Source organism: Rhizobium sp. BK008 (assembly GCF_014197345.1).
In the GTDB taxonomy this organism is placed as follows: Bacteria; Pseudomonadota; Alphaproteobacteria; order Rhizobiales; family Rhizobiaceae; genus Rhizobium; species Rhizobium anhuiense.
The window spans coordinates 1-56,032 of record NZ_JACIFK010000003.1 but is presented as its reverse complement, the minus strand read 5'-3'; the positions used below and the strand labels follow the sequence as shown (position 1 = coordinate 56,032).

Sequence of the window (56,032 nt, the reverse complement as noted above, 5' to 3'; positions counted from 1 at the left end):
ACGGTACTCGCTGCCTCCGGCATCAAGACATCGACGGCGCCTCTGGTCCGGACGCTGCTCGATGCCGGCGCCTGCTTCGTCGGCAAAACCAATACGGATGAGCTCGCCTATTCCCTGATCGGCGGCAACATCCATTTCGGCATGCCGATCAATCCGCGCGATCCCAATCTCATCCCCGGCGGGTCGTCGTCGGGCTCGGCCGTCGCGGTTGCCGCGGGCCTTGCGGATATCGGGCTTGGAACAGACACGTCCGGCTCCATCCGGCTGCCGGCCGCCGTCAACGGCCTCATCGGCTGGCGCCCGACACATGGAAGCCTCGACAACCAGGCACTGCGTCCGCTGGCGCCAAGCTTTGACGTGCCGGGTTTCATGACGAGAAGCCTGGAACCAATGGCTGCGGTGATGAGCGCCGTCGGCATGCCCGCGGCAGATGACCGACCATCATCTATCCTCATTTCCGCGGATATCTTCGCAACCATCGACGACGCGGTTGCCGACGAGATGATCGCCGGCCTTCGATCGGCGGCCATACCTGTCCGCAGGATAGATGCGATCTCCTCGTTCAGCCTCGCCGACCTTGCTTCGGCGTTCATCACCATCCTGCAAAGGGAAGCCTGGGACAGCAACAAAACACTCTTCGAGCGGAGCCCGGAAGCCATTGCTCCCGATATTGCTGCGCGCCTTCTGTCAGGATCTCGTCTGGATGACGAGGAGGTGCGTGAGGCACGTGCGATCGCCAAGCTCTTTTCCGCGGAGATCGACCGATTGCTGTGCGAAGATGTGATTGTCGCTCTTCCGACCTTGGCCATGAGCCCGCCAGCGCGCGATGCCGGCGCAGAAAGCTTCGCTAGATTCCGTTCCGCCTGCATCGAGCTTCTGTGTCTTTCGGGCCTTAGTGGCTGTCCGCAACTGGCTTTTCCAATTGCCGGTTACCTGGGGAAAGTTTCGCTTTCCTTGTTAGGCGCAAGGAGCGCCGACAGGATGCTTATGAATGTGGCCGGGCGATTAAGGGCTGAGTGAAAGAGCAAATGCGGCCGGGAGGCCTTCCCGCCGTCCATCCGTCCCCGTGACTTGCGACCGGCCGATGAAATTGCCGCAGCAATGGCACCGGAATCGCGGCATGGCGCTTGGCTATTGCGTGCTGCCGCCTTCGCGCCGCCCGACCATCTGGCCACCGATGATCAGCAGAGCCGAATTGACCGCACCTATGCGGGCAATCGCCCAACTGCCCGCCGCCACAAACTGCGGAAACACTGCGTCCCGCAGTTGACGCGAAACGCTTTTTGACGATACGGCAAGGCGAAAACGCAAATGGCGGATGGTCGTCGGTGGGGCGGAAGAGCTGCGGAGCATGGGTTTGAAACGGGCGGTGGATTTTTTCCTGGCTTTGCTTGCATCGGTGGTCCTGCTCGTTCCGATCCTGATCGTCGCTCTTTGTGTTCGCTTAACCTCGCCAGGACCGGTTCTCTACTGGTCAAAACGGATCGGTCGTTTCAACCAGATCTTCCTGATGCCGAAATTCCGGAGCATGCGTGTCGACACGCCGACGGTTGCCACGCATCTGCTCGACAATCCGGATCGGTTTCTGACACCCATCGGCTCGTTTCTGCGCAAATCCAGCCTCGACGAACTGCCGCAGCTTTGGTGCATTCTCGAGGGGAAGATGAGCTTCGTCGGTCCGCGGCCGGCGCTCTACAACCAATATGATCTGATGGAGTTGCGCACGGCGCACGGTGTCGACAAGCTCCTGCCTGGATTGACGGGATGGGCGCAGATCAACGGGCGCGACGAATTGCCGATCCCGGAGAAGGTGAAATTCGATGTCGAATATCTCGAGCGGCGCTCATTCGGCTTCGATATGCGCATCCTGTTCTTGACCGCCGAGAAGGTCATTCGCCGCAAGGGTATCAGGCATTAAGTTACCTACTTCTGATAGACTAGCGGTGCAGAAGGCCTTGATTTCCGATTATTTCAGTTGCGCTCGTTGGAGAAAGTGACAAGAAGGTGGTTGTCTGATTGATCTGCGAGACGCTGGTAAGCAATGCCTGAAAATACCCCCGCTGGGACGCCGCGCTCAGGATGGTTGTTACTGCCGATGCAAGCGCTCGTCGCTCCTCTCCTGGCGATGCCGCGTGTTGCCAAACGCGCACTGGCTTTGCTGGTGGATTCCTGCTTTTGCATTCTGACGATCTGGCTCGCCTATTGCTTCCGCCTGAACGAATGGACGGTGCTGACCGGCGTGCAGTGGTTGCCGGTCTTTGTTTCGTTGTGCATGGCACTTCCGATCTTCATCGTCATGGGCATGTATCGGGCGATCTTCCGTTATGCCGGCCTGGCGGCTTTCATCGCAGTTCTGAAGGCCATTGCCATCTACGGCGTCGCCTTCATGACGATATTTACGGCGCTCAGCGTCCCGGGCGTTCCGAGAACCGTCGGCATTCTCCAGCCCTTCCTGCTGCTGATCGGGATCGGCCTGTCGAGGTTGGGTATCCGTTACTGGCTCGGGGATGCCTACCAGCGCATCCTTAACAAGAATACGGTCGCCAAGGTGCTGATCTACGGGGCAGGGAGTGCCGGGCGGCAGCTGGCGGGTGCCCTGACGAACAGTGCCGAACTCAATGTTGTCGGCTATCTCGACGATGATCCGCGCCTCAAGGGCGGTATCATGGGCGGCCTGCCGATCTACGATCCCTCGGATCTTCCGGTGATCGCCGAAACGCTTGGCGTGCACAATGTGCTTCTTGCTCTTCCATCGGCATCGCGGCAGCGCCGCAACGAAATCCTGGAGCATATTCGCACAGCCAGGGTGAACGTTCGCACATTGCCGGATCTTACGGCCCTGGCTCAGGGGCGTATCGCCGTCTCCGACATCCGTGAACTGGAGATCGAAGATCTGCTCGGAAGAGAAGCGGTTGCGCCGCGGCAGGCCTTGCTCGACAAGGCGATGCGCAACAAGGTTGTGATGGTCACGGGTGCTGGCGGCTCGATCGGCGGCGAATTATGCCGTCAGATTTTGCGTAATAGCCCTTCCAGCCTGATCCTCGTCGATCAGAATGAGTTTGCGCTTTATAATATCCATGCCGAGCTGCAGAAGCTGGCCGAACTGTACAAGCATGAAAATCTGCAGATTGTCCCGATTCTCTGTTCCGTCCGTGATCAGGATCGCATCGAGCATATCATGCAGAGCTGGCGACCTCAGACGCTTTATCATGCCGCCGCCTACAAGCATGTGCCTCTTGTCGAACATAATGCCGTGGAAGGCATCAAGAACAACGTCATGGGGACGCTGGTCACGGCACGCGCGGCGAACAAGAACGGCGTCTCGAATTTCGTGCTGATCAGCACCGACAAGGCCGTGCGTCCGACAAATGTGATGGGCGCCAGCAAGCGGCTGGCGGAGATGGTTCTGCAGGCGCTCGCAGCAGAGTCGACGACTGACAGACTGCAAACGAATTTCTCCATGGTGCGTTTCGGAAACGTCCTTGGCTCCTCCGGTTCGGTCGTGCCGCTTTTCAGGCAGCAGATCAAGGAAGGCGGTCCCGTGACGCTGACACACCCTGATATAACCCGCTATTTCATGACCATTTCGGAAGCCTCGCAACTCGTTATCCAGGCTGGCGCGATGGCCGAGGGCGGAGATGTTTTCCTGCTCGACATGGGTGAGCCCGTTCGCATCGCAGATCTCGCCCGCAAGATGGTGGAGCTTTCCGGGCTGACGGTTCGCGACGAGGACAATGCCGAAGGGGACATCGAGCTTTCCGTCACCGGCCTCAGGCCCGGCGAGAAACTCTATGAAGAACTGTTGATCGGGGATAATCCAGAAACGACCGAACATCCCCGGATCATGAAGGCGCGCGAGGATTTCCTCTTCTGGCCGGAGCTTTCGAAAAAGCTCACCTCACTCAATGTCGTCTTGGATCGGAACGATATGACCGCAGCGCGGTCGATGTTGGCGGAGCTCGTCTCTGGCTATTCATCAACGGGCGAGGTCTCGGATCTCGCGTTCACCGGTGCCGAAACCACTACGGCCGCCTGAGACATCCGGCAGCTCGTCCGGCTGCCAGACGCTCAGCCGCGAACGCCGGTGTTGTTCCCACGGTCGGAAAGCCGTTGTGGACAGCCGAGTGGGCTAGCTGAAGAGCCAATGCATGTGCTTCATCGACCTGTCCGTTATTATCGCCAGTATGCGCGAGTCGAACTTTCCGCCGATGATCGACCGAGGAGGTAACCGAGGCCGAATGCCAGCATGCCGGTGGCGAGCAACAATGCGCTTGCTGCTTGCGGGTGATCCCTCGCGCCGGAGGCGACGGCATAGACCTCGCGCTTCACCTCGTTGGCGGCCGACTTCGCGACCTTGGTCAATCCCTCCGGCTGCTCGGTGGGCGTGCCGGTGAATCCGGCGTTCAAGTTCTGTTTGTCGGCCATGTCGAGGACCTTTCCTGAGAGTGGCGCGAAGCAGAAAATTCAATCCTGCTCGCGTGTGCCGGGGGAGGCTTCGCGTTGATCCGCGTCTTCGAGATCCGTCTTGACGAGGAATGCATCCGTATGTTCGCGTGAGGCCTCTCGCAATGCTGCAAGGCTTGGAGGATTGTCAGCCTCGCCCTGCTGTGCATCGAGTTCATGTTCAGCCAGGCTCCAGTGATGCTGATGTTTGCCGTCCGGCCTTCCTTCCTTCTCCCACAGAGAATGGGCCCTTTTTCGGATCTCCTCCTCGCGGGTGGCTGCCGGCGACGCGACGCTCTGCTTGTTGATATCGGTTGCGGCTCGCCGAGCCATCTTCCGTCCGCTTGTTTTCGTCGCGGACGGAACTTCCGGCCGGTCACCGTCGGTCGCGCTTTCGCGTATCTTGCGTCGTGCTGGGTTTTTCATGAGCGCCTCCTTGGATTTCTCAACCAACTCGACCGACCTAAGTTCCAAACAAAGTTTGCTTCTGATTTCGTCAGGTTCATGCCGTCACTCGACCGCAGTGAGTCTTGGCATGGGGATAAAACTAATATACTAGTATGCCAGATAGGTTCAGCGTCCCGGTATCGTTATGCGGCAGGCATCAGAAACCGAAGTTTTGGTCGTCCCGGCCCCGCAAGAGGTTGCCGGCAGATTGCGCCGTATCACCGCGGCCGGCGCAATCTACGAGCGCCTGCATGCCGACATCGTGTCATTGCGAATGCCGCCCGGCATGCTGCTGCAGGAAAAGCGGATCGCCGATGATTTCGGCGTCAGCCGCACGCCGGTCCGTGAGGCGCTGCTCCGGCTTTCCGAAGGCGGACTGGTCGATATCTATCCGCAGTCGAGCACCGTCGTGTCGCGGGTGCCGGTTTCGGCGATCCCCGAGGCGGTCGTCGTACGCAAGGCGCTCGAAGGCGCGACTGTCGAGACCGCGGCCCTTACCGCCACCGCCGCAGACATTGCCCGTCTCGACGCCATCATCGCGCGGCAGCAGACCCATGCTGCGGCCGGCAATGCCTCGAATTTCCATGAGGACGATGAGGCCTTTCACGAGGCAATCGCACAGATCTCCGGTTATCCCGGCATCTGGGCGACCCTGAAAACGGTCAAGGTGCAGCTCGACCGAGCACGACGGCTGACGCTGCCGGTTCTCGGGCGCATGGACAATGTGGTGCACGAACATATGATCATCCGCGATGCGCTCGCCGCCCATGATGCGGTGGCGGCACGCAGCGCGATGACCCATCACCTGAGCGCCGTCATTCCCGATGTCGACGAACTGCGCGCACGTTACCCCGATTATTTCTGCTGACGGCAGGCCAACATGAAACGAAAAGGCGAGGGAAGGAAGAAGGATGCGACAGGGTTGGAGATGGTTCGGACCGGAAGCGCCGGTGACGCTGGATGACGTCCGACAGACGGGTGCGACGAATATTGTCTCTTCGCTGCATCAGGTGCCGATCGGCAGGGCCTGGACGGAAACGGAAGTGCGCGAGCGCCAGTCTCTGATCGAGACGACGCCTGGCGACCGTTCGCCGCTCGTCTGGTCGGTCGTCGAAAGCATCCCGATCCCCGACGCGGTCAAACGCAAGGGCGGGGAGGCCAAAGCCGAAATCGAGGCGTGGATCGCCAGCCTCGAAGCGGTGGCCGCCTGCGGCATTCCGATTGTCTGCTATAATTTCATGCCGGTGGTGGACTGGACCCGCACCGAACTCGATTTCGTGACGCCGACGGGTGCCACCGCCATGCGCTTCGACCACGAGCGCTTCGCGGCCTTCGATCTCTTCATTCTGGAACGGCCGGATGCGGCGCAGCACTATTCCGCGGAGGACCGCGAACGGGCGCGTATCGTCTTCGAGGCGATGTCGGACGACGAGATCGCCGACATCACCCGTATCATCACCTCGGCTCTGCCTGGCTCGACCACCGAACCTCTGACCATTCCGGCCTTCCGCGAAAAGCTGGTCGCCTATAGCGGTATCGATGCCGCCAGGCTGCGCCGGCATCTGATCGAATTCCTGGAGGCGGTGACGCCGGCTGCCGAAGCGCGCGGTGTCAAGCTGACGCTGCATCCCGATGATCCGCCGCGTTCGCTGTTCGGCCTGCCGCGCATCGCCTCGACGGCCGATGACTATGCCGCTCTTTTCGATGCGGTGCCATCATCGGCGAACGGCATGTGTTATTGCACCGGCAGTCTCGGCGTGCGCGCCGAAAACGATCTGCCGGCGATCGCCCGGCGTTTTGCTTCGCGCATTCATTTTGCCCATCTGCGCGCCACGACGCGCGAAGGCGACGGCCGGACGTTCCATGAAAGCGCGCATTTGGAAGGCGACGTCGATATGGTCGCGGTCCTCCGGGAACTGGTGGCGGAAGACCGCCGCCGCGGCGCGCAGGACACCATTGTCTTCCGCTCGGACCATGGCCACCGCATGCTCGACGATCTCGACAAGGTCGTCACACCAGGCTACCCCGCCATCGGCCGCATGCGCGGCCTTGCCGAGCTGCGCGGCATCCTGCATGCGCTGGGCGCCCCGCCGAACTGAGGGCGTCCCCTGTTCGCGCAGCGCCCTTCGGCGGAAATTATCGCGCTCTGAAGCCCGAAGGACGCTTCAGAGCGCGCAACCCTTCAAGAAAAGATCGGCGCACATCTTTGCCCGCGCCTGGATCGCCTCGATCTTGGGCGGCGGTTCCTGGCGCAGGATCGCCGCACGCTGCGGCTCCATGGCCATCATGCCGCGCAGCATGCCGCAGGCCAAATGCGGATCGTCGAGCGCAATGAGGCCGCGCTCGACCTGGCGGCGCAGCCAGTCCTCCATCAGCTCATTGGTGCGCAGGATCGCCTGTTCGTAGAAGGACGTGGCGATCTCCGGAAAGCGGTCCGATTCGCCGATCACGAGGCGCATGATGGTGACCGTCTCGTCCGAGAGCGACAGCATGCCATAGGCCATCAGCATGCGCTCCAGCCCGTCCCTCAGGTCTGCAGTGGCGAGCGTTGCGGGATCGAGCGCAAGCAGGAAACCGACGATACGCTCGGAGATCATGCTGGCGAAGAGATCGGCCTTGGTCGGAAACAGCCGGTAGAGGGTCTTTGTGGAAACACCGGCCTCCTGGGCGATCGTGGCGATGCTTGCCGCCGCGTAGCCATTCTCGTGAAACTGGGTGTTTGCTGCCTTGATGATCAGACCCTTGGTGTCGTCGTCACAGCGTATCTGCGGCCTGCCGCGCGGCCTCTTCTCGATTTGTTGATTTTGGACCATCGCAATTTTCCAAATTCTTGTTGACATCGATTTTATAGAGCATATTTTGGAAAATATCAAGTTTCCTAATTAGGATTCCACCTGACTTCAGAGGCCGCAGCCCAAGAGACGGCGACCGTCATCCGGAGAAAGACAATGACCATCAAGACGCTGCATGCCCTCAACAACAACGCTGCTCCCGAAACCGTCGCCGAAGCCGCCCCGGCCAGCCTGGACGCGGGCCAGCGGCCGCGCATCGCCGAAGCCGCCGCTCCGATTGCCGAGGAAAAGCCCGCCCGCAAGCGCGGCGGCCGCTCGCTGCTACTTGGCGCCACCGCACTGGTGTTGATCGCCGCCGGCGCCTATTACGGCCATGATTACTGGACGGTCGGCCGCTTCCATATCTCGACCGACGATGCCTATGTGAAGGCCGACAACAGCACGATTGCCCCGAAGGTTTCCGGCTATCTCGCCGAGGTCCTCGTCATGGACAACGAGACCGTCAAGGCAGGCCAGCCGCTTGCCCGCATCGACGATCGCGACTTCAAGGCGGCCCTCGATCAGGCCAAGGCCGATGTCGCTGCCGCGGAAGCTACCGTCAGCGCCAAGCAGGCGTCGCTCGAGATTCAGCAGTCGACGATCGCTGCGGCCCGCGCGACCGTCGACGTCGATCGCGCCAACGAGACCTTCGCCGAGCAGAACAACAAGCGTTATTCGAACCTTGCCACCAGCGGTTATGCCCCGGTCCAGACCGCCCAGCAGGCCGCCTCGCAGATCGCCGCCGCTCAGGCCACCATCGTGCGCGACAGCGCCTCGCTCGATGCCGCCGTCAAGCAGGTCGATCTTCTCAATGCCGAGCTTGCCCAGGCGAGGGCCTCTCTTGCGCGCAGCCAGGCCGTCCAGCGCCAGGCCGAGCTCAGCCTTTCCTATGCGACGATAACAGCCCCGGTCGACGGCACCGTCGGCAATCGGACGCTGCGCGTCGGACAATATGTCCAGGCCGGCACTCAGCTGATGTCGGTCGTGCCGACGACGGCTGCCTATGTCATCGCCAACTACAAGGAAACGCAGTTGACCGACGTCCGGGCCGGTCAGCCGGTCGAGATCGAGGTCGATATGTTCCCCGGCCGCACCTATCACGGCCATGTCGACAGCCTCGCTCCGGCAAGCGGCCAGGAATTCGCGCTGCTGCCGCCCGATAACGCCACCGGCAACTTCACCAAGGTCGTTCAGCGCATTCCGGTGAAGATCCTGCTCGACGGCGATGCCGCCGCAAACGGCGATCTGCGCCCCGGCATGTCCGTTCAGCCTGATATCAATACCAAGAACGATCGCAGCTAGGCCAGCGGCGAGGAGTTTGTGTCATGTCCACCATCACAGCAACAGCCATCGCCGTTCCGCAACAAAGGACCGGGGCTAGCACCCGGGACTGGATCGCCGTTCTCGCAGGCATGATCGGCGCCTTCATGGCGATCCTCAACATTCAGATCACCAATGCCTCGCTTCTCGACATCGAGGGCGGGATCGGAACAGGCGTCGACAACGGCGCCTGGATTTCCACCTCCTATCTGATCGGCGAGATCGTCGTCATTCCGCTGACGGCCTATTTCAGCAACGTCTTCTCGTTCCGCCGCTATATCCTGGTGAATTCGATCCTCTTCCCGCTGTTTTCGATCGCCTGCGCCTTCGCCCATGATCTCGGCACGATGATCCTGCTGCGCGGTCTGCAGGGTTTTGCCGGCGGCGTGCTGATCCCGATGGCCTTCACCATGGTGCTGACCAAGCTGCCGAAGAACCAGCAGCCGCTCGGCTTGGCGATCTTCGCGCTTTCGGTCACTTTCGCGCCGGCAATCGGCCCGACCATCGGCGGTTATCTCACCGAAAATTACGGCTGGCAGACGATCTTCTTTATCAACGCCATCCCGAGTGCCATCATGGCAGTCGCCCTTGCCCTGACGCTCGACAAGCAGCCGATGCAGCTCGGCCTGCTGAGGGAAGGCGATTGGCCGGGCATCGTCACGATGGCAATCGGTTTGTCGGCATTGCAGACGGTGCTTGAAGAAGGCAACAAGGAGGACTGGTTCTCCTCGCCCTTTATCGTCAAGCTCAGCATCCTCGCCGTCGTCTTCCTCGTCGCCTTCATCTGGATCGAGCTCACCGTGAAGAAGCCGCTGGTCAAGCTCAGCCTGCTGAAGCAGCGCAATTTCGGCATCGGCGTTGCGGTCAACGTGCTGGTCGGCGTCGCCCTTTTCGGCACCGTCTATATCCTGCCGCAATATCTCGGCCAGGTGCAGCGCTACAATGCCGAGCAGATCGGCAACGTGCTGGCCTGGACCGGCCTGCCGCAGCTGCTGTTGATCCCGCTCGTGCCGATGATGATGAAGCGCTTCGATGCCCGCTACATCGGCTTCCTCGGCATTTCGATCTTTGCGATCAGCTGCTTCATGAACATCATGCTTTCGGCCGATACCGCGGGCGATCAGTTCTGGATCCCCAACATTGTCCGCGCCATCGGCCAGGCTCTGGTGCTGACCCCGATCACCGCCATCACCACTGCCGGCATTGCACCTGCAGATGCCGCCGCCGCTTCCGGCCTGACCAACATGCTGCGCAATCTCGGCGGCGCCGTAGGCACGGCGACACTCGGCACGGTGCTGACCAAACGCGAGCAGTTCCATTCCAACATCATCGGCCAGTCGGTGACGCTCGGCCGCGACGAAGTCCGCAATCGCCTCGACCAGATGACAGGCTACTTCCTGTCGCACGGCGTCTCCGACCATGCCGTCGCAGCCCAGAAGGCCGTCGTGGCGCTGGGTCAGGTCGTCAAACGCCAGGCTCTGATCATGGGTTTCAGCGATACCTTCGCCGTTATCGGCGTGGTTCTTGCCATCGCAGCCGTCGCCCTGCTGCTCACCCAAAAACCGCGTGCCGGTGGTGGCGCCGGCGCTCACTGAAACGACAGCGCTCGCCCGCCTTCCCGGCGAGCGCTCTCACTATTGCGGAATTTCGACCGTAAAGGCGAAGCGGGCCACAGCGCCCGGCGCCAGTATCGTGGTGGACGGCCTCGCCGAAAGCTCGCGCGATGCTCCAGCTTCCGCGGCCGTTCCATGCCAGGGCTCGATGCAGAGGAAAGGCGCACCCGGCTTGGTCCAGAGCGCGAGATTAGGCAGGTTTTCGAAATGGAACTGCATGGCCGGCCCGCCTTCGGCGCCATAACTCAAGCCTTCGCCAGCCCCACTCGGAAAGATCATCGCATCCTGCTCGAACATCGCGTGATCCAGCACCAGCCGGCCGGCATCAAACGGCGAGGGCAGAGGCGCAGGGTTGATCAGGCCACCCGCCAGCCGCACAAGACCCGGCTCCCCCTTATTGTCGAGCGTCACGATATGGTTGCGCCCGGCAGCACCGGGCAGCGGCCAGGCGAAAGCCGAATGGAACCCGAGGCCGAACGGCATTGGCTTCTGATCGCGATTGGTGACCTCCGTCGTCACCGTCAACGCCCGGCCCTCCACCGCATGCACCAGAGCCAGCTGAAAATCGAAGGGATAAACCGCCCGCGTCGCCTCCGAGGCGATGAGTTCGTAGCGGCACATCGTTGCGGTGGATGCCGCAAGCGCAAATTCGCTGCGGCGGGCAAAGCCATGCTGGGACATCGGATAGACCGCGCCGTCGATCGCTATCTTGTCGTCCGGCGCCTTGCCGACGATCGGAAACAGGATCGGCGACCGCCCGGTCCAGAAGGCCGCATCGCCGGTCCATAACCACGAGCGTCCGTCGCTTGTCGTCAGCGCCTGCATCTCGGCGCCGAGCGAGGAGACTTCGACGGCGAGATCTTGATTCCCGATCCGGATTGAGCTTGGCATCGCGGCTCCCTTTCGCATTGGTGCGGCACCAAGCCATACCCTTCCGCACCGGGTATTTCCACCCCATAGAGAGAGGCGGGACGGCAGCCACGATGACAATAGAAGTGCCGTCGCGGTGCTTATTTCCGCACCGCGCCTAATCTCGCGATCACTTCATTCGGAATGCCGTAGCGCTGAATAGCGTCACGGTTGTTCCGCAACCCGCATATCTCACGCTGGATGAAGAATGCCCAGACGGCGTCGGATGCTTCATTGAGAAGCCTCTCGCGTTCCTCAGCGGTCTGGTGATCGGGAGCCCAGGCCTTCAGGGCGGCAAGTGTCGCCTCCACCTTCAGCCCGTGACGTCCGAGCGAATCCGCGCGTTCCGACATCAGCTCGTATTCGAGGACGTTGAAGCCGCTTTTATCGTGCTGGGATTGTCGGAAGGACTGCGGCGGACGAACGCTCATTGGCACAGGTCTCCGTTGGCGTGAGTTCCGATAATATCCAATCCTGTACCAAATTAAAGAAGGTGAGCAAGATGCCGTCCGAAATCCGCTCTCGCTTTTCGGCGTCGTACTCTTGATCGAGAGGACAGGAAACAGGGCTATCCTGCGGTTTCCTTGCATGGCATAAGCGCGCCAAAATCTCCTTCTCCAGGCGCCGCGCAAATCATGATCCGTATCGAAAATATCAGCAAGCAGCTCAGCCACCGTATCCTCTTCATCGAGGCGTCCGCGGCCCTCAATCGAGGCGAGAAGATCGGCCTGGTTGGTCCGAACGGCGCCGGCAAGACGACCGTCTTCCGGATGATCAACGGCGAGGAGCAGCCCGATGAGGGGCAGGTCTCCGTCGAGAGGGGCGTCACCATCGGCTACTTTAACCAGGATGTCGGCGAGATGGCCGGCCACAGCGCCGTTGCCGAGGTGATGAATGGCGCAGGTCCCGTCAGCATCGTTGCCGGCGAATTGCGCGAGCTCGAAGCCGCCATGGCCGATCCCGAACAGGCCGACAATATGGAGGAGATCATCGAGCGCTACGGCGAGGTGCAGGCGCGCTACGAGGAACTGGACGGTTATGCGCTCGAGGGCCGCGCCCGCGAAGTGCTTGCGGGCCTGAGCTTCAGCCAGGAGATGATGGACGGCGATGTCGGCGCGCTATCGGGCGGCTGGAAGATGCGCGTGGCGCTCGCCCGCATCCTGCTGATGCGTCCTGACGTCATGCTGCTCGACGAGCCGAGCAACCATCTGGATCTGGAAAGCCTGATCTGGCTGGAGGAGTTCCTGAAAGGTTACGAGGGCGCGCTGCTGATGACCTCGCATGACCGCGAATTCATGAACCGCATCGTCACCAAGATCATCGAGATCGACGGCGGCACGTTGACGGCCTATTCCGGCGATTATGAATTCTACGAGCAGCAGCGGGCGCAGAACGAGAAGCAGCAGCAGGCTCAGTTCGAGCGCCAGCAGGCAATGCTCGCCAAGGAAATCAAGTTCATCGAGCGCTTCAAGGCCCGCGCCTCGCATGCCTCGCAGGTGCAGAGCCGCGTCAAGAAGCTGGAGAAGATCGACCGGGTGGAGCCGCCCAAGCGCCGCCAGGCCGTCTCTTTCGAGTTCCAGCCGGCGCCGCGATCCGGTGAGGACGTGGTCAACCTGAAGAACGTGCATAAGAAATACGGCAGTCGAAGCATCTATGAGGGGCTGGATTTCATGGTGCGGCGGCGGGAACGTTGGTGCATCATGGGCATCAACGGCGCCGGCAAATCGACGCTGCTGAAGCTGGTGACGGGCACCGCCGAGCCTGACCAAGGCAGTGTGGCTCTCGGCGCCAGCGTCAAGATGGGCTATTTCGCCCAGCACGCCATGGATATTCTCGACGGCGAGCATACCGTCTTCCAAGCGCTGGAAGACCGGTTTCCTCAGGCGGGGCAGGGGCCCTTGCGCGCGCTGGCCGGGTGTTTCGGCTTCTCCGGCGACGATGTCGAGAAGCGGTGCCGCGTGCTGTCAGGTGGTGAGAAGGCGCGCCTCGTCATGGCGATGATGCTGTTCGACCCGCCGAACCTGCTCGTGCTCGACGAACCGACCAACCATCTCGACCTCGACACCAAGGAAATGCTCATCAAGGCGCTGTCGCAATATGAGGGCACGATGCTGTTCGTATCGCACGACCGGCATTTCCTGGCCGCGCTCTCCAACCGGGTGCTGGAGCTGACGCCCGACGGCATCCATCAATATGGCGGCGGCTATACCGAATATGTGGCGCGCACCGGCCAGGAGGCGCCCGGCCTGCGAAGCTGACCGGTATTTTTGCCCCGGCATGTCGAAACCGTCGGCGTCGAAACGACCAGTGAAGAGCTGGCCAGCGATATCGTTGGCCGCTTGGAGCAACGGAGGAGAAATGCCTATGCAGCTGGATCGGATCGAAGTCGTCACCCTGTTCGTCGATGATATCGACGAGGCCAACTCTTTCTACCAAAAGGTCTTTGCACCTGATGTCGTCTATCAGGACGCAGTATCCTGCGTGCTGAAATTCTCGGGAACGATGATCAACTTGCTCGATGCTGCGCAAGCGCCTCAGCTGGTCGAGCCATCCGCCGTGTCGCCCCCCGGTTCGGGGGCACGCGTACTGCTGACGATCAAGGTCGATGATGTCGATGCAGTTTGCGCAGAACTGCGCAAACTCGGGGTAACGCTGCTCAATGGTCCCGTCGATCGTCCATGGGGCCGCCGGACGGCGGCCTTTGCGGATCCGTCGGGCCATGTCTGGGAGGTCGCGCAGGAGTTGCGCTAAGCTGGTGTCGCCGCGTTCCGAGGTCGCCTTCAGATTTTGCGACTGTGATGCGTCTCGGCAAGTTTCGTTCACGCGAAGAACAGATTCGGCGGCTATCGCCACGATGATGACCAAATTCCGTGGTGTTCGGAGCCCTCTTCATGCAATCGGGGACGGGCGCATCGGCATGGACTGGATCAATCGCTATATCGATCAGCCGCTACTGCACGGCGCGGCGGGCTTGCTGCGGAGTTGGCATCTGCGCACGCGGCAACCGCCGGAGCTGCTGGAGCCGACATGGAATCTCGTCGTGCTCTCCTTTCTGCTGATCGCGAGCGGGCAGGTCGTGTCCGGCAAGCCTTTCGCGCTCAGCATTGCCGCACTGGTCATGCTGGCGCTGCCCTCCGTGCGAAAGCTGCTTTCGGCGGTAAAGGCAGGGGGAGGCGGTTACGGCGCACGGGAATACAAGTCGCTGAGAGCGCGCGCCATCGCCAAACGCGAGGCGGAGTGGTCGGTGCGCATCATCGTGTTGTTCGCATCCGCCTGCCTTCCGTTCATCGCCCGCATCGACGATCCGGTGGGAGCCTATTTCATGCTCGGAGCAAGCATCTGGTTCGTATTGACCGGCCCGCTCAAGGCCTATCTCGATGCGGCCGAACCTCCCGAACCGAATGAAGGTGATCGGACATATAACGGCGTCTTTCATCTCGGCTGAATGGGGTCGGCGCGACGGTGCATCTACCCGCGGCAAGGCCGACGGGAACCAAATGGGGCGGCCTCCGTTATCTCCGCAGCAACGTAAAAGGAGATTGCGATGCTTTATTACGCTCTGGTGTTTCTCGTTGTGGCTTTGATTGCCGGCGTCCTCGGATTTGGCGGCATCGCAGGGGCCTCAGCTTCCATTGCCCAGGTTCTGTTCTTCATTTTCCTGGTGCTGTTCGTCGTATCGATCGTCATGCGCCTAATGCGAAAAGTATAACGCGGACAGATCAAGTAGAAAAACCCGGCGAAACTCATCGCCGGGTTTTTCTTTTACTGGTGCCGGGATGCGGGCAGTTAAAAATTCTGCGCTAAGGCAGAATGAAACATGACCACGGATTGCCCAGGCCATCATGCGCGTCAGGAACGAGCTTCGCAATGCGTCTGGTTGCCGTTTTGCGATAAATGGCACCTAGCCAAGGATTGGGATATGAGGGGCTGCCGTCCTTGGCAGCACGCCGTTCAGTCTTGGGTCATCCGTCACTTCGACCATGAAAGCATATGGCTTGAAGCCGGACCGCTGATAGAACGGCAATGCATTCGGATGATCGAAATGGCAGGTGTGGACCCAAAGCCGTTCGATGGGATGCGCCCAGGCAATCGATAACGTCTTGTCCATGAGATAGCGCCCCGCGCCGGTTCCGATCGAACTTTTGGCAACTCCAAAGAAAACCAGTTCACACTGACCATGTTGCCGGAAATCAAGCTCCAGCATGCCGGACGGCCTTCCTTCCGCCAGCAGCACGTATATTTCCACCAGCGGGTCTTGGAGAATGGCCGTCAGTCTGTCATCGGGCATGACCAAGCGTGAAACCCACATCCAGTCCTCTCCGACCAGCCGGAAAAGCTGCCGATATGCCACAAGATCGGGAGCTGTCATCCGCTCGAGAGAGATCCCAGGGATAAGCTTGGCTTCCCTGGAGGCCGGCTTCTCCGTCATCTCCAGACAGGTGACGGCATTTGCAAGTTTACCCTTGGGGACCAAAGAATATCCCACGGGCAAATGTGGATTGGAATTATTCGATTTTTCAACAGTTTCCATAGCCATCACCCAATTGCGATCCGCTGCCCTCCCGTCGATTTCTTGCATCGCATGAACCGCTGACCTGCGCGAGGAATTTATCGTTACAGATGGTGTGACAACTCGCGCGTGAGAAAGTCATGCAGGCATTGCGTTGCGGCTTGCGTCGGTGCGGGACTGCGCAATACTCCGAGCGATAAATATCTGAAAGGCCGATTGATTTTGCCATCCATATTTTCACCTGTTTCACTGTCCGACGACGCAGACTCACCAAGCGGATGGTGGGTCGTCGGTGGAGCGCATGCGCTGACAGCTGTAACCTTCGGATCAGCCTACGCCTTCTCCGCTGTGTTTCCCGGTCTTTCCGAGGAATTCGCGGCATCGCGTGGCCAGATCGCGCTTGTCTTCTCCATCTCGGCTTTGGTGTTCTATTCGCTGGGCGCAATCGCCGGCCCGCTTGCCGATCGCTGGTCGTCCCGCGCCGTCATAGCGACGGGTTTGGTGGCAATGATCATCGGTTACGCCGGAGCCAGCCAGGCACAGTCACTGACCTCGCTCTACGTTTGGTACGGAGCCGGAGTGGGGCTTGGAATCGGCCTCTCTTATGTTCCGGCGATTGGAGCTGTGCAGTCTTGGTTTATCCTCAAGCGGAGCCGCGCGTCAGGCATTGCTACGGCCGGCCTCGGCCTCGGCACGCTGTTGCTGCCGTTTACGATCGGCCGGCTTGTCTCCGGGCTTGGTTGGCGTGGATGTTTCATCGGTTTGGCGGCCGTCATAGCCGCAATCGGTCTGCCGGCGGCAATGCTCGTGCGTAGACGCCAAGACAACAGCATTCCTGCAGAACTGCGATCCAGCGACCGGCCCAGCCCTTTCACCGTATGGCGCGATGGCCGTTTCAGCCTGTTCTACGTCATGCTGCTCTTGGTGTCGTTCTGCACATTCATTCCCTATGTGCATATCGTCCCGGCAGCGCATGACATGGGTCTGTCGCTTGAAAGCGGTACAATCCTTATAGCGCTCATCGGCGTCGGAAACATCTTTGGGCGTCTCGTGCTGGCCGGTTTGGGCGACCGCATCGGTTCCTTGCGCCTTTTGACAATTCTTACCTTTGCTGTTGCCGGCTCATTCGTCCTGTGGTCCGCTGCCAACGGCATGGCCATGATGGTGCTTTTCGCCCTGTTGTTCGGGGCGAGTTATGGTGGCTGCGTCGGCCTTTATCCGGCCGTCGCCGCCAATCTCTTCGGCACCCGTCATATCGGAACGATACTGGGCTATCTCTATACGGCCGTGGGTGTGGCTGCTTTGCTGGGGCCAACAATGGCGGGGCTCGTATTCGATAAAACCGGTAGCTATCTGGGCCCCATACTGTTCAGCGCGGCTGCCGCTGTCGTTGCCGGTTTCCTGACACTCTGGCTTCGGCAGAAATAGTAGCGCCGCAAATGAACAGAGGCGGCCGGACCGAGCCTTGTGGTCACCGTCCGCTCAGCCGGATGTCACCGGTTGGAGATCGATGTGCCTTTCTGGCAACCATTCCGGATAAGATCATGAAATAATCGAATGCCGCGAAAAGGTGCCTTCGAAATGTCCCAATGGGGGCTGAACCGTAGGCTTGTTTGTCGCTTGCGCCTTCCCATGCGCTTTGACATGCGATGCGTAAATGATGCCGGTTCGGGATCGTTTTGCGGTTCCGTCCGTTATCTGTTGCCGAATCTGGTGGCGAGTAGCCGGGTATGCTCCCGTCACGATTTGAGAAGGAGAGACTTATGAACAAAATTCTTGCGACGGCCTTTGCCGCGGTATCGTTGACCTTTGTCGGAGCGGGGGTGGCCAATGCCGCCGACCTCGCCACCAGGACATATGAAGAGCCGGACCTGCGCAATGGCGTGAAGATCGGTTATCTCACCTGCGATATCGGCGGCGGCACGGGTTATGTGCTCGGTTCATCCAAGGAAGCCGATTGCATCTTCCAGTCGACCGTCGGCAACGAGCTTTCGGATCGTTATACCGGCGAAGTGAGAAAACTTGGCATCGACCTTGGTTTCACCACGCGCAGCCGCCTGATCTGGGCCGTGTTTGCGCCGACCGCCGGCTATCACCGCGGCTCGCTCGCCGGCCTCTATGTCGGCGCTAGCGCCGAAGCCACGCTCGGCGCCGGTGTGGGCGCCAATCTCCTGGTCGGCGGTACCTCCGGCTCGATCCATCTGCAGACGGTCAGCCTGACCGGCCAGCTCGGCCTCAACGTTGCGGCAGGCAGCGCCTCGATGACGCTAACGGCAGCGAATTGATGTTCTTTTTTGGCGCCTCCTGCCCATGGCGGTGGGGAGGCGCCAACTCTTCTGAGGAGCGATTTCGCGCCCTCGCATGCCCAAGCCGGATCACGACATGATGGATATTCGAATGGCAACGCCCGACGAGGACGAGGTCCTGGTGGGGCACTATCTGAAGATCTGGGACAGCTACGGCACACCACCGGAACACTACAGCTCCGATGCGGCGGCGCGGATCTTGTCTTTCATCAGAAGCGGTCGCGAAGAGCGCCGCCTGACCTCGTTCCTTGCGATCGTCGACGGTGAAATCGCCGGTTCTGCATCCTGCCAGCTGCACCAATCGCCGTTTCCGGAGGTCATCCGTCCGGAACAGCGGCTGTTCGGTTATATCTGGTCCGTCTATGTCGCCGACGCCTTCCGTCGGCGCGGCATCGCATTGGCGCTGACCAACAAGGCCGTCGATTATCTGAAATCGATCGGCTGCACGACGGTCGTCATCCATGCCTCGGATGCCGGCGAACCCGTTTATAGGGCTGCCGGTTTCGAACTGGCGAAGGAAATGCGCCTGAGGTTCCCGGAGGAATAACGACCCGGATGCGGCCGGTGCCGCATCTTCCGCTTACGTCTTTGGCCGGCCGGGTGCGATAAAGGCGGCGATCGTCGCCGCGTCTTGGCCGGCCTCACGCAGGAAGCGGCTGGCAAATTCGATGGCGGGGCTTCGAAGCGCATCGTCCGGGCGGATCAGGTGAAAGGCCACGTGATAATCGAGCGTCCGTTCCGAGACAGTGACGACGCGCCCGGCCGCCAGCGCCGCATCCGACAGCGGCGGTCGCGCCAGCGCGATGCCGAGCCCCTGCGCACAGGCGTCGATCACCAGATTATAGTCTTCGAAGCGCCGGTCATGGCCGCGCGGCGTATAGTCGACACCCTCGCGGGCGAGCCAGCGGCGCCAGCCTTCGATGTTCGAATCGTGCAGGATCGGCAGTTCGAGCAGCGACAAGGCATCTGAGCGCTGTCCGAGCCGGTCCGCCAGCGCAGGGGCAGCGATCGGACACGATTTCTCCTGCCAGAGCGGTAGGGCGCGCACGCCCGCCCACGGCCCCTTTCCGCAGCGGATGGCAAGATCCGTGCCTTCGCCGAAATCCGCCAGCCGGTGTTCGAGCGTCAACTCGACATGCAACTCGTTTCCCTCAAGCTTCGGCAGGCGCTGAAACAGCCATAGCGAGGCGACGGAGGGTGTTACCGAGAGGCGCACTACCGCCTTGTTGCGGCGGGGCAGCCAGCGCTCGCCACTATTGCCGAGCAGCGCCAGCGCTTCCTCCGCCCGCGCGAAAAACCGCATACCTTCCGGCGTCAGGCGCACACCTCGGGCTTCGCGGGCAAACAGCCGCACGCCCATCCAGCGCTCCAGGCGCGAGACCTGCCGCGACACCGCGCCATGGGTGATGCCGCTTTCCTCGGCCGCGGCCGAAAACGATCCGAGCCGGGCGGCGCGGGCAAAGGTCTCGAGCGTGTCGAGGGGCGGAAGCACGGGCGAGCTGTGAACCATACGCACATTTGATCATCGATTGCGATGCTTTTCAAGCACGGATCGAAGGCCTAATCCATTTCACAGAAACAGATGGAGGCGAAAATGAGCATGGCGGCAAGCGCACCGGTTACGGCGAAACAGCAAGGCGGGTTCGATATGGTGGCCTTTGCGGCGATCCTCGTTACCATCCTCTTCTGGGCGTCCTCCTTCGTGGTGATCCGCATCTGTCTCGGACCGCTGACGCCGATCGAACTGGCGACGGCGCGTTATGTGGCAGCCGGCGCCATCGCCCTCGTCTACCTCGCCATCTACCGGCCGATGCCGGAAAGGCGCGATTTCCTCCGCCTCTCCATTGCCGCCGTGCTCTTCATCGCCGCCTATGCGGTTTTGTTGAACACCGGCGAGCAGACGGTTGCGGCAGGGCCGGCGAGCTTCATCATCAACACCATGCCCGTCTTCACTGCCCTGATTGCCACATTCGCGCTCGGCGAGCGCTTTGGCCGCTGGGGCTGGGCGGGTACCGCGGTTTCCTTCGGCGGCGTAGCGCTGATTGCAGTCGCCTCCGACGACGGTTTCAAGCTCGATCCAAATGCGGTCATGATCCTTGGTGCAGCGCTCTGCTCGGCGATCGCCAGCGTGCTGCAGAAGCCGCTGCTTGGACGGCTGCCGGCGCTTGCCGTCACCGCCTGGATCCTGCTCATCGGTTCCGTGCCGCTGTTTCCGGCCGTCCCGGCGACAATCCAGGCGCTCGCGGCCGCACCGGCCGAAGTGAACTGGGGCGTTGCCTATCTCGTCATCTTCCCCACTGTGATCGGCTATCTCACCTGGGCGATCGCGTTGAAGCGGCTGACGGCCGCCCGCGCTTCGAATTTCCTCTACGGCGTTCCGCCGGTCGCCACGCTAATCGGTTTTGTCTGGCTGGGCGAAACGCCAACGGTGCTCGGTGCGGTCGGTGGCGTCATGGCAATCCTCGGTGTGCTCATCGTCAACGTGATGCGGAAGCGATAGCGTGAGATTCGAGCCGCGAGGGCGAACTGGTAACAGATAGGCATTGCGCTGCCCTTCGCTTTCTTTAAAACGAAAGCAGATACGAAAGGTATGCGCCCATGTTCTTGACCGACCGGCAAACCGAAATCGTGGCGATTGCGAAATCGAGCGGCAGGGTTCTGGTCGAGGAACTTGCCTCTCGCTTTTCCGTGACGCGGCAGACGATTCGCAAGGATCTGAACGATCTCTGCGACGCACAGGTGCTGACACGTATTCATGGCGGTGCCACATTCCCGAGCGGCACCGAGAACGTCAAATACGAGGCGCGCCGCCAGATCGCCGCTTCCGAGAAGCAGGCGATCGGCATTGCCGCGGTCGAGCTGATCCCGAGCGGCGCCTCGCTCTTCATCAATATCGGAACGACGACCGAGGCGGTGGGCGAGGCGCTCGCCAATCACCACGAGTTGATGGTGATCACCAATAATATCAACGTTGCCAATAGGTTGCGTTCCTTTCCGGCGATCGAAGTGGTGATCGCCGGCGGGGTCGTGCGTGGTTCGGACGGCGGGATCGTCGGTGAAGCGGCCGTCGATTTCATCCGTCAGTTCAAGGTCGATTACGCCGTGATCGGCGCGTCGGCGATCGACGTGGACGGCGCGCTTCTCGACTACGATTTTCGCGAGGTGAAGGTGGCTCAAGCGATCATCGCCAATGCCAGGCATGTCATCCTGGTTGCCGATTCGACGAAGTTCGAACGCACTGCACCGGTCAGGATCGGCCAGCTTTCGCAGGTCCATACCTTCATCACCGACCACTGTCCGGTGGCGTCGATCCGCAATCTCTGCCTCGAAAACAATGTGAAGCTGATCGAAACGAACGGCAGATCGCGCTAGCGGATAGGGCTGAAAAGCGTCAGCGCCTTTCGAAAGCGCACGATGCTCTATGCCTTTGATTCAGATGACAATTCTCATTTTATCCTGATCCGGCCTAAAAATCGTCCAGATCAAGGTGGTGATCTCCGAAACATTCGTTTGACATTCGTATTTCTTTCGTTTTAACTGGTGTCACTTTCGCAATTGCGCAAGTTTTGTGCGATGCGAAATCTGCAGCGGGGCTCGGAGGGGATATTGGGCCGGGAGATTCACGACATATTCGTCATCGGTGGCGGCATCAACGGCTGCGGCATTGCGCGCGATGCTGTTGGGCGCGGCTATTCGGTGGCGCTGGCGGAGATGAACGATTTCGCCTCGGGCACTTCGTCGGGCGCCACCAAGCTGATCCATGGCGGCCTGCGTTATCTCGAGCATTACGAATTCCGCCTGGTGCGCGAATCGCTGATGGAGCGCGAAATCCTCTGGGCGATGGCGCCGCACATCATCTGGCCGCTGCGCTTCGTGCTGCCCTATCACAAGGGCGGCATCCGTCCGGCCTGGCTGATCCGGCTCGGCCTCTTCCTCTACGACCACCTTGGCGGCCGCAAGCTGCTGCCGCCGACCTCGGTGCTCGACATGCGCCGCGATCCGGCCGGCAAGCCGCTGAAGGCGCTGTTTGCCAAGGCCTTCGAATATTCCGACGGCTGGGTCGACGATGCCCGCATGGTGGTGCTGAACGCCCGCGACGCCGCCGACAAGGGGGCGACCATCATGCCGCGCACCAAAGTCGTGTCGGCAAGGCGCGAGAAGGGCCTGTGGCATATCGAGACCACCGATACGGTCACCGGCCGCAATGACAGCCATCAGGCCCGCATGCTGGTCAATGCCGCCGGTCCCTGGGTCGACCATGTCATTCGTTCCGCCTTCGGCCAGAACGAAGCCCATCATGTCCGCCTCGTCCAAGGCAGCCATATCGTCGTGAAAAAGAAGTTCGACGATGTGAGAGCCTATTTCTTTCAGAACCCCGACAACCGCATCATCTTCGCCATCCCCTACGAGGGCGACTTCACGCTGATCGGCACCACCGACCGCGACTATACCGCCGATCCCAAGGATGTCAGGATCTCCGAGGAGGAGACCGTCTATCTCTGCAATGCGGCGTCGGAATATTTCAAAGAGCCGGTCAAGCCGGAAGATATCGTCTGGACCTATTCGGCGGTCAGGCCGCTTTATGACGACGGTGCCTCGAAGGCACAGGAGGCGACGCGCGACTATGTGCTGAAGCTGGAAGGCGAAGGTGCCGCACCGTTGCTCAACGTCTTCGGCGGCAAGCTCACCACCTATCGCCGGCTTTCCGAACATGCGCTGGAGAAGATCGGTGCTGCGATCGGCGTCAAGGGCGCCCCGTGGACGGCCAAAAGCCATCTGCCGGGCGGCGACTTCCCGGTCCGCGGCTATGAGGCACAAGTTGACAAGCTGAAACGGCGTTATCAGTTCCTCGCCGATCAGCATGCCCGCCGCCTGGTGCGCCGCTATGGCACCAGGGCCGAGGTGCTGCTCGGCGATGCCCGCGGCATCGACGATCTCGGACGGTTGTTCGGCGGTGATCTCTACGAGGCGGAGGTCACCTATCTCGTTAAACAGGAATGGGCCCGGCACGCCGAAGACGTGCTGTGGAGGAGAACAAAGGATGGCCTGCGCCTTTCGAAGGAGCAGGCTCAGTCACTGGAGGAGTACATGGCTGCCATGCCGGCGATGGCCGGATAGGAGCCCTGTGGTCCCCGCTGCGTGGAGGCACGGGAATCGGAATGCTGGAACTGCGGAACGCCGCCAAGATGGTGGGCGCGGACTATCACATTTATCCGACCGATCTGGTCCTCGAGCGAGGCACGCTGAACGTCCTGCTCGGGCCGACGCTGTCGGGCAAGACGTCGCTGATGCGGCTGATGGCCGGCCTCGACCGGCCGACGGGCGGCTCCGTCCATTTCGACGGCGTCGATGTCACCGGCATGCCGGTGCAGAAGCGCAACGTTGCCATGGTCTACCAGCAATTCATCAACTATCCGGCGCTGACCGTCTACGAGAACATCGCCTCGCCGATGCGCATATCAGGCAAGGATGCCGCCACGATCGACCGCGACGTGCGCAAGGCGGCCGAGCTCCTGAAGCTCACGCCCTATCTCGACCGCACGCCGCTCAATCTGTCGGGCGGCCAGCAGCAGCGCACGGCGCTGGCGCGCGCCCTCGTCAAGAATGCCAGCCTGGTGCTGATGGACGAGCCGCTCGCCAATCTCGATTACAAGCTGCGTGAAGAGCTGCGGCAGGAATTGCCGCGCATCTTCGCCCAGTCCGGCGCGATCTTCGTTTATGCCACGACGGAACCCTCCGAAGCCTTGTTGCTGGGTGGCAATACGGCAGCGCTCAACGAGGGCCGGATCACGCAGTTCGGCCCGACGATCGAGGTCTATCGCAATCCGCTCGATCTGACGACGGCGAAAACCTTTGCCGACCCGCCGCTGAATTTTATTGATCTGGTCAAATCGGAAGGCAATTTCCTGCGCGATGGCGCCGTGATTTTTGCCGTGCCGCCGCATCTTCAGAACGTGCCGGACGGGCCGGCAACGATCGCGTTTCACCCGCATCATCTTGCACCAACCGCCCAGACGGCTGATTCGGCGCAGCTGATAGCACGGACACAGATTTCGGAGATCACGGGATCGGAAAGTTTCGTGCATCTACAATTTGCCGGCACCCGCTGGGTGATGCTTGCGCACGGCATCCACAATATCGATCCGGACACGGACCTCTCCGTTTTCATCGATACGCGCCACCTGATGGCGTTCGGCGCGGACGGCCGGGCGATCACCATTGCCGGGCAGAGGGGCTAGGAGAAGATCATGGCACGTATCACCCTCGATCATATTCGACATGCCTATGGGCCGAACCCGAAGAGCGAGAAGGACTACGCTCTCAAGGAAGTGCACCACGAGTGGAACGACGGCGGTGCCTATGCGCTGCTCGGACCTTCAGGCTGCGGAAAGACCTCGCTGCTCAATATCATTTCCGGCCTTATTCAACCGTCCGAAGGGCGAATTCTCTTCGACGGACAGGATGTTACGAACCTGCCGACGCAGCAGCGAAATATTGCGCAGGTATTCCAGTTTCCGGTGATCTACGACACGATGACCGTCTATGACAATCTGGCTTTCCCCTTGCGCAACCGCGGAGTCGCGGAGCCTGATGTTGATCGTCGTGTCCGCGAAATACTGGAGATGATTGATCTTTCAGACTGGGCCAAGCGGCGCGCGCGCGGTTTGACGGCGGACCAAAAGCAGAAGATTTCGCTCGGCCGCGGCCTTGTGCGCTCGGATGTGAACGCGATTCTCTTCGATGAGCCGCTCACCGTTATCGATCCGCATATGAAGTGGGTGCTGCGGTCGCAGCTGAAGCGGCTGCATAAGCAGTTCGGCTTTACGATGGTCTATGTCACGCATGACCAGACGGAGGCGCTGACATTCGCCGACAAAGTCGTGGTGATGTACGATGGCGAGATCGTGCAGATCGGCACGCCGGCCGAGCTCTTCGAGCGTCCGAGCCATACCTTCGTCGGCTACTTCATCGGTTCTCCAGGCATGAACTTCATGCCAGCCAAGGTGGAAGGCCGCACGGTTCGGGTCGGCGAGCACGCGCTGACGCTCGACTATGCGCCAAAGACTGCGGCAGCGGCCAAGGTAGAGCTTGGAATCCGGCCCGAGTTTATCAGGGTCGGCCGCGAGGGCATGCCTGTAACCGTCAGCAAGGTGGAAGATATCGGCCGGCAGAAGATCGTCCGCGCCCAGTTTGCCGGCCAGCCGATCGCGATCGTCGTCCCTGAAGACGGGGAAATTCCGGCTGATCCCCGGGTGACCTTCGAACCGTCGGGTATCAGTATCTATGCCGACTCTTGGCGCGCCGGACCGGAGGCTTGATCATGGAAAAAACCTGGAACAACAAAGCGTGGTTTCTGGTCCTGCCGGTCCTCGTGCTGGTGGCATTCTCGGCCGTCATTCCCTTGATGACGGTTGTGAACTATTCCGTTCAGGACACTTTCGGAAACAACCAGTTCTTCTGGAACGGAACGGACTGGTTTACCCAAATCCTGCATTCCGACCGTTTCTGGGCCGCCCTGCAGCGAAATCTGGTTTTTTCGTTGATCATTCTCGCTCTTGAGATCCCGCTCGGTATCTTCATTGCGCTCAACATGCCGAAATCGGGCATCGGCGTGCCGGTGTGCCTGGTTCTGATGGCGCTGCCACTACTGATCCCGTGGAACGTTGTCGGCACGATCTGGCAGGTGTTCGGCCGCAACGACATTGGTTTGTTCGGCTATTCCCTCAATGCCATCGGCATCGATTACAACTATGTGCAGGATCCGCTCGACGCCTGGGTGACGATCATCATCATGGACGTCTGGCACTGGACGAGCCTGGTCGTTTTGCTCTGCTATGCCGGCCTCGTTTCCATTCCGGATGCTTTCTATCAGGCAGCCAAGATCGACGGTGCGTCTCGTTGGGCGGTATTCCGCTATATCCAGCTGCCAAAGATGAAACGCGTTCTTCTGATCGCCGTGCTGCTGCGTTTCATGGATAGTTTCATGATCTACACCGAGCCTTTTGTCGTCACGGGCGGCGGTCCCGGCAACGCGACCACTTTCCTGTCGATCGATCTGGTCAAGACCGCCCTCGGACAGTTTGACCTCGGTCCGGCCGCTGCTATGTCGCTGATCTATTTCCTGATCATCCTGCTGCTTTCGTGGGTGTTCTACACCGTCATGACAAGCCACGACGCGGAGAATTGAAATGAGCGCCTCCAACGAAACGACAGCGAGCCGAAAAATCTCAGGCGTTACCAGTGTCGCAAGCGGTCTCTCCTCCGATGAAGTAAGCCGTCTGATGCGCCGGCGCGGCGAGGAATCGCGCTGGTGGTGGCTGGTTCCGACGATCTATATCATCGTGCTCCTGCTGCCGATCTATTGGCTCGTCAATATGAGCTTCAAGACCAATGCGGAAATCGTCAATTCTCTGACGCTTTATCCTCATAACCCGACGATCGCCAATTACGTGACGATCTTCACGGAGAAGGCGTGGTATTCCGGCTACATCAATTCAATCACCTATGTCGTGATCAACATGGTGATCTCGGTGGCAGCTGCGCTGCCGGCGGCCTATGCCTTTTCCCGTTATCGGTTCCTTGGTGACAAGCATCTTTTCTTCTGGTTGCTGACGAACCGGATGGCGCCGCCGGCGGTTTTTGCCCTGCCGTTCTTCCAGCTCTACTCAGCCTTTGGACTGATCGATACGCACATCGCCGTGGCATTGGCGCATTGCCTCTTCAACGTGCCGCTTGCGGTCTGGATCCTTGAAGGCTTCATGTCCGGCGTGCCGAAGGAAATCGACGAAACGGCCTATATTGATGGCTATTCGTTCCCGCGGTTTTTCCTGAAGATCTTCACGCCGCTGATTGCGAGCGGCATAGGTGTCGCCTGCTTCTTCTGCTTCATGTTCTCTTGGGTCGAGTTGCTGATCGCACGAACGTTGACGACTACCGACGCGAAGCCGATCGCTGCCACCATGACCCGTACCGTCTCCGCATCCGGCATGGATTGGGGCTTGCTCGCCGCCGCGGGTGTTCTGACCTTGATCCCAGGGGCGCTGGTGATCTGGTTTGTGCGCAATTACATCGCCAAGGGCTTCGCCCTGGGGAGGGTTTGATGGGCTTTTCACTTCCCGATTTTTCATGGATGGCATGGACCTGGCCGACGGCCGCGTTCTTCATCGTTATCGCATTGCTGCTGATCGGCATGGGGGTCTGGGAGTATGCCGTGCCGGGCGGCAACCCGCGGATCGGAATCCTGCGCTTCGAGACGACGCGCGGTGACCGGCTTTTCCTTTCGCTGCTCGGCAGCGCCTTTATCCATCTTGCCTGGCTTGGTCTCGCGGGATCAAGCCTCTGGTGGGCTCTCGCTCTCTCCGTTGTCTACGCCGTCGGCGTATTCCGTTACGTGTGAGGCAAACTGATGCAGATGGCCGGGGTTTTTCTGGCCGCCTGAGACGTGAAGACTGCAATCGCAAAACCCTGGGAGGATATCATGCGAAGGCATTTATTGACGACGACAGCAGCGGTACTGCTGGCCATGACCGGGTCGGCCTATGCCGGCATGGACGAGGCAAAGACTTTCCTGGACAAAGAGATCGGCGACGTGTCGACGCTCTCTCGTGCCGACCAGGAAAAGGAAATGCAATGGTTCGTCGATGCGGCGAAGCCTTTCCAGGGTATGGACATCAAGGTTGTTTCGGAAACCTTGACCACTCACAAGTATGAGTCCGAGGTTCTGGCTCCGGCCTTCACTGCGATCACCGGCATCAAGGTCACGCACGACGTCATTCAAGAGGGTGACGTTGTCGAGAAGATCCAGACGCAGATGCAGACCGGGCAGAACCTGTATGATGGCTGGGTCAACGACTCCGACTTGATCGGTACGCACTGGCGTTATCAGCAGGTCCGCAATCTGACCGACTGGATGGCCGGCGAAGGCAAGGACGTTACCAACCCCGGCCTCGATATCGACGACTTCATCGGCACCAAGTTCACGACCGCGCCGGACAAGAAGCTCTACCAGCTTCCCGACCAGCAGTTCGCCAACCTCTATTGGTTCCGCTACGACTGGTTCAACGACGAGAAGAACAAGGCCGATTTCAAGGCGAAATACGGCTACGATCTCGGCGTTCCGGTCAACTGGTCGGCCTATGAAGACATTGCCGAATTCTTTACCGGCCGTGACGTCAACGGCAAGAAGGTCTTCGGCCATATGGACTACGGCAAGAAGGACCCGTCGCTCGGCTGGCGCTTCACCGACGCCTGGCTGTCGATGGCCGGCAACGGCGACAAGGGCCTGCCGAACGGTCTTCCGGTCGACGAATGGGGCATCAAGGTCGACGAGAATTCGCGTCCAGTCGGTTCGTGCGTCGCGCGTGGCGGCGATACTAACGGCCCGGCATCGGTCTATTCGATCCAGAAGTATCTCGATTGGTTGAAGGCGTACGCACCGCCGGAAGCTCAGGGCATGACCTTCTCGGAATCCGGTCCGGTGCCGGCACAGGGTAACGTCGCGCAGCAGATCTTCTGGTACACGGCGTTTACCGCAGACATGGTCAAGCCTGGCCTGCCTGTTATGAATGAGGACGGTACGCCGAAATGGCGCATGGCACCGAGCCCGCATGGCGTTTACTGGAAAGACGGCATGAAGCTTGGTTATCAGGACGTCGGCTCGTGGACGTTGATGAAGTCGACCCCGACGGACCGCGCGAAAGCTGCCTGGCTCTATGCACAGTTCGTGACCTCCAAGACTGTTGACGTGAAGAAGAGCCAGCTCGGTCTCACCTTCATCCGCGAATCCACCATTCGCGACAAGAGCTTTACGGAGCGCGCTCCGAAGCTCGGCGGTCTGATTGAGTTCTATCGTTCGCCGGCCCGTGTTCAATGGTCGCCAACCGGCACCAACGTTCCCGACTATCCGAAGCTGGCTCAGCTTTGGTGGCAGGCCATCGGTGACGCCGCTGCCGGCGCCAAGACACCGCAGGAAGCCATGGACTCTCTTTGCGGCGAGCAGGAGAAGGTCATGGGCCGTATCGAGAAATCGGGTGTCCAGGGCGATATCGGCCCGAAACTCGCCGAAGAGCATGACCTCGCTTACTGGAACGCGGATGCGGTGAAGAAGGGCAACCTTGCACCGCAGCTGAAGATCGAGAATGAGAAGGAAAAGCCGGTCACTGTCAACTACGACGAACTCGTCAAGAGCTGGCAGTCGAAGTAAGGCGGACCTCGGCCGGAGGCGACAAAGCTTCCGGCCATCACTTCCTGCCACCGGCTACGGCCGGTGGCACCCACAATCTTTCTCTCATGAAACCTCCGCGTCTGCCCTCCTTGCCGGGCGGAGCGGTTTCGTGCGAGCCGGAGACGGATATGAGCGGCTATATTCTTTCAATCGACCAGGGCACGACGTCCTCACGCGCGATCATCTTCGACGGCGACATGAAAATGGCCGGCTCCGCGCAGGCGGAGATCACCCAATACTATCCGCAGCCCGGATGGGTGGAACATGACGCCACGGAGATCTGGCTGTCCGTGATCGACACGGTGCGCAAGGCGATTGCAGATGCCGGCATACAGGCCGGCGACATTGCCGCGATCGGCATCACCAACCAACGCGAGACGGCGGTCGTTTGGGATCGCAAGTCCGGAACACCGCTTCATCGCGCGATCGTCTGGCAGGACAGGCGCACGGCTGAAATGTGCGAGAGCCTGAAGGCCGACGGGTACGAGAAGCTGTTCAGCGCCAAGACCGGGCTGTTGCTCGACCCCTATTTCTCCGGAACGAAGCTGCGCTGGCTGCTCGACAATGTCGACGGTCTGCGTGAGAAGGCGGAGGCAGGCGATGTCTGCTTCGGCACGATCGACAGCTGGTTGATCTACAATCTGACGGGCGGCCGTGTGCATGCCACCGATGCGACCAATGCATCGAGAACGCTGCTCTACAATATCGATGACGGTGCCTGGGACGAGGAGCTTCTCGGCATTCTCGGTATTCCCCCTGCGGTGCTTCCCGAGGTCAGGGAATGCGCCGATGATTTCGGCCGCGTCGACAAGGCGCTGCTCGGTGCGGAGCTTCCGATCCTCGGCGTTGCCGGCGACCAGCAGGCGGCGGCGATGGGCAATGCCTGCTTCGAGCCCGGCATGATGAAATCCACCTATGGCACCGGCTGCTTTGCCCTGCTGAACACCGGCCGGGATCGTGTTTCCTCCTCCAACCGGATGCTGACGACGATCGCCTACCGGCTCGACGGCGAGACGACCTATGCGCTCGAAGGCTCGATCTTCATCGCCGGCGCCGCCGTGCAATGGCTGCGCGATGGTCTCGGCATCATCGGTCAGGCGTCGGAGGCGGGGGTGCTTGCGGCCAAGGCCGATCCCGGACAGCAGGTCTATATCGTTCCGGCCTTCACCGGCCTCGGCGCCCCCTATTGGGATCCGGCCGCGCGCGGCGCGATCTTCGGCCTGACCCGAAACAGCGGGCCGGCGGAATTTGCCCGCGCCGTGCTCGAATCCGTCGCCTACCAGACACTCGATCTGCTGGTGGCGATGAAGAAGGACTGGGGGGTCAACCAGCTGGAAACGGTGCTGCGTGTCGATGGCGGTATGGCGGCTTCGGATTGGACCATGCAGTGCCTCGCCGACATGACGGGGAACCCCGTCGACCGCTCGGCGATCCGCGAGACGACGGCGCTGGGTGCTGCCTGGCTTGCCGGCTCGAAAGCCGGCATCTGGCCCGGCAGGCGGGAGTTTGCGCAGGCCTGGGCCTGCGACCGCCGCTTCAGCCCTTCGATGGAGGAGACCGAGCGGCAGACCAAGATCATCGGCTGGAAGAATGCCGTCTCCAGAATGATTTCGGACGCCTCGGCGGGATAGAACCGCTTCCGGCTCTTACGCACCGCCGGCAGCCTTTCTGTTGATGAAGCTCAGGGCCAGCACGGCAAAGATCAGCGTTCCCGTGCCGACCTGCTGCCAATAGAAGTTCAGGTCTGTCAGCAGCAGCCCGTTGGCGACGACGCTGAGCAGCAGCGCGCCGAGGACGGTCCCGCCGACATTCGGCCGCCCGAGCGGGCTGAGCGTCGTGCCGATGAAGGTGGCGCCGATGGCATTGAGCAGGAAGGCATTGCCGGAGGATGGAATGTAGGTGGTGACGGTTGCCGTCAGGATCAGGCCGGCGATGGCCGCGATCAACCCGACCAGGATGAAGGTCACCGTTACATGGGCCGGCGCTGCGATGCCGGAATAGCGCACGACGCCCGGCTGGATGCCGATCGACAGAATGACACGGCCGAAACGCGTGCGGGCAAAAACCACCGCTGCGGCTGCGATGACGATGATGGCCGCGGCCAGCGGCACCGGAAAGCCGGCGACCGTGCCGTGGCCGAGGAAGCGGAAGGCCTCCGGCACGCCGTTCGGCGGCAGATAGACCGGATTGCCGCCATTGGTCAGCAGTTGTTGAACGCTGCGGCCGATGAACAGCGTGCCGAGCGTGGCGAGGAACGGCGACACCCCGATCCCGGAGATCAAGAGCGCGTTGAAGACGCCGACGACCGCTCCGGCTGCCAGTCCCGCCAGCGCGGCGAGTGCCACCGGCTGCCCGGCGAGAACCAGCGAAACGAAAGCGAAGCTGGCGAAATCCATTGCCGTTCCCACGGAAAGATCGATGCCGCCCGAGGCGACGGCGAAGGTCATGGCGATGGAGACGATGGCAAGCAGCGTGAAATTGTTGACCAGTATGCTCTGCAGGTTCGCCAGCGTTGTGAATGTCGGCGTTGTCAGGGAAAAGGCGGCGAATACCGCAACCAGGGCGAGGATCAGCCCATAACGCACCAGGCCGCCGGCGATCAGACGCGGCAAGCCTGTCGTGGCGGGGGTAGGGATATGGAGCGACATGGTCAGGCCTCCTGCCGGCGCAGCAGTGTCGTCGCGGAAACGACGATGAGAATGAGCACGCCCTGGACGCCGCTGACCAGGGTGCTCGAAATATTCAGCAGCTGGAAACCGTTGACCAGGAAGCCGACCAAAAGGGCCGAAAGCAGCGTCCCGGTGACTGTCGGAACCAGCCGACGCGAAAAGACCGAGCCGAGCAGGGCGGTGACGACGACGGGCAGCAGCATCTCGCCGGCGCCGGTCGTGCTGCCGCTCAGATAGGAAACGGACAGGATGCCGGCGATGCCGCCGGAAACGCCGCTGGCGACGAAGGCACCTGATAGGAGCCGGCGAAGCGGCAGACCGGCGGCACGCGCCGCATCCGGAAACTCACCGACAGCGTAGAGACGCAGGCCGAGCGGGGTATATTGCACGACCGCCGTCGCGATCGCCGTAAAGCCGAGGAGCACATAGGCGAGAACCGGTATGCCGAAAGGATCCGAGGCCGAAAGCGCCGAGAGGAAAGGTGTCGAGGCCGGCAGGACGGTATTGCCGGTCAGCACCAATTCCAGGCCGGCGACGACGTTCATGACGGCAAGCGTGGCGAGCAGCGGCACGATGCCGGCATAAACGACGGCAATGGCATTCACCGTGCCGATCAGCGCCCCGGTCAAGATCGCCGCGGCAATCGCCGTCGCATCGCCGTAGCCGAGCTGCGTCAGGCTCGCATAGACGGCGGCGCTGAGGCCCATATTGGCAGCGAGCGACAGGTCGATACCGCCGGTGACGACATTGGAGCCGCCGGCGATCAGCACGATCGTCAATCCGATGGCAAGCACGCCTGAGATGGCCGATTGGCCAAGCACGTTGCCGATATTGCCGATGCTGAGGAAATAGGGGGCGGTTAGCGAGAAGACGATCAGGATCGCGGCAAAGGCGATCAGCGATCCGAAGCGCAATGCGGTTGCTGCAATATTGCCGGCCGACCGCGGCGGCGATTCCACGGCGGAAAAACCGGAAGGCGCGAATTCCACTTCAGCCGACATGGCGTTGTCCCTCGGATGATCCGGTCGATTGCGCCAGCACGGCATCCGCCGTGGTCTCCGACGAGATGAATTCCCGCACCACCCGCCCGCGGAAGAGCACGAGGATGCGGTCGGTGATGCCGACGAGTTCGGGCAGATCCGAAGACAGCACGATCACACCGGCGCCGCGCGCCGCGAGTTCGCCGATCAGCGTATAGATCTCGACCTTGGAGCCGATATCGACGCCGACCGTCGGCTCGTCGAGGAGATAGACCTCGGAGCGGCGGCTCAGCCATTTGGCGATGGCGATCTTCTGCTGGTTGCCGCCTGAAAGCGTGCGCAGCAGGGCATCGCGCCCATTGGTTTTCACCTGCAGCCGACTAATCAGGGCATCGGCTTCGTCCCGTTCGCGTTTGCGATCGATAAAGCCGAAACGGGTGAAACGGCCAAGGCTGGAAAGGCTGATATTTTCCGCGACGCTGAGGTCGAGCGCGATGCCGTGGCGTCGCCGGTCTTCCGGCACCAGCGCGATCTCGCGCCCGGTCGCCTGCGTTGGATTGGTGAAACGGGCAGCCTTGCCGCTGACCTCGATACGGCCGGACGCCGCTGTCTCCAGACCGAAGAGCGCGCGGACCAGCTCCTTGGCGCCGGAGCCGAGCAGGCCGGTGAGGCCGAGCACCTCGCCGCGGCGAAGCGTGAAACTGACGTCGCTATATTTCCCCGGCGCCGACAGTTGCTCGACCTTGAGGATTTCCTCGCCAGGCGTCACCTGTGGCTTCGGGAACATCTCCTTGATGTCGCGCTCGACCATCAGCCGCGCAATCGCACCGGCCGAGGTGTCCCCGATCGGCAGGGAGGCGACATCAAGCCCATTGCGCAGCACGGTGACGTGGTCGCAGAGCTCTTCGATTTCGTTCAGGTAATGCGAGATATAGATGATGGTGACGCCCTCGTCGCGCAGACGACGGATCAGCCGGAAGAGGATATCGGCCTCGCGGCGCACCAAGGCGGCGGTCGGCTCATCGAAGACGAGCACTTTCGGCTGATTGAGGAGGGCGCGGGTGATCTGCACGATCTGCTTTTCGGCGGTCGACAATTCGCCGATCAGCGCGCTGTTCGGCAAGCGGATACCGAAATAGTCGTTGAGAATGTCGGATGCGCGCCGCTGCATCAGTCGCCGGTCGAGGAACGGCGTGCCAGATGTGCGCGGTTCCCGGCCGAGGAACAGGGCTTCGCCGACGGTGAAGGTCGGCACCAGCAGCCGATCCTGGTGAATGAAGTGGATGCCGAGCTCTTCGGCAAGATGCGGCGTCAGCCTGTCGAATGTACGCCCTTCGATCTCGATCCGGCCGCCATCCGGCTGGTGAAGACCGGCCAGCAGCTTGATCAGCGTCGACTTGCCGGCGCCGTTCTGGCCGACGAGACCGTGGATGGTGCCGCGCCTGACGATCAGCGACGCGCCGGCAAGCGCCTGCGCCCCGCCGAAATGCTTGACGATGCCTTCGAAGCGGATGATGTCGTTGCGTGCCGTGACCGGCTGCTTCAACGAAATGGCCGTCATGTCGATCTCTCCGGGCGGGCAGATTCCGAGCGATCCGGCAGGGCCGGATCGCTCGTGTTCAGTGTCAGCCGATGCCGAGTTTCTTGGTGACTTCGCCGACATTGGTCTTGTTGGCGAGCAGCGCCGGAACATAGGTTTCGCGCGGCAGGGTCTGGCCGGCGAGCAGCTTGGCGACGTTGCGGATGGCGGTGCGGCCGATTTCCGCCGGCTGCTGGGCGACATCGGCGCCGGCCGGCGAATTCGGATCGGCGATGAGCTGCAGCACTTCCGGGCTGCCGTCGACGCCGTAGGTGCGGATCTCGGTCCGCCCGGCGGCCGTCAGAGCCTGAGTCGCGCCCAGCTGCGGAATGTCCCAGGCCGACCAGATCGCCTTGATCGAACCCTTTTCCGGATATTTGTTGAGGATGGCCGTGATCTGCGTGAAGGCGTCCTGCACGGTGTTCGGGATGACGTCGCGCAGTTCCGGCTGGAGGATTTTCACCTTCGGGAAATATTTGACGACATTGACCAGCTGGTCGTAGCGGATCGCGCAGGGGGTCACGCCGTAGAAGCCGTTGAAGACGACGATATTGCCTTCGCCGCCGATATCTGAGACGAGCTGCAGCGCTAGGTCCTTGCCGATGCCCCAATTGTCGGAAGTCGTGTTGTTGATCGAATTGGTCGAGCCGACGTCGACGGTCAGGACCGGGATCCCGGCATCGCGCGCCTTCTTCAGCCAGGGATCGATGACGCTGAGCGTGCCGAGGATCTGGACGATCGCATCCGGCTTCTGGGCGATCAGCGTCTGCAATTGCGAAACCAGCTTGCCGTCATTGCGCCCGGCATCGACGGCGATCGGCTCGCCGCCGAGGCGCTTTACCTCTTCGATCTGGGCATTATAGGCCTGCAGGTCGAAGAAGTGATCGGTCCCGGTGGCGCTGATGGCGATGCGCTTGCCTTTCAGCGACAGCTCTTCGGCTGCAAAAACCGGCTTCTGCCCGATGAGCGAGGCACCGGCGACGGCAACCCCGGCCGCGGCCGACAGTTTCAACAGGTCTCGTCTTCCGAGACCGCTTCCGGATTTTTCGATGCTCATTGCCATTCTCTCCAATTAATTATGTCTATAGATTAAATGGATTAATGCGGATGAGGAGGAACGAATTTCCAAAAGAACGATCTCCGGGGAAAAGAGTGGAGGGAACGAAAGCTGATCCCTGGCTGCGGTTTCCCATGACCGGGAATGATTTCGGATGTCTCGGCGGTTTTGGGAGCGATCAGATGAGTCGACAGTCCACAGCCACCGATCAGGAAGAAACACGCACTGCATAATTCTTGCGCATGCGACCAGATTTGCCGAGGGTGAACGCCTGCCAGGCCGTGGTGCCGTGTGGCGCGACAGCAGTCATAAAATCACGATTTACATGGGCGCGGTCGGGTTTTATCCCACGACGTTGATATCCAGCGCGAAGCTTGGCTTCCATTTGGCGCGCAACTTGCCTCTCTCCCTGTCAGGGAGAATGAAACAATGCCCGATATCGATCCGCAGATTTTCTCAATAAGCCGGCCATCCCTCGGAGGCTACAAGGCCTTCGTTCAACGCGACATGATCGTCGAGACCTATCGCAGTGCCGCGGGGCAAATGGTTTCAAGGGGCTCGCTTCATAGAATTTCGATCAACCGTACGGCGCACGGCAAATATGCCTATCGGTTTGGAAGCGGGGCATTCTGCGAAGTTGAGAGGCCGCCCTTCACTCTGGGATTTCAACCGGCTGCCACGGTCCTTGAGGTCGAGGGCGATGCGGCGGATTATATCTCGATCTTCCAGTCACCGGCGCTCTACAGCGGCATCGGGGGTTCTCGCTTCGATCCCGAGCATTGGGATAGTGATGCGCTGAGCGCGACGACGGATCCGACAACGCTGCAGGTTGCGCTTTCTCTTGCATTTGCCGCCGAGAAGACCGGGCGCGACGACCCGCTTTTGATGCAGCATCTGGGAATGGCGCTCGCCTGTTGTGTTGTAAAACTGCTGGGCGCCAAACCTGAAGCCGGCGATCGTCCGCTGACATCGGAGAATCTCCGGCGCGTGATCGATTACATCGAGGACCTGCTTGGCAAATCCGATTTGAGTGTTGAGGAGCTGGCCGGTGTGGCCCATATGAGCCCCTTTCACTTCAGTCGGGAATTCAAACGGGCGGCGGGCATGGCGCCGCATCGCTTCGTCCTCGAACGCAGGATCGAGCGGGCGCGACTTTACCTTGCCGATGGCAAGGAGACGCTTGCAAACATCGCTTATACCACAGGCTTTTCCAGCCAGGCGCATTTCTCCAGCGTCTTTCGGCGTCTGATGGGGGCGACACCGAAGGAATACCAGCGTTCGGTCCGTCTTTGAGCCGGCGCCCGCCGATGGCAAATCAGCAATTTTGCGAAAGATAATCGCACGAATTTGAAATCTCTTGAGGCTGCGGTCTGCGAGGCTTTTCCCATCAGGAGGCCCGTATGACCGCTTTTGCCCAAACCAATCCGATTACCGACATCTGTTTTTTGGTCGAGGATGTCGAAAGAGCATCTGCCTTCTATGTCGAGCGGCTTGGCTTCAAGCCGCGCCGCCGCGCTCCCGGCTTTGCCGATTTCAAAGGCGCGGGCGTGACGCTGGCGCTCTGGGAGATCGCGCATATCGCCGAGAATACCGGTGTCTCAAACCGCCGGGCGCCTCCGGGCGTGCACAAGGCCTGCGCGGCCATCGAGCTTGCCTCGCCACAGCAGGTCGATGCTGCCTATGCGGAGCTGAAGGCCGCGGGCGTGCTCTTCCACGCGCCGCCGCAGAATTACGTCTGGAATGCGCGATGCTGCTATTTCGCCGATCCCGACGACAATCTCTGGGAGATCTATGCGTGGTCTGAAGGCGGCCCGATCGGCGACATCGACCCGCAGTAACGAGCATAAGCGGCCCAGCCAGCCGTCCGACAAACCAACAAGGGGAAGGCAAGCAAATGAACGGGGATGACAAACAAATCGCGGTCGGCAGGCGTACCGTCCTGAAGGGCGGAGCCTTTGCTCTCGCCGCGGCGACGGCGGGGATCAGCGTATTCGTACCGCGTCATTCGAACGCCGCCGCATCCAAAGTCGTCATCAAATATGATTGGCTGATGAGCAACGGACAGATCGGCGATATCGTTGCCGTCAAGCAAGGCCTGTTTGAGGCCGAGGGTCTCGACGTCGAGTTTTCCCCTGGCGGTCCCAATTCGGCAACGGTGCCGCCTGTGATCACCGGTGATGCGCAGCTCGGCCAATTCTCGGATTCGGCACAGCTTCTTCTTGCCAGGTCATCCGGCGTGCCGATCAAGATCTTCGCCTGCGGTTTCCGCATGGCGCCTTTCGCCTTCTACTCGCTGCCTAAAGCGCCGATCCGCACCGTCAGGGATATGGTCGGCAAGCGCATCGGCATCCAGCCGACGGCCCGTTATGTGCTCGATGCCATCCTGCTGAAGAACAATATGGATCCCTCGAGCCTGACCATCACCAATATCGGCTTCGACATGACGCCGCTGATGACCGGTCAGGTCGATGCGGTCACCGGATGGATCACCAACACGCAGGCCCTTTCCGTCATCGGCCCCGACCGCATCGATCTGATGATGAAGGACACGGGCCTGCCATCCTATGCCAATGTCTATTTCGCCACCGACGATGCCGTGAGCGGCCATGCCGAGACACTGGCAAAGGTGCTGCGTGCCGTCGCCAAGGGTTGGGCCTGGACGCATGAACATCCCGAAAAGGCGGTGAAGTTGACAGTCGAGGCCTATCCGCAGCTCGATCTTGCCGTAGAGCTGAAGACGGTGCCGCGTATATTGTCGCTGAGCTTCGACGCTGCGACCGGCAAGGATGGCTGGGGCAGCTTCGATCCGGCCGCGCTTGCCGAGCAGATTTCCGTCTATGACAAGATCGGTCAGTTCAAGAGCGGCGCTCCGAAGCTGGAGGATTGCTATACGACTGAGATACTGGACATGACGGCGGGCGACCGCCCGAAGATTGCGTGAGCGCGGATTTGCCTGAAGCAGCGGCCATCGAAACCAAGGACTTGGCTGTCGGCTATGCCGGCGCTGTCGAGACGACCCGCATTCTGTCCGGCGTCGACCTCAGCGTCGGCAGGGGTGAGTTTCTGACCATTCTCGGCCCTTCCGGTTGCGGCAAGTCGACCTTCCTGCGTGCGGTGGCGGATCTTCTTCCGCCGCTTGACGGGCGGCTGTCGGTGCTCGGCAGGACAGCTTCGGAGGCGCGCCGGCGGCGCGAGGTCGCCTTCGTCTTTCAGGACGCAACGCTGTTACCCTGGCGGACCGTGAGGGAGAATGTCGCGCTGCCGCTCCAGGTGGGGAAGAAGAGCGTCTCGCGCTTGGTCGATCCGCGGCCCGACCATTGGATCGAGCTGGTCGGCCTGTCGCATCTGGCCGACCGCTATCCGCATCAATTGTCCGGCGGACAGCGCCAGCGCGTCGCCATAGCGCGTGCGCTTCAATGCGAGCCGGATATCCTGCTCATGGACGAGCCCTTCGGTGCGCTCGACGAGATCACCCGCGAACGACTGAACGACGAGCTTCTGGACGTCTGGCGCCGGACCGGCACGACCATCCTGTTCGTCACTCACAGCGTCATCGAGGCCATCTATCTCGGCGGACGCGTGCTGGTCCTGGCCGCCAATCCGGGCCGCGTCCAGGCGCTGATCGACCTTGCGCCGATGAAAGACGAGCGCGGCCTCTGTCGGCGTGAGAGCCTCGATGTTCAGGAGACCGCCGCCCGTCTGCGCCAATTGCTGCAGGAGGGGAGTTCGGCTGCATGACGCACCGTCCGTTATCCATCATCGAGGCGATCGGCCTTCCTGTTATCGGTGCCCTCTCATTGCTTCTCGCCTGGCAATGGCTGGTGCCGGCTCTCGGTATTCCCAGTTATATCGTTCCCACGCCGCTGGCGATCCTGCGCACGCTTGGCATCGAATGGCGCTTCCTGCTGTCGAATGCCGTTCCGACATGGGGGGAGGCGGGTCTCGGCTTCCTCCTGGGCAACGGTCTCGCCGTGATCATGGCGATTGCCTTTGTCTATAATCCGCGGTTCCAGGCCGCCTATTTTCCCGTCGTCCTGCTCTTCAACACCATCCCGGTGCTGGCGCTCGCGCCGATCATCATCCTCATCTTCGGCCTCGGCATGCTTCCGAAGATCATCATCGCCGCTCTCATCTGCTTCTTCCCAACCCTGGTGAATACCGCCCGGGGCCTCAATCTGGCGACTGCGAGCGAGCTTGACCTGATGCATGTGCTTTCGGCGAGCGGATGGGAAACGTTCTGGCGCCTGCGCGCACCACGGTCCGCCCCCTTGCTCTTTGCATCATTGCGCATTTCGGCAACCACCTGTGTGATCGGCGCGATCGTCGGGGAGTGGATCGGCTCGAACCAGGGGCTGGGTGCTGTCATCATCCAGTCGACATTCAACTATCAGGCGGAAAGGCTCTTTGCCGCCGTCGTGCTCGCTTCTCTCTCCGGCATCGTCTTTTTCGCCGTCGTTGCCCAGATCGAGCGGATTTTCCGTCGGCTGCATCAGGGGCAAAGCTGAAGCCCCGGTACGAACGAACCACCAGTCCGAACTCCTGCCCAGATGCCGATCACGCAGACGCAGATATTTGGCAGCTATCGAAGATAAGCCGGATCGGAGCTATTGAACATTGTATCACTTGAGACTAAATATAACCTCAAGTGAAAAGGATCCATGATCATGATGGGATTTGCGCTCATCGCCGATGTTCTCGGATTGCCTGCCAGGGAACCGGCATCGCGTTCGGCCTTCGGTCTGCTCTCCAGCATCGAAGAAGGCTTGCCGGTCAAGGCGCTCGATCGCATGGCGATGCTTCTGGCGCCCGATGATGTCCAGTTCAAATACCGCCTCGTTCCGAAGGCCACCTACGAGCGGCGCAAGTCCAAGCATCGGCTCTCTTCCGACGAGGGCATAAAGCTCGCCCGTCTTGCCCGTGTCTGGGGCCTGGCACTCGATGTCTGGCAGAGCGAGGCTGAGGCGCGCGACTTCCTGTTTCGCCCGCATGCAATGTTGGAGGACAGGCGGCCGATCGACGTGGTCATCCAGAGCGAGATCGGCGGCGAGCTGGTACTCGATATCCTCGGAAGCCTGAAATACGGCAGCGCTGCGTGAGCGCACAGCATCTCGACCGGACGTTGACATCCGTCCGCATCGGCGATCCCGCCGGAACCTATCCGATCTTCGACGCCACCGGCTCGACCATCGCGCCGGGACGGTGGAACACATCGGGCAGCCCGATCATCTACACCAGCGAGCAATATTCGACGGCGCTGCTCGAAAAGCTCGTCCACGGCAGCGGGCGGCTGCCGCCCAACCAGCACTATGTGACGATCACAATACCGCGTGGGTTAAGCTACGAGGTCTTCTCCGAGCCCGCGCTGCCCGGCTGGGACAGCATGCCGGCTGTTGTCAGCAAGGCTTTAGGCGAAAAATGGTGCCAGGAAAAACGCAGCGTCATCCTGCTGGTGCCAAGCGTCGTCGCCCGCGTCGACCGCAACATATTGATCAACCCGGCCCACCCGGAATTCCCCTCGATCACCGCGAGCCTCCACCAACCCGTCTTCTGGGATCGCCGTCTGTTCGGCATCTGATGGGTTGAGGGTGCAATCAACGTTTCGGTGACGACCGGCGCAGCATTTCTCCCGGATTGCCGCAATCACACCTCCCGCCGCGGCGAGCGGGCCATCAGCCTGGCATAGGCGATGGCCGACAGCATGTTGACATGGTTGGCCTTGCCGGTGCCGGCAATGTCGAAGGCGGTGCCGTGGTCGACGGAGACGCGGTCGATCGGCAGGCCGAGGGAGACGTTGACCGCAGTCTCGAAGGCGACGAGCTTGATCGGGATATGGCCCTGGTCGTGATACTGGGCGATGACGAGATCGAAGGCGCCGTTATAGGCGCGGGCGAACACCGTATCGGCCGAGATCGGCCCGACGACGTCGATGCCTTTTGCCTGCGCCTGCTCGACGGCGGGCGCGAGAAACTCCATGTCTTCGGTGCCGAACAGGCCGTTTTCGCCGCAATGCGGATTGAGGCCGGCGACGGCGATGCGCGCCTTGCGGCCGAGCCGCAGGAAGTGCCTGTGGCCCGCTTCGATGGTCGCCAGCACCCGCTCGGTCTTGGCGCGCTCGATCGCCCCCTTCAGCGAGATATGGGTGGAGACGTGGATGGTGTTCAGCCGTTCGGAGGCAAGCAGCATGAAGGAACTTTTCGAGCCGGTGAGATGCGAGAGAAGCCCGGTGTGGCCGTCATGGTGATGGCCGGCAAGGTTCATCGCTTCCTTGTTGATCGGCGCGGTGACGATGACATCGGCTTGGCCCGACATGGCGAGATCGACGGCGCGGGTGATATAACGCACCGAGGCATCGCCGGCGACGGGGCTGATCTTGCCGATTTCGGGCAGGGCCGCGCCGAGCGGCACCTCGTCGACGGCGATCCTGTCGTTGCCGGCGGCATCTGCAGGGCCGAATTTCAGCCCGGCGCCGGTGGCGCGGTCGGCGCGCTCCAACGCTTCGACATTGCCGACGATGACGAAATCGCGGCGCTCTTCGATCGGAAGAGCTGCCAAGGCCTTGACGATCACCTCGGGGCCGACGCCGGCCGGATCGCCCAGCGTCACGGCGACTTTCGCATTCCTGTCCATCGAGCGGGTCCCTTCTGAAAACTTTGCCGCCTAAAAAGCGGCGGCGTAAATCGAGCGAATGTCGGCGCGCGAGAGGTCGCGCGGATTGTTATCGAGCAGGCGGCGAATGGCAAAGGCGTCGTCGGCCATGGCGTCGAGATCGCTCTCCGGCACGCCAAGGCCGGAGAGCTTCATCTCGATGCCGAGCTCGGCGCAGAAAGCGTAAGCCGCATCGAAGACGGATGCTATATTCTCCGAGGTCTCGTAACCGAGCGCTTCCATCACCGCCTTCGTTTTTTCCGGGGCAGCCGGCGTGTTGAAGGCGAGCACATGCGGGAAGATCAGCGCATTGGCCGCGCCATGGGCCACGTGCCAGCGGGTGCCGAGGGGATAGGCGAGCGCATGGCCGCCGGCGGTGTTGACCGGGCCCAGGCAGAAGCCGCCGTAAAGCGAGGCGAGCGACAGGCCGGCGCGCGCCTCGGCGTCGTTGCCGTCCTTGACGGCGCGGGCGAGATATTTGCCGACGAGGCGCGCTCCCTCGATCGCATAGATATCGACCATCGGATGGGCTTTGCGGTTGGTGAAGGCCTCGACGCAATGGGCCATCGCGTCGACGCCGGTGGCGGCCGTCGTGCGGGCGGGCACGCTGAAGGTCAAGGCCGGATCGATGACGGCGATATCGGCCAGCATGTGCAGGCTTTCCACCGCAAGCTTTGCCATCGTGGCGGGATCGGTGACCAGCGCGCGGGTGCCGGCCTCGCTGCCGGTGCCCGATGTCGTTGGCACCTGGGCGAGGGCCACCTTACGCGGCCCATGCACCTTGTTCGGCCCGACGACCTCGTGCAGCGTCTGCGTGGAACCGGCAAGCACGGCCGCCAGTTTTGCCAGATCCATGGCGCTGCCGCCGCCGAAGCCGACGACCAGCTCGGCATTGGCGGCGTTTGCCGCCGCCAGGACCTTTTCGAGATTGGCCGTATCCGGTTCAGGCATCACATCGGAGAAGACTGCCACCTCACCCTTCAGCTCCAGCACGTCGATGCGCGAGGCGTTGAAGGCATCGGAGATGACAAGTGTGCGCCGATAGCCCTTATCGGCGGCCCATTTGCCGAGCTTTCCCGCCGTGCCGACGCCGAATTCGATCAGATGCGGCCGAACGATCGTGATTGGCGAACCCAAGCTGGCCATGAACCAGTCCTCCCTGCAATATCGTCGCTCTCTTTAATGTAAAGTTGTAAGATCAATGTCAAGCCGGCATTCCAAAGGGTGGATATTTTTATCGGCAGATATGGGCTTGCTGCGCCTTGAGACGGGGGCTCCGTATCAGTATCAATAAATATATCAGTGGGTTATTGAGTCTATATCGATGGCGACTGCAGTTCGGTGCAATGGGCCGGCCGCCACGCCGACGGCGGCGAATAATCCGATCCTGTTGTCAACTACCATCCCGCTGCCGGTCGACGGCCGTTGTATCCTGCATTTTTCGCATGCGATTGGACGCAGGTTTACAATTTTCCGGCTGCCGCTTTGCTCACGGCAGGGATTGCGGGGCGAGGCTGACATATTTGATGGCGCGCCGGTAGTAGGTGTAGGCGATATGGAGCGTGCCGTTGCGACCCTGGAGGACCGAGGGATAGGAGAATTCGCGGTTCAGCGAATCCTTCGAATTGTTGCTGAGGCAGAAGCCGTCGCCGGTATCGAGATCGATGTGGTGTGGAAAGCTCTTGCCGCCATCCCGCGATATCGCCAGGCTCAGCGGCGCCCGCGGAACACCCCAAATGGCTTTGCGGCCGCCATCGGCTGCAACGACGGTCTCGCCGGCAGCGCCATCCTCGATTTCATCATAGAGCGACTGGCGCCGCGCATCCGACATGCCGGCATTCGAATGGTTGTAAACCATTGCGATTGCTCCATCATTCAGGATCGTGGCCTGAATCGAGGAATTGTTGTTCGGCAGGTCGGTGGGTTCGGGCGCACTCCAGTTCTCGCCACCATCGGAAGATCGGCTCGACAGGATGTTTACGGCGAAACGGTTGCGATAGAAGGCGATCATCTCGTCGCCGCCGAGCGGCAGGATGTTCATATGTACGGCGCCGAGACTGTCCGGAATATCCCGCATCTGCCAACTCGCGCCGCCATCGCGCGATATCACCACGGCAGCCGTGTCGGCATCGCCGCTCCAGCGCTGGCCGTTCAGGCCGACGCAGCGGAAGACCGGAAGCAGCCAGTCGCCCCTGCCGTTAACGACGATCTGCTGGCGAACGAAGGTGCCGGGGCTGTCGCAGAGGATTCGGACAGCGCCGAAGCTCCGGCCGCCATCACTTGAAATCCGGCATTTGACAATCGAACCGTCCTGATTGCCCGAGGTCTGCGAGGTATAGAGCAGCCAGATCTTTCCGTCCGGAGCATTGAAAATCAACGGATTCTGCTCGGATTTCTGCGGATCGTCGCTCATCTTTTCCGGTGCGGACCAGCACTCGGAGTCGGGCGCCAGCCGCGACATGTAAATCGAGATGTCACCCATGCCCTCCATGGTGCCGCCGAACCAGACGCAGGTCAGCGTGCCGTCGGGCAGAAAGGCAAGATTGGCCGCATGGTTCTGGATGCAAGGGGAGGGCAGGTAGGCCTCGGCGCGGCCCTCGATCGTGGGGTGAGGGGCGATGGTCCCGGTCATAAGGGCCGGAACGGCTTCCGGGGGCAGGCCGGTAAAACGCATGACGGATCTCCTCAAGGCAGCTTGGCGTAGCTATCGGCGAGTGCGGCATAGTCGGCATCGCCGAGCGGCATCAGCGGCGCGCGCGTGCGCCTCCACGCGGGATTGCCGGTTTTCAGCCCCACCATCGCCTTGATGGTGGGGATCTGGACGTAGGAATTGGACAGCGTGCGATAGGCGTTGATGCGGGCCTGTGCCGCCTCGACATCGCCAGCACGCGTCTCGTCATGGACATGGTCGTAGACAGTGCGCAGCGAATTCGCCACGAGATTGGAGGTGGCGGTGATGCAGCCGGCCCCGCCCGCCTTCAAGAGCGGCAGCAGCAGTGGATCGGCGCCCGCCAGCACCGAAAAACTGGGATGGGCGGCGATGATTGCCTGCATGTTGTTGAAATCACCGGCAGATTCCTTGATGCCGACGACCGTTTCCGGGAAGGCGGCAATCAGCCGGCCGATCAGCGGAAGGGAGAGCGGCACGCCAGAGACCTGCGGGATATGATAGAGGATGACCTGCAGGCGCGTGTCGGCGACCTTTTCCAGCACCTGCGAATAGGCGGCGAAGAGGCCATCGTCGGTGACGCCCTTGTAGTAGAAGGGCGGCAGCATCACCACCTTGGTCACGCCAAGCGACAGCGCGTGCCGGGTCAGCTCCACGGTCTCGGGGATGGCGACGACACCGGTGCCCGGCAAAAGCCTGTCGGCCGGAATGCCGGCCTTCAATGCCGCTTCCAGAATCGAGCGGCGTTCGGCTGCGGAGAAGGAATTGGCCTCACCCGTCGTGCCGAGCAGCGCCACGCCATGACATCCCTCGGCCAGCAGCTGCCGGCAATGATCGGTGAAAAGGGCGAGATCAGGTGTATTGTCTGCCGTCAGCGGCGTTGCCGATGCGCTGAAAACGCCCGTAATCCTGTGATGGCTCATTCCGCCCTCCTCGGCGTCCTGTCTGGGGGCGATGAACCGCCCGATGGCGCATGGAAATGTCATTCATCTGTCGTGATGGAGTGCAAAGAACTTTTCCATTGCGGCTCTTTTGTCAAGAAGACAAAGTGCTGCGATGCAGATTATAAAACTTATCTATCTGTTATTGTTTACATATTTTTACAACGAAATTTTGTTCGGATCAAAATAGCGATTTTTTGTTGACATATTTACAATAACGAGAGAACGATACGGGACGGATTGTGCTGCGCCTGGCAGGTGCAGGGAGAGCGCTGCCGAATTTACCGTGGGAGGGAATGCCATGTCTTTTGACCAAACGGATAAAACCAATCTATCGCGTCGCAACGCGCTGAAGCTCGGCCTTGCGGCCGGCGTCGGCCTGACCGTGTTCGGGATGAATGCCCGCATCGTGATGGCCGATGAAGGCCAGGTGTTGAAGGTCGCGCATCCGGCCTTCGACCAGGACTGGTCGCCACTGCGCGGCGGCGGCAGGACGTTCCGCTGGAATTCGATCTGGTGGGCCTCGCCGATGTATTTCGACAGCCAAGGCAATATCAAGCCTTACGTCTTCACCAGCTGGGAATCGGCCGACAACACCGTCTGGACCTTCAAGATCGACCCCAAGGCCGTCTTCTCCGACGGCAGCAAGATCACCGCGGCCGACGTCAAGGGATCGTGGGAAGTCGCCTCGATGCCGAACACCAAGAATCAGCGCGCCGACCAGGTGCTGAGCAAGGTCAAGGGTTATGCCGAAATCGCCGCCGGTTCCGGCAACGAGCTGACGGGTGTCGCAACGCCCGACGAGGGAACGGTCGTCGTGACGCTGGCGGCCGCCGATCCGATCTTCTTCATGCGGCTCGCAAACCACATCGCGCCGATCACTAAGGCATCGCAGTCGCGCGGCAGCGACGGCGAGGAGATCATCGACTGGTACAAGCCGGATAGTAAGCCGGTCTTCTCCGGCCCCTTCAAGCTCACGAGCCTCGATATCGACGCCGGCAAGCTTTCTTTCGAGCCGAACGAGAATTTCTTCGGGCCGAAGCCGAAGCTTGCACGCATCGACATCACCTCGATCGAAGACAATGTCAGCGCGACGTCGCTGATCAAGTCGGGAGAGTTCAACGCCCATACCGAACTCATCACCTCGACCATCATCCAGGATCTCGGCCCGGAATTCTCGGCAGGACCACTGATTCCGACGAGCCAGCACTTCTGGTTCAACATCTCCCGTGCGCCGATGGACGATCCGAAGGTCCGCCAGGCGCTGATCATGGCGGTCGATCGCGACGGGCTGTTCAAGGCGTCCTATCCCGATGGGCCGCACAAGAAGGCCGACCAGATCCTCAATTCGGTTCCGGGCGCTGACAATTCCGGCTTCGAGCCCTATCCCTATGATCCGGAAGGCGCAAAAAAGCTGCTTGCGGAATCGACCTATGGCGGGCCGGAGCGCCTGCCGAAGATCCTGTTCGTCGGCATCTCGGGGCCGGCCATTCAAGCGGCCGCCCAGTTCATTGCCGAGCAGTGGCGCCAGAATCTCGGCATCACGGCCGTCGACATGAAGCCGCAGCAGGACTCCTATGCCGGTCCGGACCAGAACTCGGTCCAGATCTTCCGCGACGACGTCGGCACCCGGGTGCCCGATGCGGTCTCTTATCTCGCGGGCTCCATCGCCTCGACCTCGTCGAACGCACAGAACAAGCTCGGCGGATACAAGAACGACAAGGTCGACAGCGCCCTTGCCGAAGCGACGACCAAGGCTGCGGATGATCCGCAGCGCATCGCTCTCGCCCAGCAAGCCCAGAAGGCGTTCCGCGACGATTGGGCCTTCATCCCGTGGTATTCTCAGGCGATGTCGCGCTGGGCCACCAAGGACGTCAAGGGCCTGGAAAAGAACCTCGACTGGCAGGTGGTCGAACCCTGGAACATTTCCATCGGTTGATCGGCGGAAACCGTCCCTGTCGGCACTAACCCGCGCGAAGGCTGCAAGGCCTTCGCGCAAGTTTCAAGAAGAAGAGATGCGATCGCAGCCAAAAGCGGGAACGCATCGAACAACAGGTGGGAGGTGGCCTTGCTGCGCTACGTGCTAACCCGGTTTGCCATCTGGATTCCGTCGGTTCTGGTGGTGATGCTGGCCGTCTATGCGCTGGCCTTCTATGGCGCCGGCGATCCGATCAAGCTGATCTTCCTGCGCGCGCCCGGTGATGTCGCCTATAATCCGCAGCGCATCGAAGCCATTCGCGAAAGTGCCGGCCTCAACAAGCCCTTCATCGAACAGTTCGGCCTTTACATCTGGAACCTGCTGCACGGCCAGTTCGGCAATTCGCTGACCTCGGGCCGCTCCGTCTGGGCAATGGTTTCGGCGGCTGCACCCGTCTCCTTCCAGCTGGCTCTCTGTTCGATCATCCTGACAGCCGTCGTTGCGATTCCGCTCGGCATGATCGCGGCGCTGAACCAGAATTCGCGCATCGACTATGCCATTCTGGGCTCGGCGCTCTTCCTCTGGGCGATCCCGGCCTATGTCGCCGGTCCGCTGCTGATGGTCGGCCTCATCGTGCTGCTGCCGGGTGCAAGCGTGCCCTACGGCTGGGGCGGCATATTCGATGTCCGGATACTGCTGCCGCTGCTCGTCCTGTCCTTCCAGCCGATCGCGTTGATCGTGCGCCAGACGCGCGCCGCCGTCATCGAGGTGCTGTCTGAGGATTTCGTCCGGACCGCCCGCGCCAAGGGCGTGCCCGAGATCGTCGTGGCGCTGCGCCATATCCTGCGGCCGGTGCTCACACCCGTCGTCACCCAGCTCGGCCTGATCATGATCACCATCGTCAACGGCGCGATCTTCGTCGAACTCGTTTTCGGCCTGCCGGGCCTTGGCCGCTTGACCGTGCAGGCGCTGATCAATTCCGATTATCCGGTCATTCTGGCCATCACGCTGATCGGATCGTTCCTGGTGATGGTGTCGAACCTGCTGGTGGATGTGCTCTACCCGCTGCTCGATCCACGCGCCAATGATTCAAGAAGGAGCCGCTGACCATGTCCGCCGTCCCTCTTTCCACCGCTGAAACCATCGAGGATCCGCCGGTCAGCCTCTGGCGCGACGCTTGGTACCGGCTGAAGCGCAACAAGCTTGCCATCTTCGGCCTGGTCGTCGTGCTGATCCTCGCCTTCACGGCGATCTTTGGGCCCTATCTCACGCCCTATGACTATCTGAGCCAGGACCTCAACGCCCGCAACGCACTGCCGTCGATGAGCCACCTCTTCGGCACCGACGATCTCGGCCGCGACGTCTTCAGCCGCGTGGTCTTCGGCACGCGCACCGCTTTCCTCGTCGCCGTCATCGTCACCTTTTTCGCGGTGGTGATCGGCCTCACGCTCGGCGCGGTGGCCGGTTTCTTCGGCAATCCCTTCGATCGCGCCATCATGTGGCTGACCGATGTGACGATGTCGGTTCCCAACCTGCTGCTCGTCGTCGTCATCAACGCCTCGCTGAAATCGCCGATCAGCAAATGGATGGAGGCGCGCTACCTCGAGACCCTCAATCCCTTCTACCGCCAGACGATATGGGTGGATTTCATCCTCGTCTTCGGGTCGATGGCGTTGATCTCCTGGCCGCCCTATGCCCGTCTCGTCCGCGCCCAGGTGCTGTCGATCCGCAGCCGGCCCTATATCACCGCGGCCCAGGCGCTCGGCCTGTCGAACTGGATCATCATCAAGCGTTATGTCATTCCGAATGCGCTGGGGCCGTTGATCGTCTCGGTCAGCGCCGGTCTCGGCACGGCGATGGTGCTGGAAAGCGCCTTCAGCTTCCTCGGCGTGGGTGTCAATCCGCCGACGCCCAGCTGGGGCAACATGATCTCGGACGGGCTTCGCGTCTGGCAGCATTATCCGCATCTTCTCGCCGCTCCGGCGGCCGTGCTTGGCCTTGCCTCGGTTGCCTTCAGCTTCCTCGGCGACGGCCTCAACGACGCGCTCAATCCGCGGGGCAGCAAATGATGGACACCAAAAGCACCGACCGCCTGCTCGATGTCAGAGGCCTTACCGTCGAAATCGACGGCCGCAACGGCCCGGCCGTCGTCGTCGACGGCATCGATCTCCATGTCGACAAGGGCGAGACCCTCGGCGTCGTCGGCGAATCCGGCTGCGGCAAGAGCCTGACCATGCTGAGCCTGATGCGGCTGCTGCCGAACAAGATCAAGGTCACCAGGGGATCGGCGACGTTCGACGGGCGCGACCTGCAGACGATGTCCAATCGAGACCTGCGCAAGGTGCGCGGCGGCGATATCGGCTTCGTTTTTCAGGATCCGATGACCTCGCTCAATCCCGTCATGCGCGTCGGCGACCAGATCTGCGAGCCGCTGATCTACCACCGCGGCATGAAAAAGGCCGAAGCCCGCACGCGCGCTGTCGAGCTTCTGCGCCTGGTCGGCATTCCCGGCCCAGAGGAGCGCCTGCAGGCCTATCCGCACGAACTTTCCGGCGGCATGCGCCAGCGGGTGATGATCGCGATCGGCCTTGCCTGCAACCCGAAACTTCTGATCGCCGATGAGCCGACGACGGCGCTTGACGTCACCATCCAGGCCCAGATCGTTGATCTGGTGAAGGATCTGCGCGCCAAGCTCGGCATGTCGGTGGTCTGGATCACCCATGACCTGGCGCTGATCGCCGGCCTCGTCGATCGCGTCGCCGTGCTCTATGCCGGCACCGTGGTCGAGGACGCGCCGGTCGACGAACTCTATGCCCGCCCGAGCCATCCCTATACGCGCGGTCTGCTGTCCTCGATCCCGAAACTGTCAGACCCGCCGGCAAGCCGGTTGAGCTCGATCGGCGGCACGCCGCCGGAGCCTGGCCGCCGGCCGAAGGGCTGCCCGTTTGCGCCGCGTTGTCCGCTTGTGGAAAACATCTGTCACGAGAAGGTGCCGCAACTCGAACCGCTGAGCGGCAGCAGCAATCATCGCGCCGCCTGTTTCGTCGTCCAGAGAATGCAGGAGGCCGCATGATGGGTGCCGAACCGCTGCTCAAGGTCGAAAACCTGGTCAAGCATTTCCACGTCAAGCTCGGCGCCTTCGGGGAGCGTTCGGCGACCGTTTATGCGCTCGACAATGTCAACCTCGACATCATGGAAGGCGAGACGCTGAGCCTTGTCGGTGAATCCGGCTGCGGCAAGTCCACGACCGGTTTCACCATCCTCAACCTCTACAAGGCGACCAGCGGCAAGGTCGTCTACAAGGGTCAGGATCTCGCGACGCTCGACGAAAAGCAGATGCGGCCCTTCCGCCGCGACCTGCAGATCGTCTTCCAGGATCCGTATTCGACGCTCAATCCGCGGATGACGGTGGGCGAAGCGATCGGCGAGCCGATCCTCTTCCACAAGCTCTGCACCAAGGCGGAGCTGAAGGAGAGGGTGGCGACGCTGCTCACCGATGTCGGCCTGCCCAAGCGATTTGCCCAACGTTACCCGCACGAGCTTTCCGGCGGCCAGCGCCAGCGCGTCGTCATCGCCCGCGCGCTCGCCTGCCAGCCGAAATTCATCGTCTGCGACGAGGCGATCTCGGCGCTCGACGTGTCGATCCAGGCACAGATCATCAATCTGCTGCTGGATCTGCAGGAGAAATATGGGCTGACCTATCTCTTCATCGCCCATGACCTCGCCGTGGTGCGCCACATCAGCACCCGCGTCGGCGTCATGTATCTTGGGCGGCTGGCCGAACTTGCCACCCGCGAGGAACTCTTCGACAATCCGCTGCACCCCTATACCAAAGCGCTGCTGTCGGCCGTTCCGGATACCGATCCGGAGCATGAGCGCACGCGTCAGCGCCAGATCCTGCAGGGCGACGTGCCGAGCCCGCTGAACCCGCCGTCGGGCTGCCGTTTCCACACGCGCTGCCCGATCGCCATGGATGTCTGCAGCAAAATCATTCCCGCGTGGAAGGAGGCGAAACCCGGCCATCTCGTCGCCTGCCACGCCGTCAACACCGGACAGACCGCATGACGCTGAAGGCCGTTATCATCGCCGATGATCTGACGGGTGCGCTCGATACCGGCACGCCCTTCGTCGAAGCCGGCCTCTCGGTTTCGGTCGCCGTCGATGTCGAGGCTGCTCAGGATGCGGTCGCCACCGGTTGTGATGTCGTCGTCGTCAATACTGCATCGCGCGCCATTGGCGAGCGCGAAGCTGCCGAGAGGGTGCGCCACGCGACTGGGGCGCTTCGCGGCGCAAAGCCTGATATCGTCATGAAGAAGATCGACTCCCGGTTGAAGGGTAATGTCGCGGCGGAAAGCCTGGCGCTGGCGGAGGTGCTCGGCCTGGAGACCATTCTCGTGGCGCCCGCCATTCCCGATCAGGAGCGCGTGACCTACCGGGGCTGCGTCGTCGGCCGCGGCGTCGACGGGCCGCTGCCGATCGCCGATCTGTTCAACGGCCGCGCGGGCAATGTTGCCGTTGCCGATGCGGAGGACGACATGGATCTCGACCAGATCGTTGCCGATCATGACTGGCGGCTGACACTTGCGGTGGGCGCCCGGGGTCTCGGCGCCGCACTTGCCCGCCGGCTTGGCGAAGAGGAGCGACAGCCAATGCCGGAATTTGCAGCGACCCCAGGTACGCTATTTGCCTTCGGCTCGCGCGACCCGATTACCATAGCCCAGATGGACCGGCTCGAAGCTTCGGGCGTCCTGCGCATGGTGGTGGACGCGCCGATGGGGGAGATCGAAGGCGGGGAGGGCATGGCGCTGCCGGCGCTGCTGCGCTGCTCCGGCGATATGGCAGCCGATGCAACACTGGTCGCCCACCGTTTTGCGGCAGGCGTCAAAACGGTTATCGACGATACCGGGCCTGACATGCTGATGCTCGGGGGTGGCGACACGGCGCTTGCCGTTTTCCATGCGCTCGGGGTCAGGGTGCTCGCCCCGAAGGGCGAGATCGAAGCCGGCGTGCCATGGTTCGATGTCACGGCCGCCGATGGTCGGCATTTTCGGTGCGCCGTGAAGTCCGGGGGCTTCGGCAAGCCCGATAGTTTGCTAAGACTGGTTCGTTGGAATCGGGCGGCATAGAACAGGATGAGAGCATGATGTCGTCAGAAAACGGCTCACGCTTTTCGGCATCATGCTCTAGTAAGATACCGCCGGGGAGAATGACGTGGCTGAAGTGAATGGCGAATCTTTGAACGCGGAAGCCGGCCCGCCGGGCAAGCCGGAACGCGGCAAGGCCGTCAAGTTGGTCGATCGCGTCTTCGACCAGTTGCTCGAGCGTATCCGCGGCGGAAACTATCCGCCGGATTCACGCCTTCCCGGCGAGCATGAGCTTGCCTCGATGCTGGGTGTGTCGCGGCCGATCGTCCGCGATGCGCTGGCACGCCTGCGCGATCAGGGCATGGTCTATGCCCGGCAGGGCGCCGGCACTTTCGTCAGCGCGCATGGATCGCCGACGACGCAGCTTGCCTATTCGCCAGTCAAGACGATCGCCGATATTCAGCGCTGTTACGAATTCCGCCTGACGATCGAGCCGGCGGCGGCCTATTTCGCTGCCAAGCGGCGCAATGAACAGGCGATCCAGAAGATCGCCAGCGCGCTTGCGGATCTGCGTGAAGCGACCAGCCATCAGCTTCACCGCACCGACGCCGATTTCATGTTCCATCGTGCCGTCACCGAAGCCGCCAACAATCACTATTACACGGCCTCGATCGATGCGCTGAAGGCCCATATCGCCGTCGGCATGCATCTCCACGGCCTCTCCCTGCTCGGTCCCCGCCAGGGGCTGGAACAGGTCTATGAAGAGCACAACGCCATCTACAAGGCGATCGCCGATGGCCGGCCTGACGATGCGCAGAGGCTGATGAAGGCGCATCTCGAAGGCTCCCGGGACCGCCTGTTCGAGGGCAGGGTGCTTGACCTGTCCTTCTGAAGCGCATCCCCAAGCGGCTAAACGCTCGAAATGAGTCAGCCGGATTTCTGCTTCTTGATGATGCTGATGTTGCCGCTCACTTCGAGGATGGCAAATTTTATCTCCGTCACGCTCTCGATACCTTCCTGGCTTCGCGCTGCCTGCATGACATCTTCCTTCTGCAGCCGGGCTCCTTTGAGCGCGCGTTCGTCGTAGACGCCATCCGTCACCAGAACGGTCGGAACGCCATCGATGATATGAGCTGCGCGAGGCCACCACCTCTTGACGTAGGACAGGCCGATGTCGGTCGTAAACAGCGTCAAGATCAAGATGACGGCGTTGGTGATCGAGAAGTCATCGCCGAGCATCGCCTGCTGCGTGGTTTCCGAGATCACCAGCACGATGACCAGATCGAACGGCGTCATCTGCGCCAATGTCCGTCTTCCCGACAGGCGGATGATCACGAGCAGGGTGAAATAGATTGCCAGTCCGCGTAATACCGCATCCACCGTGCCGTCCTCATGGAAAGATGAAAGTGGATTGGCTGCGGATCTCCCCGCCCATGCCAATGGTGGCGCGAAGAGGGCCGGGGAGTTGCGTTTGCAGACGGAACACGATTTGCGTCGGTCCTGCCGGGTCAGCGGGGAACACGTAGCCTATTCGGCCCGCGCGCGCGAAGGTCGCCTTTTGAGGCGGATCGACGCCCTCAATCGAAAAGGTTTGAAGAAAGGCCGCATCGATCGTGAAGATCCTGTCGTCGGATGACGGCGTGAAGTTCACGGTCATATACTCCGGAGCATTCCATCGGGAGATGACCGGAAAGTCCACGGAGCCGTCCGGCAACAGAAGTGTTTGCCGTGAAAGCGGACCACCTCGTCCCAGCAAACCCAGCAAGCAGGTAACCAGAATAAGCGTGAACACGATCCAGGAAATACGTTGAATAGCCCAGAACCGTCGCTGAAATTCGCTATGATCGAGAACACCTTCCGGTAATGCGGGCAATGGGAGGATCTTTCCCATGCCTCCTGCCTTTGCGTCTTGCGGAGAGTTTGGCTCGGACGCAAAAGTTTCCGGCGATGACGGGGCCGTCGCCGTGTACATTGGGTGTGTAGCAGTCCAGGCGTCTTCGCCAATCAGGGGAACGAAGAGCACCCCGCCGAGATCGTCTTCCTCGAATGCGGCGGCTCCGGTACGCGTGAGGCGTTTCAGGCGTTGCGCTTCACCGCGGCCGACCGGGACGATGAGCCGTCCTCCGAGGACCAACTGCTCTTTCAATGCGCTTGGCACCTCGGGTGCGCTCGCAGAAACGATAATGGCATCGAATGGAGCGGCTTCCGCCCAGCCTTTGCTGCCGTCGCCGACGCGAACGTCAATGTTGCGGTATCCCAGCTTCTCGAAGCGTTCCTTGGCCTGAAGCGCCAGTCTTTCATGGCGCTCGATGGAATAGACGTGGCCTGCTATCCGGCTCATCAGGGCTGAAGCATAGCCGGAGCCCGTTCCGACCTCGAGCACTTTGTCGCCGGCATCCAGATCGGCCTTTTCGAGCATCAGAGCCACGATGAACGGCTGCGAAATTGTCTGGCCTTCGCCAATCGACAGCGGCGCATCCTCATAGGCGAACTCCTCGGAGCCCGGAGCGACGAATTTTTCGCGCGGCACCATGAGCATTGCCCTGGTGACGTTTTGATCGCGAATACCACGACCGGTCACGTGGTGCTCCACCATGCGTTCTCGGATGCGCGTCATGTCCACGGATCAGCTCCACTGTCGCCGATTGCACCTTGGGCAAACGTCCTGATGGTGCAGACTGTAAAACAAATGGGCGACGAGGGAGTTCCTGCGCGGAGCAGATTTTGACAAGCGGCGAGGGCGCGGGTGAAGCGACATCCGATGGGTCGCACTTCATCCTTGAACCCACCCCCTGGAGAATCTACACCAAGTGCAACATGGGCGTTTGAAGGGTAGGGGATCAGCCGCATTCACGCAAATGCGCCATGAAGACCTCGGCCGGTGTTTT

The 56,032-nt window shown here is 61.3% G+C and carries 56 protein-coding genes and 1 pseudogene (1 of these 57 cut by a window edge); 38 read left to right on the top strand and 19 right to left on the bottom strand.

The annotated features are described in order from the left end of the window. Positions 1 to 1,020, top strand: the 3' portion of a protein-coding gene (locus FHT69_RS14950) for an amidase family protein (RefSeq protein WP_183902951.1). 141 nt of this gene lie to the left of the window's left edge; the window shows 1,020 of its 1,161 coding nt (coding positions 142-1,161); its start codon lies off the left edge, out of view; the stop codon is at positions 1,018 to 1,020. Between the two features lie 141 nt (positions 1,021 to 1,161). Here the strand turns inward: FHT69_RS14950 and FHT69_RS14945 are convergent. Next, positions 1,162 to 1,242, bottom strand: a pseudogene (locus FHT69_RS14945) (EamA-like transporter family protein); the annotation flags it as partial. 109 nt (positions 1,243 to 1,351) lie between these two features. On the opposite strand from FHT69_RS14945, the gene FHT69_RS14940 reads away from it, so the two are divergent. After that, on the top strand, positions 1,352 to 1,918 hold the full coding sequence (locus FHT69_RS14940) for a sugar transferase (RefSeq protein ID WP_028756496.1): 567 nt from the start codon (positions 1,352 to 1,354) through the stop codon (positions 1,916 to 1,918). 123 nt (positions 1,919 to 2,041) lie between these two features. After that, positions 2,042 to 4,036 carry a polysaccharide biosynthesis protein gene (locus FHT69_RS14935; protein ID WP_028756497.1) on the top strand — a complete coding sequence of 665 codons (1,995 nt, stop codon included), beginning with the start codon at positions 2,042 to 2,044 and terminating at the stop codon, positions 4,034 to 4,036. 137 nt (positions 4,037 to 4,173) lie between these two features. Here FHT69_RS14935 and FHT69_RS14930 read toward each other — a convergent pair whose 3' ends face one another. Both FHT69_RS14930 and FHT69_RS14925 read right to left on the bottom strand, forming a co-directional pair. After that, positions 4,174 to 4,425 carry a hypothetical protein gene (locus tag FHT69_RS14930; RefSeq protein ID WP_028756498.1) on the bottom strand — a complete coding sequence of 84 codons (252 nt, stop codon included), beginning with the start codon at positions 4,423 to 4,425 and terminating at the stop codon, positions 4,174 to 4,176. 39 nt (positions 4,426 to 4,464) lie between these two features. Then, complete coding sequence (locus tag FHT69_RS14925; protein WP_028756499.1) at positions 4,465 to 4,869, bottom strand: DUF2934 domain-containing protein; 405 nt, start codon at positions 4,867 to 4,869, stop codon at positions 4,465 to 4,467. Positions 4,870 to 5,035: 166 nt separating this feature from the next. On the opposite strand from FHT69_RS14925, the gene FHT69_RS14920 reads away from it, so the two are divergent. Then, positions 5,036 to 5,758: a GntR family transcriptional regulator gene (locus FHT69_RS14920; RefSeq protein ID WP_028756500.1), complete on the top strand. Its 723-nt coding sequence runs from the start codon at positions 5,036 to 5,038 to the stop codon at positions 5,756 to 5,758. A gap of 43 nt (positions 5,759 to 5,801) precedes the next feature. After that, positions 5,802 to 6,989 carry a mannonate dehydratase gene (gene uxuA / locus FHT69_RS14915; RefSeq protein WP_183902952.1) on the top strand — a complete coding sequence of 396 codons (1,188 nt, stop codon included), beginning with the start codon at positions 5,802 to 5,804 and terminating at the stop codon, positions 6,987 to 6,989. Between the two features lie 66 nt (positions 6,990 to 7,055). Here uxuA and FHT69_RS14910 read toward each other — a convergent pair whose 3' ends face one another. Then, the gene (locus FHT69_RS14910) at positions 7,056 to 7,703 is read right to left on the bottom strand and encodes a TetR/AcrR family transcriptional regulator (RefSeq protein ID WP_047613259.1); all 648 of its coding nucleotides are present in this window, start codon (positions 7,701 to 7,703) and stop codon (positions 7,056 to 7,058) included. 135 nt (positions 7,704 to 7,838) lie between these two features. Between FHT69_RS14910 and FHT69_RS14905 the strand changes: the two genes are divergently transcribed. Beyond that, positions 7,839 to 9,023, top strand: a complete 1,185-nt coding sequence (locus FHT69_RS14905) for an HlyD family secretion protein (protein WP_097544679.1) — start codon at positions 7,839 to 7,841, stop codon at positions 9,021 to 9,023. Between the two features lie 23 nt (positions 9,024 to 9,046). Then, positions 9,047 to 10,636 (top strand): DHA2 family efflux MFS transporter permease subunit, encoded by a 1,590-nt coding sequence (locus tag FHT69_RS14900; protein ID WP_183905563.1) that lies wholly within the window; start codon positions 9,047 to 9,049, stop codon positions 10,634 to 10,636. 39 nt (positions 10,637 to 10,675) lie between these two features. Here FHT69_RS14900 and FHT69_RS14895 read toward each other — a convergent pair whose 3' ends face one another. Together FHT69_RS14895 and FHT69_RS14890 are read right to left on the bottom strand one after the other, a co-directional pair. After that, entirely contained in the window at positions 10,676 to 11,545 is an 870-nt protein-coding gene (locus FHT69_RS14895; RefSeq protein WP_097630930.1) for an aldose 1-epimerase family protein, read from the bottom strand. Between the two features lie 119 nt (positions 11,546 to 11,664). Then, the gene (locus FHT69_RS14890) at positions 11,665 to 11,994 is read right to left on the bottom strand and encodes a DUF6665 family protein (protein ID WP_049813404.1); all 330 of its coding nucleotides are present in this window, start codon (positions 11,992 to 11,994) and stop codon (positions 11,665 to 11,667) included. Between the two features lie 204 nt (positions 11,995 to 12,198). Between FHT69_RS14890 and FHT69_RS14885 the strand changes: the two genes are divergently transcribed. The 4 genes from FHT69_RS14885 to FHT69_RS14870 all read left to right on the top strand — a co-directional run bounded on the left by FHT69_RS14885 (position 12,199) and on the right by FHT69_RS14870 (position 15,272). After that, the gene (locus FHT69_RS14885) at positions 12,199 to 13,821 is read left to right on the top strand and encodes an ABC-F family ATP-binding cassette domain-containing protein (RefSeq protein ID WP_127430110.1); all 1,623 of its coding nucleotides are present in this window, start codon (positions 12,199 to 12,201) and stop codon (positions 13,819 to 13,821) included. Positions 13,822 to 13,921: 100 nt separating this feature from the next. Next, entirely contained in the window at positions 13,922 to 14,314 is a 393-nt protein-coding gene (locus FHT69_RS14880) for a VOC family protein (protein WP_097630932.1), read from the top strand. A gap of 103 nt (positions 14,315 to 14,417) precedes the next feature. Then, a complete protein-coding gene (locus tag FHT69_RS14875; protein ID WP_028756509.1) occupies positions 14,418 to 15,008 on the top strand; it encodes a hypothetical protein in 591 nt (196 codons plus the stop codon). A 99-nt stretch (positions 15,009 to 15,107) separates the two neighbouring features. Beyond that, on the top strand, positions 15,108 to 15,272 hold the full coding sequence (locus FHT69_RS14870) for a DUF1328 domain-containing protein (RefSeq protein WP_028756510.1): 165 nt from the start codon (positions 15,108 to 15,110) through the stop codon (positions 15,270 to 15,272). Positions 15,273 to 15,464: 192 nt separating this feature from the next. On the opposite strand, the gene FHT69_RS14865 is transcribed toward FHT69_RS14870, so the two are convergent. Then, entirely contained in the window at positions 15,465 to 16,094 is a 630-nt protein-coding gene (locus tag FHT69_RS14865) for a GNAT family N-acetyltransferase (protein WP_183905732.1), read from the bottom strand. Between the two features lie 195 nt (positions 16,095 to 16,289). Between FHT69_RS14865 and FHT69_RS14860 the strand changes: the two genes are divergently transcribed. The 3 genes from FHT69_RS14860 to FHT69_RS14850 all read left to right on the top strand — a co-directional run bounded on the left by FHT69_RS14860 (position 16,290) and on the right by FHT69_RS14850 (position 18,926). Continuing rightward, positions 16,290 to 17,501, top strand: a complete 1,212-nt coding sequence (locus FHT69_RS14860; RefSeq protein WP_097630934.1) for an MFS transporter — start codon at positions 16,290 to 16,292, stop codon at positions 17,499 to 17,501. A gap of 335 nt (positions 17,502 to 17,836) precedes the next feature. After that, on the top strand, positions 17,837 to 18,358 hold the full coding sequence (locus FHT69_RS14855) for a DUF992 domain-containing protein (RefSeq protein ID WP_028756513.1): 522 nt from the start codon (positions 17,837 to 17,839) through the stop codon (positions 18,356 to 18,358). 100 nt (positions 18,359 to 18,458) lie between these two features. Continuing rightward, a complete protein-coding gene (locus FHT69_RS14850; RefSeq protein ID WP_244604770.1) occupies positions 18,459 to 18,926 on the top strand; it encodes a GNAT family N-acetyltransferase in 468 nt (155 codons plus the stop codon). A gap of 33 nt (positions 18,927 to 18,959) precedes the next feature. On the opposite strand, the gene FHT69_RS14845 is transcribed toward FHT69_RS14850, so the two are convergent. Next, entirely contained in the window at positions 18,960 to 19,889 is a 930-nt protein-coding gene (locus tag FHT69_RS14845) for a LysR family transcriptional regulator (RefSeq protein ID WP_097630936.1), read from the bottom strand. A gap of 72 nt (positions 19,890 to 19,961) precedes the next feature. Between FHT69_RS14845 and FHT69_RS14840 the strand changes: the two genes are divergently transcribed. The 10 genes from FHT69_RS14840 to glpK all read left to right on the top strand — a co-directional run bounded on the left by FHT69_RS14840 (position 19,962) and on the right by glpK (position 31,234). Next, positions 19,962 to 20,879 carry a DMT family transporter gene (locus tag FHT69_RS14840; protein ID WP_174824432.1) on the top strand — a complete coding sequence of 306 codons (918 nt, stop codon included), beginning with the start codon at positions 19,962 to 19,964 and terminating at the stop codon, positions 20,877 to 20,879. Between the two features lie 98 nt (positions 20,880 to 20,977). Continuing rightward, positions 20,978 to 21,751: a DeoR/GlpR family DNA-binding transcription regulator gene (locus FHT69_RS14835; protein ID WP_063476188.1), complete on the top strand. Its 774-nt coding sequence runs from the start codon at positions 20,978 to 20,980 to the stop codon at positions 21,749 to 21,751. A 234-nt stretch (positions 21,752 to 21,985) separates the two neighbouring features. Next, positions 21,986 to 23,497, top strand: coding sequence for a glycerol-3-phosphate dehydrogenase (glpD, locus tag FHT69_RS14830; protein WP_097630938.1), 1,512 nt, complete (start codon positions 21,986 to 21,988; stop codon positions 23,495 to 23,497). 41 nt (positions 23,498 to 23,538) lie between these two features. Next, a complete protein-coding gene (locus tag FHT69_RS14825; RefSeq protein ID WP_047613245.1) occupies positions 23,539 to 24,618 on the top strand; it encodes an ABC transporter ATP-binding protein in 1,080 nt (359 codons plus the stop codon). A gap of 9 nt (positions 24,619 to 24,627) precedes the next feature. Continuing rightward, positions 24,628 to 25,698, top strand: coding sequence for an ABC transporter ATP-binding protein (locus FHT69_RS14820; protein WP_047613243.1), 1,071 nt, complete (start codon positions 24,628 to 24,630; stop codon positions 25,696 to 25,698). Between the two features lie 2 nt (positions 25,699 to 25,700). Beyond that, entirely contained in the window at positions 25,701 to 26,567 is an 867-nt protein-coding gene (locus tag FHT69_RS14815; protein ID WP_047613241.1) for a carbohydrate ABC transporter permease, read from the top strand. Position 26,568: 1 nt separating this feature from the next. Further along, positions 26,569 to 27,480 carry a carbohydrate ABC transporter permease gene (locus tag FHT69_RS14810; protein WP_003552208.1) on the top strand — a complete coding sequence of 304 codons (912 nt, stop codon included), beginning with the start codon at positions 26,569 to 26,571 and terminating at the stop codon, positions 27,478 to 27,480. Beyond that, positions 27,480 to 27,776, top strand: a complete 297-nt coding sequence (locus FHT69_RS14805) for a DUF2160 domain-containing protein (RefSeq protein WP_018246653.1) — start codon at positions 27,480 to 27,482, stop codon at positions 27,774 to 27,776. The genes FHT69_RS14810 and FHT69_RS14805 overlap by 1 nt, the downstream gene beginning before the upstream one ends. 81 nt (positions 27,777 to 27,857) lie before the next feature. Then, positions 27,858 to 29,582, top strand: a complete 1,725-nt coding sequence (locus tag FHT69_RS14800) for an ABC transporter substrate-binding protein (RefSeq protein WP_097544686.1) — start codon at positions 27,858 to 27,860, stop codon at positions 29,580 to 29,582. Positions 29,583 to 29,731: 149 nt separating this feature from the next. After that, positions 29,732 to 31,234 (top strand): glycerol kinase GlpK, encoded by a 1,503-nt coding sequence (gene glpK, locus FHT69_RS14795; RefSeq protein ID WP_097594743.1) that lies wholly within the window; start codon positions 29,732 to 29,734, stop codon positions 31,232 to 31,234. 15 nt (positions 31,235 to 31,249) lie between these two features. Here glpK and FHT69_RS14790 read toward each other — a convergent pair whose 3' ends face one another. From FHT69_RS14790 to FHT69_RS14770, 5 genes are all read right to left on the bottom strand, one after another. Further along, complete coding sequence (locus tag FHT69_RS14790; protein ID WP_097630939.1) at positions 31,250 to 32,251, bottom strand: ABC transporter permease; 1,002 nt, start codon at positions 32,249 to 32,251, stop codon at positions 31,250 to 31,252. 2 nt (positions 32,252 to 32,253) lie between these two features. Beyond that, entirely contained in the window at positions 32,254 to 33,273 is a 1,020-nt protein-coding gene (locus FHT69_RS14785) for an ABC transporter permease (protein ID WP_183905562.1), read from the bottom strand. Beyond that, on the bottom strand, positions 33,263 to 34,813 hold the full coding sequence (locus tag FHT69_RS14780) for a sugar ABC transporter ATP-binding protein (RefSeq protein ID WP_183905561.1): 1,551 nt from the start codon (positions 34,811 to 34,813) through the stop codon (positions 33,263 to 33,265). Before FHT69_RS14780 ends, FHT69_RS14785 begins: the two co-directional genes overlap by 11 nt. A gap of 64 nt (positions 34,814 to 34,877) precedes the next feature. Next, positions 34,878 to 35,888 (bottom strand): sugar ABC transporter substrate-binding protein, encoded by a 1,011-nt coding sequence (locus tag FHT69_RS14775; RefSeq protein WP_047615008.1) that lies wholly within the window; start codon positions 35,886 to 35,888, stop codon positions 34,878 to 34,880. A gap of 208 nt (positions 35,889 to 36,096) precedes the next feature. Next, positions 36,097 to 36,273: a hypothetical protein gene (locus FHT69_RS14770; RefSeq protein WP_155295713.1), complete on the bottom strand. Its 177-nt coding sequence runs from the start codon at positions 36,271 to 36,273 to the stop codon at positions 36,097 to 36,099. A gap of 44 nt (positions 36,274 to 36,317) precedes the next feature. Between FHT69_RS14770 and FHT69_RS14765 the strand changes: the two genes are divergently transcribed. From FHT69_RS14765 to FHT69_RS14735, 7 genes are all read left to right on the top strand, one after another. Then, on the top strand, positions 36,318 to 37,181 hold the full coding sequence (locus tag FHT69_RS14765; protein ID WP_097630940.1) for an AraC family transcriptional regulator: 864 nt from the start codon (positions 36,318 to 36,320) through the stop codon (positions 37,179 to 37,181). Between the two features lie 107 nt (positions 37,182 to 37,288). Next, positions 37,289 to 37,726 (top strand): VOC family protein, encoded by a 438-nt coding sequence (locus tag FHT69_RS14760; protein WP_097630941.1) that lies wholly within the window; start codon positions 37,289 to 37,291, stop codon positions 37,724 to 37,726. A 56-nt stretch (positions 37,727 to 37,782) separates the two neighbouring features. After that, entirely contained in the window at positions 37,783 to 38,829 is a 1,047-nt protein-coding gene (locus tag FHT69_RS14755) for an ABC transporter substrate-binding protein (RefSeq protein ID WP_028757629.1), read from the top strand. An 8-nt stretch (positions 38,830 to 38,837) separates the two neighbouring features. Next, complete coding sequence (locus tag FHT69_RS14750; protein ID WP_028757630.1) at positions 38,838 to 39,626, top strand: ABC transporter ATP-binding protein; 789 nt, start codon at positions 38,838 to 38,840, stop codon at positions 39,624 to 39,626. Next, the gene (locus FHT69_RS14745) at positions 39,623 to 40,393 is read left to right on the top strand and encodes an ABC transporter permease (RefSeq protein ID WP_047613228.1); all 771 of its coding nucleotides are present in this window, start codon (positions 39,623 to 39,625) and stop codon (positions 40,391 to 40,393) included. The genes FHT69_RS14750 and FHT69_RS14745 overlap by 4 nt, the downstream gene beginning before the upstream one ends. Positions 40,394 to 40,552: 159 nt before the next feature. After that, the gene (locus tag FHT69_RS14740; RefSeq protein WP_097630965.1) at positions 40,553 to 40,984 is read left to right on the top strand and encodes an antitoxin Xre/MbcA/ParS toxin-binding domain-containing protein; all 432 of its coding nucleotides are present in this window, start codon (positions 40,553 to 40,555) and stop codon (positions 40,982 to 40,984) included. Beyond that, positions 40,981 to 41,463, top strand: a complete 483-nt coding sequence (locus FHT69_RS14735; RefSeq protein ID WP_183905560.1) for an RES family NAD+ phosphorylase — start codon at positions 40,981 to 40,983, stop codon at positions 41,461 to 41,463. The genes FHT69_RS14740 and FHT69_RS14735 overlap by 4 nt, the downstream gene beginning before the upstream one ends. 65 nt (positions 41,464 to 41,528) lie before the next feature. Here FHT69_RS14735 and pdxA read toward each other — a convergent pair whose 3' ends face one another. The 4 genes from pdxA to FHT69_RS14715 all read right to left on the bottom strand — a co-directional run bounded on the left by pdxA (position 41,529) and on the right by FHT69_RS14715 (position 46,124). Then, positions 41,529 to 42,515, bottom strand: coding sequence for a 4-hydroxythreonine-4-phosphate dehydrogenase PdxA (pdxA, locus tag FHT69_RS14730; protein ID WP_183905559.1), 987 nt, complete (start codon positions 42,513 to 42,515; stop codon positions 41,529 to 41,531). A gap of 30 nt (positions 42,516 to 42,545) precedes the next feature. Further along, entirely contained in the window at positions 42,546 to 43,679 is a 1,134-nt protein-coding gene (locus FHT69_RS14725; protein WP_183905558.1) for an iron-containing alcohol dehydrogenase, read from the bottom strand. Between the two features lie 343 nt (positions 43,680 to 44,022). Beyond that, positions 44,023 to 45,207, bottom strand: coding sequence for a sialidase family protein (locus tag FHT69_RS14720; RefSeq protein WP_183905557.1), 1,185 nt, complete (start codon positions 45,205 to 45,207; stop codon positions 44,023 to 44,025). An 11-nt stretch (positions 45,208 to 45,218) separates the two neighbouring features. Further along, a complete protein-coding gene (locus tag FHT69_RS14715) occupies positions 45,219 to 46,124 on the bottom strand; it encodes a dihydrodipicolinate synthase family protein (RefSeq protein ID WP_183905556.1) in 906 nt (301 codons plus the stop codon). A gap of 319 nt (positions 46,125 to 46,443) precedes the next feature. On the opposite strand from FHT69_RS14715, the gene FHT69_RS14710 reads away from it, so the two are divergent. The 7 genes from FHT69_RS14710 to FHT69_RS14680 all read left to right on the top strand — a co-directional run bounded on the left by FHT69_RS14710 (position 46,444) and on the right by FHT69_RS14680 (position 54,036). Next, positions 46,444 to 48,081, top strand: a complete 1,638-nt coding sequence (locus FHT69_RS14710) for an ABC transporter substrate-binding protein (protein ID WP_047613219.1) — start codon at positions 46,444 to 46,446, stop codon at positions 48,079 to 48,081. Positions 48,082 to 48,210: 129 nt separating this feature from the next. Beyond that, entirely contained in the window at positions 48,211 to 49,167 is a 957-nt protein-coding gene (locus FHT69_RS14705) for an ABC transporter permease (protein WP_047613496.1), read from the top strand. Between the two features lie 2 nt (positions 49,168 to 49,169). Then, the gene (locus tag FHT69_RS14700; RefSeq protein ID WP_183905555.1) at positions 49,170 to 50,129 is read left to right on the top strand and encodes an ABC transporter permease; all 960 of its coding nucleotides are present in this window, start codon (positions 49,170 to 49,172) and stop codon (positions 50,127 to 50,129) included. Beyond that, positions 50,126 to 51,133: an ABC transporter ATP-binding protein gene (locus FHT69_RS14695; protein ID WP_097544701.1), complete on the top strand. Its 1,008-nt coding sequence runs from the start codon at positions 50,126 to 50,128 to the stop codon at positions 51,131 to 51,133. The genes FHT69_RS14700 and FHT69_RS14695 overlap by 4 nt, the downstream gene beginning before the upstream one ends. Then, entirely contained in the window at positions 51,133 to 52,125 is a 993-nt protein-coding gene (locus FHT69_RS14690; RefSeq protein WP_097544702.1) for an ABC transporter ATP-binding protein, read from the top strand. The genes FHT69_RS14695 and FHT69_RS14690 overlap by 1 nt, the downstream gene beginning before the upstream one ends. Beyond that, on the top strand, positions 52,122 to 53,186 hold the full coding sequence (locus tag FHT69_RS14685) for a four-carbon acid sugar kinase family protein (RefSeq protein WP_097544703.1): 1,065 nt from the start codon (positions 52,122 to 52,124) through the stop codon (positions 53,184 to 53,186). Before FHT69_RS14690 ends, FHT69_RS14685 begins: the two co-directional genes overlap by 4 nt. Positions 53,187 to 53,271: 85 nt before the next feature. Further along, positions 53,272 to 54,036, top strand: a complete 765-nt coding sequence (locus FHT69_RS14680; RefSeq protein ID WP_047613211.1) for a FadR/GntR family transcriptional regulator — start codon at positions 53,272 to 53,274, stop codon at positions 54,034 to 54,036. A 35-nt stretch (positions 54,037 to 54,071) separates the two neighbouring features. On the opposite strand, the gene FHT69_RS14675 is transcribed toward FHT69_RS14680, so the two are convergent. Further along, positions 54,072 to 54,524 carry a DUF421 domain-containing protein gene (locus FHT69_RS14675; protein ID WP_064248489.1) on the bottom strand — a complete coding sequence of 151 codons (453 nt, stop codon included), beginning with the start codon at positions 54,522 to 54,524 and terminating at the stop codon, positions 54,072 to 54,074. 10 nt (positions 54,525 to 54,534) lie between these two features. After that, complete coding sequence (locus FHT69_RS14670; RefSeq protein ID WP_183905554.1) at positions 54,535 to 55,767, bottom strand: protein-L-isoaspartate(D-aspartate) O-methyltransferase; 1,233 nt, start codon at positions 55,765 to 55,767, stop codon at positions 54,535 to 54,537. Positions 55,768 to 56,032: the final 265 nt, after the last annotated feature.

Coding starts and splice junctions, on each gene's coding strand:
- FHT69_RS14880 (WP_097630932.1), top strand. CDS start 13,922: ATGCCTATGCAGCTGGATCGGATCGAAGTCGTCACCCTGTTCGTCGAT.
- FHT69_RS14775 (WP_047615008.1), bottom strand. CDS start 35,888: ATGAGCATCGAAAAATCCGGAAGCGGTCTCGGAAGACGAGACCTGTTG.
- FHT69_RS14720 (WP_183905557.1), bottom strand. CDS start 45,207: ATGCGTTTTACCGGCCTGCCCCCGGAAGCCGTTCCGGCCCTTATGACC.
- FHT69_RS14745 (WP_047613228.1), top strand. CDS start 39,623: ATGACGCACCGTCCGTTATCCATCATCGAGGCGATCGGCCTTCCTGTT.
- FHT69_RS14900 (WP_183905563.1), top strand. CDS start 9,047: ATGTCCACCATCACAGCAACAGCCATCGCCGTTCCGCAACAAAGGACC.
- FHT69_RS14695 (WP_097544701.1), top strand. CDS start 50,126: ATGATGGACACCAAAAGCACCGACCGCCTGCTCGATGTCAGAGGCCTT.
- FHT69_RS14815 (WP_047613241.1), top strand. CDS start 25,701: ATGGAAAAAACCTGGAACAACAAAGCGTGGTTTCTGGTCCTGCCGGTC.
- FHT69_RS14845 (WP_097630936.1), bottom strand. CDS start 19,889: ATGGTTCACAGCTCGCCCGTGCTTCCGCCCCTCGACACGCTCGAGACC.
- FHT69_RS14855 (WP_028756513.1), top strand. CDS start 17,837: ATGAACAAAATTCTTGCGACGGCCTTTGCCGCGGTATCGTTGACCTTT.
- FHT69_RS14785 (WP_183905562.1), bottom strand. CDS start 33,273: ATGTCGGCTGAAGTGGAATTCGCGCCTTCCGGTTTTTCCGCCGTGGAA.
- FHT69_RS14690 (WP_097544702.1), top strand. CDS start 51,133: ATGGGTGCCGAACCGCTGCTCAAGGTCGAAAACCTGGTCAAGCATTTC.
- FHT69_RS14780 (WP_183905561.1), bottom strand. CDS start 34,813: ATGACGGCCATTTCGTTGAAGCAGCCGGTCACGGCACGCAACGACATC.
- FHT69_RS14790 (WP_097630939.1), bottom strand. CDS start 32,251: ATGTCGCTCCATATCCCTACCCCCGCCACGACAGGCTTGCCGCGTCTG.
- FHT69_RS14810 (WP_003552208.1), top strand. CDS start 26,569: ATGAGCGCCTCCAACGAAACGACAGCGAGCCGAAAAATCTCAGGCGTT.
- FHT69_RS14760 (WP_097630941.1), top strand. CDS start 37,289: ATGACCGCTTTTGCCCAAACCAATCCGATTACCGACATCTGTTTTTTG.
- FHT69_RS14875 (WP_028756509.1), top strand. CDS start 14,418: ATGATGACCAAATTCCGTGGTGTTCGGAGCCCTCTTCATGCAATCGGG.
- pdxA (WP_183905559.1), bottom strand. CDS start 42,515: ATGGACAGGAATGCGAAAGTCGCCGTGACGCTGGGCGATCCGGCCGGC.
- FHT69_RS14905 (WP_097544679.1), top strand. CDS start 7,839: ATGACCATCAAGACGCTGCATGCCCTCAACAACAACGCTGCTCCCGAA.
- FHT69_RS14710 (WP_047613219.1), top strand. CDS start 46,444: ATGTCTTTTGACCAAACGGATAAAACCAATCTATCGCGTCGCAACGCG.
- FHT69_RS14910 (WP_047613259.1), bottom strand. CDS start 7,703: ATGGTCCAAAATCAACAAATCGAGAAGAGGCCGCGCGGCAGGCCGCAG.
- FHT69_RS14755 (WP_028757629.1), top strand. CDS start 37,783: ATGAACGGGGATGACAAACAAATCGCGGTCGGCAGGCGTACCGTCCTG.
- FHT69_RS14930 (WP_028756498.1), bottom strand. CDS start 4,425: ATGGCCGACAAACAGAACTTGAACGCCGGATTCACCGGCACGCCCACC.
- FHT69_RS14920 (WP_028756500.1), top strand. CDS start 5,036: ATGCGGCAGGCATCAGAAACCGAAGTTTTGGTCGTCCCGGCCCCGCAA.
- FHT69_RS14895 (WP_097630930.1), bottom strand. CDS start 11,545: ATGCCAAGCTCAATCCGGATCGGGAATCAAGATCTCGCCGTCGAAGTC.
- uxuA (WP_183902952.1), top strand. CDS start 5,802: ATGCGACAGGGTTGGAGATGGTTCGGACCGGAAGCGCCGGTGACGCTG.
- FHT69_RS14740 (WP_097630965.1), top strand. CDS start 40,553: ATGATGGGATTTGCGCTCATCGCCGATGTTCTCGGATTGCCTGCCAGG.
- FHT69_RS14890 (WP_049813404.1), bottom strand. CDS start 11,994: ATGAGCGTTCGTCCGCCGCAGTCCTTCCGACAATCCCAGCACGATAAA.
- FHT69_RS14840 (WP_174824432.1), top strand. CDS start 19,962: ATGGAGGCGAAAATGAGCATGGCGGCAAGCGCACCGGTTACGGCGAAA.
- FHT69_RS14725 (WP_183905558.1), bottom strand. CDS start 43,679: ATGGCCAGCTTGGGTTCGCCAATCACGATCGTTCGGCCGCATCTGATC.
- FHT69_RS14715 (WP_183905556.1), bottom strand. CDS start 46,124: ATGAGCCATCACAGGATTACGGGCGTTTTCAGCGCATCGGCAACGCCG.
- FHT69_RS14765 (WP_097630940.1), top strand. CDS start 36,318: ATGCCCGATATCGATCCGCAGATTTTCTCAATAAGCCGGCCATCCCTC.
- FHT69_RS14805 (WP_018246653.1), top strand. CDS start 27,480: ATGGGCTTTTCACTTCCCGATTTTTCATGGATGGCATGGACCTGGCCG.
- FHT69_RS14835 (WP_063476188.1), top strand. CDS start 20,978: ATGTTCTTGACCGACCGGCAAACCGAAATCGTGGCGATTGCGAAATCG.
- FHT69_RS14935 (WP_028756497.1), top strand. CDS start 2,042: ATGCCTGAAAATACCCCCGCTGGGACGCCGCGCTCAGGATGGTTGTTA.
- FHT69_RS14885 (WP_127430110.1), top strand. CDS start 12,199: ATGATCCGTATCGAAAATATCAGCAAGCAGCTCAGCCACCGTATCCTC.
- FHT69_RS14800 (WP_097544686.1), top strand. CDS start 27,858: ATGCGAAGGCATTTATTGACGACGACAGCAGCGGTACTGCTGGCCATG.
- FHT69_RS14865 (WP_183905732.1), bottom strand. CDS start 16,094: ATGGAAACTGTTGAAAAATCGAATAATTCCAATCCACATTTGCCCGTG.
- FHT69_RS14820 (WP_047613243.1), top strand. CDS start 24,628: ATGGCACGTATCACCCTCGATCATATTCGACATGCCTATGGGCCGAAC.
- FHT69_RS14770 (WP_155295713.1), bottom strand. CDS start 36,273: ATGGAAGCCAAGCTTCGCGCTGGATATCAACGTCGTGGGATAAAACCC.
- FHT69_RS14940 (WP_028756496.1), top strand. CDS start 1,352: ATGGGTTTGAAACGGGCGGTGGATTTTTTCCTGGCTTTGCTTGCATCG.
- FHT69_RS14925 (WP_028756499.1), bottom strand. CDS start 4,869: ATGAAAAACCCAGCACGACGCAAGATACGCGAAAGCGCGACCGACGGT.
- FHT69_RS14685 (WP_097544703.1), top strand. CDS start 52,122: ATGACGCTGAAGGCCGTTATCATCGCCGATGATCTGACGGGTGCGCTC.
- glpK (WP_097594743.1), top strand. CDS start 29,732: ATGAGCGGCTATATTCTTTCAATCGACCAGGGCACGACGTCCTCACGC.
- FHT69_RS14700 (WP_183905555.1), top strand. CDS start 49,170: ATGTCCGCCGTCCCTCTTTCCACCGCTGAAACCATCGAGGATCCGCCG.
- FHT69_RS14850 (WP_244604770.1), top strand. CDS start 18,459: ATGGATATTCGAATGGCAACGCCCGACGAGGACGAGGTCCTGGTGGGG.
- FHT69_RS14825 (WP_047613245.1), top strand. CDS start 23,539: ATGCTGGAACTGCGGAACGCCGCCAAGATGGTGGGCGCGGACTATCAC.
- FHT69_RS14870 (WP_028756510.1), top strand. CDS start 15,108: ATGCTTTATTACGCTCTGGTGTTTCTCGTTGTGGCTTTGATTGCCGGC.